Annotated in this window: 49 protein-coding genes (1 of these 49 cut by a window edge); 35 read left to right on the forward strand and 14 right to left on the reverse strand. The window is 73.5% G+C overall.

Annotated features, from left to right (window positions below; all coding sequences use genetic code 11):
• Positions 1 to 308: 308 nt before the first annotated feature.
• Positions 309 to 1,817: an arabinosylfuranosidase ArfA gene (gene arfA, locus ABD823_RS21825; RefSeq protein ID WP_344862492.1), complete on the reverse strand. Its 1,509-nt coding sequence runs from the start codon at positions 1,815 to 1,817 to the stop codon at positions 309 to 311.
• Positions 1,818 to 2,095: 278 nt separating this feature from the next.
• Here arfA and ABD823_RS21830 point away from each other — a divergent pair, with 278 nt between their 5' ends.
• Entirely contained in the window at positions 2,096 to 3,136 is a 1,041-nt protein-coding gene (locus tag ABD823_RS21830) for a LacI family DNA-binding transcriptional regulator (protein WP_344862494.1), read from the forward strand.
• Positions 3,137 to 3,229: 93 nt separating this feature from the next.
• Here the strand turns inward: ABD823_RS21830 and ABD823_RS21835 are convergent, their stop codons facing one another.
• A complete protein-coding gene (locus ABD823_RS21835) occupies positions 3,230 to 4,588 on the reverse strand; it encodes an alpha-amylase family protein (RefSeq protein WP_344862495.1) in 1,359 nt (452 codons plus the stop codon).
• Positions 4,589 to 4,858: 270 nt separating this feature from the next.
• On the opposite strand from ABD823_RS21835, the gene ABD823_RS21840 reads away from it, so the two are divergent.
• Positions 4,859 to 5,758, forward strand: a complete 900-nt coding sequence (locus tag ABD823_RS21840) for a TIGR03564 family F420-dependent LLM class oxidoreductase (protein WP_344862496.1) — start codon at positions 4,859 to 4,861, stop codon at positions 5,756 to 5,758.
• A 104-nt stretch (positions 5,759 to 5,862) separates the two neighbouring features.
• On the opposite strand, the gene ABD823_RS21845 is transcribed toward ABD823_RS21840, so the two are convergent.
• Positions 5,863 to 6,477, reverse strand: coding sequence for a phosphatase PAP2 family protein (locus tag ABD823_RS21845; protein WP_344862498.1), 615 nt, complete (start codon positions 6,475 to 6,477; stop codon positions 5,863 to 5,865).
• A 54-nt stretch (positions 6,478 to 6,531) separates the two neighbouring features.
• Positions 6,532 to 7,509, reverse strand: a complete 978-nt coding sequence (gene dapD, locus ABD823_RS21850) for a 2,3,4,5-tetrahydropyridine-2,6-dicarboxylate N-succinyltransferase (RefSeq protein ID WP_344862500.1) — start codon at positions 7,507 to 7,509, stop codon at positions 6,532 to 6,534.
• 139 nt (positions 7,510 to 7,648) lie between these two features.
• Between dapD and thrS the strand changes: the two genes are divergently transcribed.
• Positions 7,649 to 9,616, forward strand: a complete 1,968-nt coding sequence (gene thrS / locus ABD823_RS21855; protein ID WP_344862501.1) for a threonine--tRNA ligase — start codon at positions 7,649 to 7,651, stop codon at positions 9,614 to 9,616.
• A gap of 227 nt (positions 9,617 to 9,843) precedes the next feature.
• Here the strand turns inward: thrS and ABD823_RS21860 are convergent, their stop codons facing one another.
• Positions 9,844 to 10,371: an Asp23/Gls24 family envelope stress response protein gene (locus ABD823_RS21860; protein WP_344862502.1), complete on the reverse strand. Its 528-nt coding sequence runs from the start codon at positions 10,369 to 10,371 to the stop codon at positions 9,844 to 9,846.
• Positions 10,372 to 10,497: 126 nt separating this feature from the next.
• Between ABD823_RS21860 and ABD823_RS21865 the strand changes: the two genes are divergently transcribed.
• Positions 10,498 to 11,049: an HIT family protein gene (locus ABD823_RS21865; protein ID WP_344862503.1), complete on the forward strand. Its 552-nt coding sequence runs from the start codon at positions 10,498 to 10,500 to the stop codon at positions 11,047 to 11,049.
• Here the strand turns inward: ABD823_RS21865 and ABD823_RS21870 are convergent.
• From ABD823_RS21870 to ABD823_RS21880, 3 genes are all read right to left on the reverse strand, one after another.
• The gene (locus ABD823_RS21870; RefSeq protein ID WP_344862504.1) at positions 10,992 to 13,238 is read right to left on the reverse strand and encodes an alkaline phosphatase family protein; all 2,247 of its coding nucleotides are present in this window, start codon (positions 13,236 to 13,238) and stop codon (positions 10,992 to 10,994) included. The genes ABD823_RS21865 and ABD823_RS21870 overlap by 58 nt on opposite strands.
• A gap of 130 nt (positions 13,239 to 13,368) precedes the next feature.
• The gene (locus ABD823_RS21875; RefSeq protein WP_344862505.1) at positions 13,369 to 14,970 is read right to left on the reverse strand and encodes a glycoside hydrolase family 10-like protein; all 1,602 of its coding nucleotides are present in this window, start codon (positions 14,968 to 14,970) and stop codon (positions 13,369 to 13,371) included.
• 136 nt (positions 14,971 to 15,106) lie between these two features.
• Complete coding sequence (locus tag ABD823_RS21880; RefSeq protein WP_344862506.1) at positions 15,107 to 17,233, reverse strand: elongation factor G-like protein EF-G2; 2,127 nt, start codon at positions 17,231 to 17,233, stop codon at positions 15,107 to 15,109.
• Positions 17,234 to 17,444: 211 nt separating this feature from the next.
• On the opposite strand from ABD823_RS21880, the gene pgsA reads away from it, so the two are divergent.
• The 18 genes from pgsA (at position 17,445) to ABD823_RS21970 (ending at position 36,977) form a co-directional block, all read left to right on the forward strand.
• A complete protein-coding gene (gene pgsA / locus ABD823_RS21885) occupies positions 17,445 to 18,062 on the forward strand; it encodes a phosphatidylinositol phosphate synthase (protein ID WP_344862508.1) in 618 nt (205 codons plus the stop codon).
• 13 nt (positions 18,063 to 18,075) lie between these two features.
• Positions 18,076 to 19,059, forward strand: a complete 984-nt coding sequence (locus ABD823_RS21890; RefSeq protein WP_344862510.1) for a phosphatidylinositol mannoside acyltransferase — start codon at positions 18,076 to 18,078, stop codon at positions 19,057 to 19,059.
• A 46-nt stretch (positions 19,060 to 19,105) separates the two neighbouring features.
• Positions 19,106 to 20,233, forward strand: coding sequence for a glycosyltransferase family 4 protein (locus tag ABD823_RS21895; RefSeq protein ID WP_344862512.1), 1,128 nt, complete (start codon positions 19,106 to 19,108; stop codon positions 20,231 to 20,233).
• Positions 20,230 to 20,769, forward strand: coding sequence for a hypothetical protein (locus ABD823_RS21900; protein WP_344862515.1), 540 nt, complete (start codon positions 20,230 to 20,232; stop codon positions 20,767 to 20,769). Before ABD823_RS21895 ends, ABD823_RS21900 begins: the two co-directional genes overlap by 4 nt.
• 141 nt (positions 20,770 to 20,910) lie before the next feature.
• Positions 20,911 to 21,930: a DUF3048 domain-containing protein gene (locus ABD823_RS21905; protein WP_344862517.1), complete on the forward strand. Its 1,020-nt coding sequence runs from the start codon at positions 20,911 to 20,913 to the stop codon at positions 21,928 to 21,930.
• Positions 21,931 to 22,104: 174 nt separating this feature from the next.
• The gene (pdxS, locus tag ABD823_RS21910; protein ID WP_344862519.1) at positions 22,105 to 23,019 is read left to right on the forward strand and encodes a pyridoxal 5'-phosphate synthase lyase subunit PdxS; all 915 of its coding nucleotides are present in this window, start codon (positions 22,105 to 22,107) and stop codon (positions 23,017 to 23,019) included.
• 190 nt (positions 23,020 to 23,209) lie between these two features.
• Positions 23,210 to 24,892, forward strand: coding sequence for an alkaline phosphatase D family protein (locus tag ABD823_RS21915; protein ID WP_344862521.1), 1,683 nt, complete (start codon positions 23,210 to 23,212; stop codon positions 24,890 to 24,892).
• Between the two features lie 112 nt (positions 24,893 to 25,004).
• A complete protein-coding gene (gene pdxT, locus ABD823_RS21920; RefSeq protein ID WP_344862523.1) occupies positions 25,005 to 25,592 on the forward strand; it encodes a pyridoxal 5'-phosphate synthase glutaminase subunit PdxT in 588 nt (195 codons plus the stop codon).
• A 3-nt stretch (positions 25,593 to 25,595) separates the two neighbouring features.
• Positions 25,596 to 26,348, forward strand: coding sequence for a YebC/PmpR family DNA-binding transcriptional regulator (locus ABD823_RS21925; RefSeq protein ID WP_344862525.1), 753 nt, complete (start codon positions 25,596 to 25,598; stop codon positions 26,346 to 26,348).
• 209 nt (positions 26,349 to 26,557) lie between these two features.
• Complete coding sequence (locus ABD823_RS21930; protein WP_344862527.1) at positions 26,558 to 27,838, forward strand: cation:proton antiporter; 1,281 nt, start codon at positions 26,558 to 26,560, stop codon at positions 27,836 to 27,838.
• 112 nt (positions 27,839 to 27,950) lie between these two features.
• Positions 27,951 to 28,538, forward strand: coding sequence for a crossover junction endodeoxyribonuclease RuvC (gene ruvC, locus ABD823_RS21935; RefSeq protein WP_344862605.1), 588 nt, complete (start codon positions 27,951 to 27,953; stop codon positions 28,536 to 28,538).
• Complete coding sequence (gene ruvA, locus ABD823_RS21940; RefSeq protein WP_344862529.1) at positions 28,535 to 29,155, forward strand: Holliday junction branch migration protein RuvA; 621 nt, start codon at positions 28,535 to 28,537, stop codon at positions 29,153 to 29,155. The genes ruvC and ruvA overlap by 4 nt, the downstream gene beginning before the upstream one ends.
• Before the next feature lie 79 nt (positions 29,156 to 29,234).
• Complete coding sequence (ruvB, locus tag ABD823_RS21945) at positions 29,235 to 30,254, forward strand: Holliday junction branch migration DNA helicase RuvB (RefSeq protein WP_344862531.1); 1,020 nt, start codon at positions 29,235 to 29,237, stop codon at positions 30,252 to 30,254.
• A 402-nt stretch (positions 30,255 to 30,656) separates the two neighbouring features.
• Complete coding sequence (yajC, locus tag ABD823_RS21950; protein ID WP_344862532.1) at positions 30,657 to 31,016, forward strand: preprotein translocase subunit YajC; 360 nt, start codon at positions 30,657 to 30,659, stop codon at positions 31,014 to 31,016.
• Between the two features lie 85 nt (positions 31,017 to 31,101).
• Positions 31,102 to 32,880, forward strand: coding sequence for a protein translocase subunit SecD (gene secD, locus ABD823_RS21955; protein ID WP_344862534.1), 1,779 nt, complete (start codon positions 31,102 to 31,104; stop codon positions 32,878 to 32,880).
• Positions 32,880 to 33,908, forward strand: a complete 1,029-nt coding sequence (secF, locus tag ABD823_RS21960) for a protein translocase subunit SecF (RefSeq protein ID WP_344862536.1) — start codon at positions 32,880 to 32,882, stop codon at positions 33,906 to 33,908. Before secD ends, secF begins: the two co-directional genes overlap by 1 nt.
• Positions 33,909 to 34,018: 110 nt before the next feature.
• A complete protein-coding gene (locus ABD823_RS21965) occupies positions 34,019 to 34,543 on the forward strand; it encodes an adenine phosphoribosyltransferase (protein WP_344862537.1) in 525 nt (174 codons plus the stop codon).
• 238 nt (positions 34,544 to 34,781) lie between these two features.
• The gene (locus ABD823_RS21970; RefSeq protein WP_344862538.1) at positions 34,782 to 36,977 is read left to right on the forward strand and encodes a RelA/SpoT family protein; all 2,196 of its coding nucleotides are present in this window, start codon (positions 34,782 to 34,784) and stop codon (positions 36,975 to 36,977) included.
• A gap of 54 nt (positions 36,978 to 37,031) precedes the next feature.
• On the opposite strand, the gene ABD823_RS21975 is transcribed toward ABD823_RS21970, so the two are convergent.
• Both ABD823_RS21975 and ABD823_RS21980 read right to left on the reverse strand, forming a co-directional pair.
• The gene (locus ABD823_RS21975) at positions 37,032 to 38,261 is read right to left on the reverse strand and encodes a DUF349 domain-containing protein (protein ID WP_344862540.1); all 1,230 of its coding nucleotides are present in this window, start codon (positions 38,259 to 38,261) and stop codon (positions 37,032 to 37,034) included.
• Between the two features lie 68 nt (positions 38,262 to 38,329).
• On the reverse strand, positions 38,330 to 39,175 hold the full coding sequence (locus tag ABD823_RS21980; protein ID WP_344862542.1) for a peptidylprolyl isomerase: 846 nt from the start codon (positions 39,173 to 39,175) through the stop codon (positions 38,330 to 38,332).
• Between the two features lie 146 nt (positions 39,176 to 39,321).
• Between ABD823_RS21980 and ABD823_RS21985 the strand changes: the two genes are divergently transcribed.
• Genes ABD823_RS21985 through aspS form a run of 3 tightly spaced genes read left to right on the forward strand, consistent with a single transcriptional unit; the run spans position 39,322 to position 43,048 of the window.
• Positions 39,322 to 40,017, forward strand: coding sequence for an MBL fold metallo-hydrolase (locus ABD823_RS21985; protein ID WP_344862607.1), 696 nt, complete (start codon positions 39,322 to 39,324; stop codon positions 40,015 to 40,017).
• Between the two features lie 5 nt (positions 40,018 to 40,022).
• A complete protein-coding gene (gene hisS / locus ABD823_RS21990; protein ID WP_344862543.1) occupies positions 40,023 to 41,285 on the forward strand; it encodes a histidine--tRNA ligase in 1,263 nt (420 codons plus the stop codon).
• The gene (gene aspS / locus ABD823_RS21995; protein WP_344862545.1) at positions 41,282 to 43,048 is read left to right on the forward strand and encodes an aspartate--tRNA ligase; all 1,767 of its coding nucleotides are present in this window, start codon (positions 41,282 to 41,284) and stop codon (positions 43,046 to 43,048) included. The genes hisS and aspS overlap by 4 nt, the downstream gene beginning before the upstream one ends.
• 180 nt (positions 43,049 to 43,228) lie before the next feature.
• On the opposite strand, the gene ABD823_RS22000 is transcribed toward aspS, so the two are convergent.
• The gene (locus tag ABD823_RS22000) at positions 43,229 to 44,131 is read right to left on the reverse strand and encodes a peptidylprolyl isomerase (protein ID WP_344862547.1); all 903 of its coding nucleotides are present in this window, start codon (positions 44,129 to 44,131) and stop codon (positions 43,229 to 43,231) included.
• 303 nt (positions 44,132 to 44,434) lie between these two features.
• On the opposite strand from ABD823_RS22000, the gene ABD823_RS22005 reads away from it, so the two are divergent.
• A complete protein-coding gene (locus ABD823_RS22005) occupies positions 44,435 to 44,905 on the forward strand; it encodes a DUF2231 domain-containing protein (RefSeq protein ID WP_344862549.1) in 471 nt (156 codons plus the stop codon).
• Between the two features lie 63 nt (positions 44,906 to 44,968).
• Positions 44,969 to 46,288 carry a replication-associated recombination protein A gene (locus tag ABD823_RS22010; RefSeq protein ID WP_344862551.1) on the forward strand — a complete coding sequence of 440 codons (1,320 nt, stop codon included), beginning with the start codon at positions 44,969 to 44,971 and terminating at the stop codon, positions 46,286 to 46,288.
• A gap of 111 nt (positions 46,289 to 46,399) precedes the next feature.
• Here ABD823_RS22010 and ABD823_RS22015 read toward each other — a convergent pair whose 3' ends face one another.
• On the reverse strand, positions 46,400 to 47,056 hold the full coding sequence (locus ABD823_RS22015; protein WP_344862553.1) for a TetR/AcrR family transcriptional regulator: 657 nt from the start codon (positions 47,054 to 47,056) through the stop codon (positions 46,400 to 46,402).
• A gap of 78 nt (positions 47,057 to 47,134) precedes the next feature.
• Between ABD823_RS22015 and ABD823_RS22020 the strand changes: the two genes are divergently transcribed.
• The 8 genes from ABD823_RS22020 to ABD823_RS22055 all read left to right on the forward strand — a co-directional run bounded on the left by ABD823_RS22020 (position 47,135) and on the right by ABD823_RS22055 (position 55,803).
• Positions 47,135 to 48,040, forward strand: a complete 906-nt coding sequence (locus tag ABD823_RS22020; protein WP_344862555.1) for a hypothetical protein — start codon at positions 47,135 to 47,137, stop codon at positions 48,038 to 48,040.
• Positions 48,037 to 49,455, forward strand: a complete 1,419-nt coding sequence (locus ABD823_RS22025; RefSeq protein WP_344862556.1) for an isoprenylcysteine carboxylmethyltransferase family protein — start codon at positions 48,037 to 48,039, stop codon at positions 49,453 to 49,455. Before ABD823_RS22020 ends, ABD823_RS22025 begins: the two co-directional genes overlap by 4 nt.
• A gap of 98 nt (positions 49,456 to 49,553) precedes the next feature.
• On the forward strand, positions 49,554 to 49,976 hold the full coding sequence (locus ABD823_RS22030) for a DUF948 domain-containing protein (RefSeq protein WP_344862558.1): 423 nt from the start codon (positions 49,554 to 49,556) through the stop codon (positions 49,974 to 49,976).
• On the forward strand, positions 49,973 to 50,227 hold the full coding sequence (locus ABD823_RS22035) for a hypothetical protein (protein WP_344862560.1): 255 nt from the start codon (positions 49,973 to 49,975) through the stop codon (positions 50,225 to 50,227). Before ABD823_RS22030 ends, ABD823_RS22035 begins: the two co-directional genes overlap by 4 nt.
• A 1-nt stretch (position 50,228) precedes the next feature.
• Positions 50,229 to 52,901 carry an alanine--tRNA ligase gene (gene alaS, locus ABD823_RS22040; protein WP_344862562.1) on the forward strand — a complete coding sequence of 891 codons (2,673 nt, stop codon included), beginning with the start codon at positions 50,229 to 50,231 and terminating at the stop codon, positions 52,899 to 52,901.
• Positions 52,902 to 52,954: 53 nt separating this feature from the next.
• Positions 52,955 to 53,455: a Holliday junction resolvase RuvX gene (gene ruvX, locus ABD823_RS22045; RefSeq protein WP_344862564.1), complete on the forward strand. Its 501-nt coding sequence runs from the start codon at positions 52,955 to 52,957 to the stop codon at positions 53,453 to 53,455.
• Between the two features lie 357 nt (positions 53,456 to 53,812).
• Positions 53,813 to 54,976, forward strand: a complete 1,164-nt coding sequence (mltG, locus tag ABD823_RS22050) for an endolytic transglycosylase MltG (protein WP_344862566.1) — start codon at positions 53,813 to 53,815, stop codon at positions 54,974 to 54,976.
• Complete coding sequence (locus ABD823_RS22055) at positions 54,976 to 55,803, forward strand: shikimate dehydrogenase (RefSeq protein WP_344862568.1); 828 nt, start codon at positions 54,976 to 54,978, stop codon at positions 55,801 to 55,803. The genes mltG and ABD823_RS22055 overlap by 1 nt, the downstream gene beginning before the upstream one ends.
• Here the strand turns inward: ABD823_RS22055 and ABD823_RS22060 are convergent.
• Together ABD823_RS22060 and ABD823_RS22065 are read right to left on the reverse strand one after the other, a co-directional pair.
• Complete coding sequence (locus tag ABD823_RS22060; protein ID WP_344862570.1) at positions 55,778 to 56,731, reverse strand: hypothetical protein; 954 nt, start codon at positions 56,729 to 56,731, stop codon at positions 55,778 to 55,780. The two genes, ABD823_RS22055 and ABD823_RS22060, sit on opposite strands and share 26 nt — an antisense overlap.
• Positions 56,728 to 56,923: the 3' portion of a PadR family transcriptional regulator gene (locus ABD823_RS22065; protein WP_344862572.1), read on the reverse strand. It continues 173 nt past the right edge of the window; 196 of the gene's 369 nt are visible here — the last part of the coding sequence; the start codon falls outside the window, past its right edge; the stop codon is at positions 56,728 to 56,730. Before ABD823_RS22065 ends, ABD823_RS22060 begins: the two co-directional genes overlap by 4 nt.

The raw sequence follows: 56,923 nt of genomic DNA on the forward strand, positions 1-56,923 counted from the left end.
TCTTCCTGATCGCGGTGCTCGGCCCGGGCCCGTGGGCGCTCGACGCGCTCCTGCGGCGGGGGCGCCGCGGGGACGGGCGGGGCGGCGTGCCGCGGCCCCGCTCCGCGCCCGAGCCCTCGCGGGCCCCGGCCCCGGCCGGTGCCGAGAGCGCCTGACGCCCCCGGCCCGGCCCCGGCATCGGACCGGCTCCGGCCCGGCCCCCGGTGTCGTCTCCGGCCCGGTCCCGCCCCCCGGTCCGGCTCCGGCCCCGCGCCGGACCGCCCGCCCTTCCCGGCGCCTGCACCGGGAGGGGCGGGCGGCGGCCCGGCTCAGCCGTCCGTCAGGCGGATCATGTTCCAGGAGACGGGCGGGAGGACCGCGCGCAGCGTGCCGCCGTCGGCCGCGACCCCGGGCAGCGGGCGGGGGGCCACCCGGTCCGGGTCGTCGGCGCTGTTGCGGGCGTAGACGTCGGGGCCGGACAGGGTGACGGCGCCGTCCGGGCGCACGGGGCCGAGGGCGCGGGTGTCCACCGCCAGCTCCAGCGGCTCGCCGGTCGAGCGGTTGACCGCGAACAGGACCGTCGCCCCGCTCTCCGGATCGCGGGTGGCCACCGCGTCGAGCAGCGGGACCTCGCCGTACTTGGCCGTCTCGTGGACGGGGGAGACCGGCTCCACGCGCAGGACCTCGCCCCGGGCGTGCGCGGCGGTGAGCGCGAACGGGTGGAAGGTGGTCTGCCGCCAGGCCCGGCCCCCGGGCTCGGTCATGATGGGGGCGATCACGTTCACCAGCTGGGCGAGCGAGGCGGCGGTCACCCGGTCGCTGTGCCGGAGCAGGCAGATCAGCAGGCCGCCCAGCGTGACGGCGTCGGCCAGGTGGTAGTGGTCCTCCAGCAGGGGCGGTGCGACCGGCCAGTCCTCGGGCGGCTCGGCGTTCAGGAACCGGGACAGGTACCAGACGTTCCACTCGTCGAACGAGATGTCGATCCGCTTCTTCGCGCCCAGCCGGGCCCGGACGCTGTCGGCGGTGGCGACCACGGAGTCGATGAAGTGGTCCATGTCGGCGGCCGAGGCCAGGAAGCTCGCCAGGTCGCCGTCGTGCTCCTCGTAGTAGGCGTGGCAGGAGACGTAGTCGACCACGTCGTAGGCCTCCTCCAGCACGGTGGCCTCCCACGTGCCGAAGGTCGGCATGGACGATCCGGAGCTGCCGCAGGCGACCAGTTCCAGGCCGGGGTCCAGCATGCGCATCGCGCGGCCGGTCGCGGCGGCCAGCCTGCCGTACTCGCGGGCCGTCTTGTGGCCGATCTGCCAGGGGCCGTCCATCTCGTTGCCCAGGCACCACATGCGGATGGCGTGCGGCTCCTCGGTCCCGTTGGCGCGGCGCAGGTCCGACCAGTGGGTGCCGGAGGCGATGTTGCAGTACTCCAGCAGGTCGAGGGCCTCCTGGACGCCGCGGGTGCCGAGGTTGACGGCCATCATCGGCTCCACGCCCGCCTTGCGCGTCCAGCGCATGAACTCGTCCAGGCCGACGTGGTTGGGCTCGGTGCTGTGCCAGGCCAGGTCGAGCCGGCGGGGGCGCGCCTCCACCGGCCCGATGCCGTCCTCCCACCGGTAGCCGGAGACGAAGTTGCCGCCGGGATAGCGGACCGTGGTGACGCCCAGCTCCCGGGTGAGCTCCAGGACGTCCCGGCGGAAGCCGTCCTCGTCGGCGGTGGGATGGCCCGGCTCGTGGATGCCGGTGTAGACGCACCTGCCGAGGTGTTCGACGAACGTGCCGAAGGTGCGGCGGTGCACCGGCGCGATGCGGAAGGCCGGGTCGAGCGTGAGGTGTGCCTGCTGCACGGAGGCTGCTCCTGTCGGTGCGGGGGCGCGGGCTCCGGGGCGGGACCGGCGGGTGCGGCGGTCCGGTCCCGGGTTCCGCGCGGGACCGGAGCCGATTGTTAGCGTTATCACAAAGGAAGGTCAAGCTCCGGCCGCGCTCCCGCCGGCGCCGTGCGCCCACCGCGGAGGGCGTGCCGGAAGGAGGGACCGGCCCCGGGAAAGGTAGAGTTCGGGACTGCGGTTGTTACCGCAAACACAGCAGCGGCCCCGACGGGGACCCCGACGAGGAACCAGGTGGCATGACTCCGCAGCCCCCAGACGAGACGACGCTCCCCGGCCGCCCCAGGACCGCCGTCATGGAGGACGTCGCGGAGCGGGCGGGCGTGTCGGCGATGACCGTCTCCCGGGTGCTCAACACCCCGGAGAAGGTGCGGCCGGACACCCGGGCCCGCGTCCTGGAGGCGGTGCGGGAGCTGGGCTACCGCCCCAACCAGGCCGCGCGCTCGCTGGTCACCGGGCGCTCGGGCACGCTCGGCGTGGTCAGCTTCGACACCACCCTGTACGGCCCCGCCTCGACGCTCTACGGCATCGAGCGGGCCGCGCGGGGCGAGGAGTACCTCATCACCATCGTGAGCCTGACCGCGCTGAACCGCCGCTCCATCGGCGACGCGGTGGACCGGCTGCGCGCCCAGTCCGTCGAGGGGGTCGTCATCGTGGCCCCGCACGAGTCGGCCGTGGACGGGCTGCGCAGCCTGCCCGCCGACCTGCCCGTGGTCGTGGTCGGCGCCCGCGAGGGGCTGCCGGTGCCGGTCGCCGCGGTCGACCAGGAGGCGGGGGCCGTGCGGGCCGTGCGCCACCTGCTCAGTCTCGGCCACCGCACGGTCTGGCACCTGTCCGGCCCGCCGGACTGGATCGACGCCGCCGGCCGGATCGCCGGCTGGCGCTCGGCCCTGGAGGCGGAGGGCCGCCCGGTGCCCGACCCGCTGCCCGGTGACTGGAGCGCCCGCTCCGGGTACGAGCACGGCCTGCGGCTGGCCCGGGACCCGGAGGTGACGGCGGTCTTCGCGGCCAACGACCACATGGCCATGGGGGTGCTGCGGGCGATGCGGGAGGCCGGCCGCCGGGTGCCGGAGGACGTGAGCGTGGTCGGCTTCGACGACGTGCCGGAGGCCGGCTACCTCTGGCCTCTGCTGACCACGGTCAGGCAGAACTTCGGCGAGGTGGGCCGCCTGGCCTTCGAGCTGCTGCTGGAGCGCATCGACGGGGGCGCGGAGAACCGCTACCGGCTGGTGGAGCCGGAGCTCGTCGTCCGGGAGAGCACGGGCCCCCGCGCGGGGTGAGCGGGCGCGGCCGGGCCTCCGGCGGTCCGGCGGGGTCCGGCCGCATCCGCCGCCGGGGCGCCCGGGCGCCCCGGCGGCGGCGGGGATCCCGGGTCAGCGCGGGCCGAGGACCGTCCAGCCGTGGGCGGGCACGGTGTGGGTGGACGGGGTGCGGCCGGGTGCGGCGGGCGGCCCGGCCGGGGCGTCCCCCTCGGCGGACGACTCCAGCACGGCCAGGCCGCCGGCCTCCACCGGCAGGCGCCGGGGACGGTCGTCGACGTTCAGCAGGGTCAGCACCCTGCGGCCGGGGTCGGCGGGATCGCAGGACTCCAGGACGGCGGCGCGGTTGTCCAGGTACGGCAGGGCGGTCCGGGCCCGCACCAGCCACGGGTGGCGCCGCCTGAGCCCGATCAGCCGCCGGTGCAGCCGGTGGACGGGCCGGCCCAGCGGGGAGAGCTCGCCGGGGGAGCCGGGGAAGGCCGGGCGGACCGCGTCGTCACCGCCCTCCCGTTCCTCCTTGACGCCGGTGAAGGCCTGCTCGTCGCCGTAGTAGACGCTGGGCACGCCGCCGACGGTGAACAGCACGGCCAGGGCGTGGCCGAGGTGGCGGCGGTCGGCCAGACGGCTGGCCAGCCGTGTCACGTCGTGGTTGCCCACGAAGGTCAGGGGCGTGAAGGTCTCCAGCAGCGCGCCGTGCCGGTCCAGGGTCCAGGCCAGCTCGTGGAGGTTGCCGTCGTTGAGCGAGCTCCAGATCGCCTTCCACAGCTCGTACTGGGTGACCGAGTCCAGCCCGCTCTCGCGGACGTAGGCGGCGTAGTCGCCGTGGATCACCTCTCCGACGAACCACGCGCCGGGGTGGCGCGGCCGTACCCGCTCCAGGGCCTCGCGCCAGAACCGGGCCGGCACCGCGTAGGCGGCGTCGAGCCGCCAGCCGGAGGCGCCCCGGGAGAGCCAGTGGTCCATGACGCGCACGACGTGGTCGAGCACGGCGGGCTCGTCGTGGTCGAGGGCGACGAGACGGTGGTGGCCCTCGAAGGTTGCGTACCCCCCGCCGTCCCCGGCCTCTCCGCCCGCCCCGGCGTCCCGGCGGAACCACGCGGCCGCGCGCGGGTCGGCGCCGGCCCGCCGGAAGACCGGGAAGGCCCGGCCGACGTGGTTGAACACCCCGTCCAGCAGGAGGTGCAGGCCCCGGTCCCGGGCGGCGGCGGCGAACCGGTCGAAGTCGGCGTCGTCACCGAGCCGCGGATCGATCCGGAAGTGGTCGACGGTGTCGTAGCCGTGCGTCTCCGAGGCGAAGACCGGGCCCAGCTGCAGGCCGGAGCAGCCCAGCTCCACGGCGTAGTCCAGCCAGGCCTCCAGGTGCCGCAGCCGGTGCCGGACGGGCGCCTGCGGCGGGAGCGCGGCGGCCTCGGCGCCGGTGAAACCCAGCGGGTACACCTGCCACCAGATCGCGTGATCGGCCCACGGCGCCACGGCCGTCCTCCTTCCGGGCGTTCGCCCCGCTCCCCGGGGTTCCCTGAGGTCCCTGGGCGCACCCGCGCCCCGCACGGCACCCCTGCCCCCGCCGCGCGGCCCCATGCCGGGTCCGCCACGGGTCCCGCGGCCGCTCCTCCGCCGGGTTCCCCCGCGGTCCGGGCGCGGGCGCCCCGCGCCCGGGGACCGGCGAGACGATCGACAGGTACGGAACAAAGCTCGGTCCGGGTCGTACACTGGCCCGAGCCACCAGAATGGAGTTCTGCAGCGATGCGAATCGGTCTGTTCATCAACGAGCCCAAGGGTCCGGACGTGCTCGGAAAGCTCCGCGAGCGGATCGCCAGGGGGGCCGACGACGGCTTCACCTCGGCCTGGGTCTCGCACATCTTCGGCCTCGACGCGCTGACCGCGTTGGCCGTGGCGGGCGCCGGGGTGCCCGGGATCGAACTCGGCACCGCCGTCGTGCCGACCTACCCGCGCCACCCCGCCGCGCTGGCCCAGCAGGCCCTCACCGCCAACGCCGCGCTGGACGGCCGCCTGAACCTGGGCATCGGGCTCTCGCACCAGGTGGTGATCGAGGGCATGTTCGGCTACAGCTACGAGCGGCCCGCCCGGCACATGCGCGAGTACCTGTCGGTCCTGATGCCGCTGGCGCGCGGGGAGAAGGTGGACTTCCAGGGTGAGACCCTCACCGCGCGGATCGGCCTGAGCACGCCCGGCGCGGGGCGGATGCCGGTCCTGATCGCCGCGCTGGCCCCGCGCATGCTCAAGCTCGCGGGCGAGGTCGCCGACGGCACCGTGCTCTGGATGACGGGCCCCAGGACCGTCGCCGAGCACATCGCCCCCGCCGTCACCGAGGCGGCGCGGGCCGCCGGCCGGCCCGCGCCGCGGATCGTCTGCGCGCTGCCGGTCTGCGTCACCGACGACGCCGAGGCGGCGCGGGCCCGGGCCGCGGAGGTGTTCGCCGTCTACGGGCAGCTGCCGTCCTACCGGGCGGTGCTCGACCGGGAGGGCGCGGCGGGCCCGGCCGACGTGGCGATCGTCGGGGACGAGGAGAGCGTCGCCGCGCAGATCGGGACGCTGGCCGAGGCCGGGGTCACCGACTTCGCCGCCGCCGAGTTCGCCTCCGACGGCGGCCGGACCCGGGAGTTCCTCAAGACCCTGCTCTGAGGCGAGACCCCGCTCTGAGGCGGGCGGCCCCGCGCCCCGCGCTCCCGCGGCGCGCGGGGCCGGGGCCGCGTGCCGTACCGGGAGGGCGGGCCCGCCGGGCGGGCTCAGACGCCGAACGCGGCCAGGGTCGCCCAGGCCGAGCCGGCACCGGTGAGCGCCCCGGCCGCGACCTGGGCGGGGGTGTGGTGGCGCAGCCGTACCCGCGCCCAGCAGATCACGGCCACGACCGGCGCGCCCGCCGCCAGCACGGGTACGGCGGGCAGCACGTGGGCGAGCACCACCACGGTGCCTGCGGACACGGCCGCGTGGAAGGAGATCTTCCAGCGCAGGGTGATCGGGACGGTCAGGGCGAGGGCGGCCAGCATCGCGGCCACCGTGGCGACCAGCAGCCGGGGGCCGTCCAGGGAGGCCAGCAGCACCAGGGCGACGACCACGGCGACCATCGCCACCAGCAGCGGCCGGGTCCGGCTCGCCCGGTCGACCAGGTGGTGGGAGTCCAGCCGCCCGGAGCGCACCCCGGCCAGGATCACCCCGGCGGGGACACCGCCGCACAGCACCGAGGCCATCAGCCCCCAGCCCGCGCCCGGCCAGCCGCCCGTCACCATCCCGACCAGCGGCGGCAGGCCGATGACCAGCGCCTGCGGGGAGAACAGGTCGGTCACCCACCGAGCCACGGTGGTGCCGGCCCCGGAGTCCGGGGCCGCCCTGTGCCCGGTCATCGATCACCCCCAGCGTCGCGGTCCCGGCCGCCCGGCGGCCGGGACCGCGACGGCTCAGTCGTTGGCGTGCAGGATCGCGTTGAGCTCCACGCCGGTGCCCTGGCGGGGGACGGCCTCGACGGCGCCGGTGGTGGAGTTGCGGCGGAACAGCAGCCCGGAGGCGCCGGAGAGCTCGGCGGCCTTGACGACCTTGCCGTCGGGGAGCGTCACCTTGGTCCCGGCGGTGACGTACAGGCCCGCCTCCACGACCACGTCGTCGCCCAGGGAGATGCCGATGCCGCTGTTGGCGCCGAGCAGGCAGCGCTCGCCGACGGAGATCACCTGCTTGCCGCCGCCCGACAGGGTGCCCATGATCGAGGCGCCGCCGCCGACGTCGGAGCCGTCACCGACGACGACCCCGGCGGAGATCCGCCCCTCCACCATGGAGGCGCCGAGCGTGCCGGCGTTGAAGTTGACGAAGCCCTCGTGCATCACCGTCGTGCCGGCGGCCAGGTGCGCGCCGAGCCGGACGCGGTCGGCCTCGGCGATCCGCACGCCGGTCGGCACCACGTAGTCCACCATCCGGGGGAACTTGTCGACGCCGTAGACGGTCACCTGGCCGCGGGCGCGCAGGCGGAGCCGCACCTCCTCGAACCCCTCGACCGGGCAGGGGCCGTGGTTGGTCCACACGACGTTGGCGAGCAGGCCGAAGACGCCGTCCAGGTTCTGGCCGTGCGGCTTGACCAGGCGGGCGGAGAGCAGGTGCAGGCGGAGGTAGACGTCGTAGGTGTCGGCGGGCGGCTCCGAGAGCTTGGCGATGCCGGTCTCCACGGCGACCACCTCGACGCCCCGGTCGGCGTCCGGGCCGAGCAGCGCCGCGGCGGCGGGGCCGAGGGCCTGCTCGGCCTCCTGCGGGGTCAGCCGGCGGGTGCCCGGCGCGGAGGGCTCACCCAGCCGCGGGGAGGGGAACCAGGTGTCCAGCACCGTCCCGTCGGGGGTGATGGTCGCGATGCCGACGCCGTGGGCGCCGGAAGTCTGAGCTGCTGCGTTCACAGCGACCAAGACTAGATGATGTCCCCGGCCCGGCCCGTGGACGGGCTCGCCGGATGACCGGGCACCGGCCGGTCGGCCGCTCCGGCGCGCCGTGCTCACCGGTAGCATCGGTTTTCTACCACTCATCGAAGGAGCAACCGTGTCTGCCGCGCCAGAACTTCGCATCACCCTCGCCGGAGCCGAGCGTGTGGTGGCTGGGGGCACGACGTACGGCGACGTCCTCGGGGCCGACGGCCGCTCGGTGGTCGCCGCCCGGGCGAACGGCGAGCTGAAGGACCTCGCGGCCGCCGTGGCCGACGGCGACGTGATCGAGCCCGTCGAGGCCGGCAGCGCCGACGGCCGGGCGATCATCCGCCACTCCACCGCGCACGTCATGGCCCAGGCCGTCCAGGAGATCTTCCCCGAGGCGAAGCTCGGCATCGGCCCGCCGGTCGAGAACGGCTTCTACTACGACTTCGACGTCGCCGCCCCGTTCACCCCCGAGGACCTCAAGCGCATCGAGAAGCGCATGCGCGAGATCGTCAAGCAGGGCCAGCTCTTCTCCCGCCGCGCCGTCTCCGACGACGACGCGCGCGCCGAGCTGGCCGCCGAGCCGTACAAGCTGGAGCTGATCGGGCTCAAGGCCGGCGCGGCCGACGAGGAGAGCGTCGAGGTCGGCGCCGGCCAGCTGACCATCTACGACAACCTCGACCCCAAGACCGGCGAGCTGTGCTGGAAGGACCTGTGCCGCGGCCCGCACGTGCCGAGCACCCGCTCCATCCCGGCGTTCAAGCTGATGCGCTCCGGCGGTGCCTACTGGCGGGGCAGCGAGAAGAACCCGCAGCTGCAGCGGATCTACGGCACCGCCTGGGAGTCGCGCGAGAGGCAGGACGAATACCTCCACCTGCTGGAGGAGGCCGAGAAGCGCGACCACCGCAAGCTCGGCGCCGAGCTCGACCTGTTCAGCTTCCCCGACGAGCTGGGCTCCGGCCTGCCGGTCTTCCACCCCAAGGGCGGCGTGATCCGCAAGATCATGGAGGACTACTCCCGGCGCCGGCACGAGGAGGCGGGCTACTCCTTCGTCAACACCCCGCACATCACGAAGGAGAACCTGTACCAGGTCTCCGGCCACCTGGACTGGTACGCCGACGGCATGTTCCCGCCCATGGAGCTGGAGGGCGCGAGATACTACCTCAAGCCCATGAACTGCCCGATGCACAACCTGGTCTTCCGGGCGCGCGGGCGGTCCTACCGGGAGCTGCCGCTGCGGTTGTTCGAGTTCGGCACCGTCTACCGCTACGAGAAGTCGGGCGTCGTGCACGGCCTGACCCGGGTGCGCGGCCTGACCCAGGACGACGCGCACATCTACTGCACCCGCGAGCAGATGCGCGACGAGCTGGTCTCGCTGCTCCGCTTCGTGCTCGACCTGCTGCGCGACTACGGCCTGCGCGACTTCTACCTGGAGCTGTCCACCAAGGACCCGGAGAAGTTCGTCGGCAGCGACGAGGACTGGGAGGAGGCGACCCGGACGCTGCGCGAGGTCGCCGAGTCCGAGAACCTCGAGCTCGTCCTCGACCCGGGCGGCGCGGCCTTCTACGGGCCGAAGATCTCCGTGCAGGCGCGCGACGCGATCGGCCGCTCCTGGCAGATGTCGACGATCCAGCTCGACTTCAACCTGCCGCAGCGCTTCGAGCTGGAGTACCAGGCGGCCGACGGCTCCCGGCAGCGGCCCGTCATGATCCACCGGGCGCTGTTCGGCTCGATCGAGCGCTTCTTCGGCGTCCTGGTCGAGCACTACGCGGGCGCCTTCCCGCCCTGGCTCGCCCCGGTCCAGGCCGTCGGCATCCCGATCGCCGACGCCCACGTGCCCTACCTGCAGGACCTGGCCAAGAAGGCCCGGGAGCGGGGCGTGCGGATCGAGGTGGACGCCTCCGACGACCGGATGCAGAAGAAGATCCGCAACGCGCAGAAGGCCAAGGTGCCGTTCATGCTGCTGGCGGGCGACGAGGACATCGCCAACGGCGCGGTCTCCTTCCGCTTCCGCAACGGCGAGCAGAAGAACGGCGTCCCGGTGGACCAGGCGATCGACGAGATCGTCGACGCGATCGAGCGCCGCGTCCAGGTCTGAAGCCGCGGCCGGCTCCGGTCGCCGCCCGGCCCGCTCCGTGACCTCCGGACCCGGCCGCGGTGCCGTGATCGGGCCGCGGTCCTGATCGGTCCGGGGTCACGGGGCCGCGATCGGGCCGCGGTCCCCGGACCGCGGTGCCGCGACCGGGCCGGACACGCGGGCGGGCGGCGGGCCGCACACCGTGCGTTACGGCCCGCCGCCCGCGCCCGTGCCGTTCTCCGCGCCGGTCAGGCGCCGGCGGCCGGCTCGGAGCCGGCCTCGCCCGGCAGGCGCACGTCGTCGACGGTGACGTTGACCTCGACGACCCGCATGCCCAGCATCCGGCTGACCGTGCGGGCCACGTTGGTCTTCACCTCGTTGGCCACGTCCATCACCACGTGGCCGTACTCCGCCACGATCGCCACGTCCACGGCGACGGTGCGGTCCTGGACGTGGGCGACCACGCCGCGGGGCAGCCCGGCGCGCTCCCGGACCGCCTCGGCCAGTTGCCCGGGATCGGTGCCCAGACCGGCGACCCCCGCCACCTCCAGGGTGGCGAGCGCGGCGACCTTCTCGACCACCTCGTCGGCCACCTTGATCCGGCCCTTCACCACGGCCGACGACACCGGCTCGGGGGCCGCCGCCACGGACGCGCCGAGCGAGAACGGGCGGACGGCGGGGGCCGCCGCGGCGGGGGGCTCGGGAGAGGAACCGGTCTCCCGGGCCGCCTCCTCGATGGTCTCGTCGACGGTTTCCTCGACGGAGACGTCGGTCATCTGCTGCTCCTCGGCTGTGTTCTGTCACGCTCGCTGGGACTGTGCCGAAATTATGCACCGTATGCCCGTATCGATGACCGGGAGGCGCCGGTCCGGCCGGGTTCACCGGGCAATATGCTGGCCGCCATGAGCAACGAGCCAGAGCTGCAGCGGGGGGCAGGAACGCCGGACGCGTTCGAGAGGCTCTGGACCCCTCACCGGATGGCGTACATCAAGGGCGAGAACAAGCCCACCGGCTCGGGGCCGGAGGACGGCTGCCCGTTCTGCGAGATCCCGAAGCTGGGCGACGAGGACGGCCTGATCGTGGCGCGCGGCGAGGCCGTCTACGCCGTCCTGAACCTCTACCCCTACAACTCCGGGCACCTGCTGGTCTGCCCCTACCGGCACATCTCGGACTACACCGACCTGACCGCCGCCGAGACCGCGGAGTTCTCCGACTTCACCCGGCGCGCCCTGGCCGCCCTGCGCAAGGCCAGCGGCGCGCAGGGCTTCAACGTGGGCATGAACCTCGGCGGCGTGGCCGGCGCCGGCATCGCCGCCCACCTGCACCAGCACGTGGTGCCCCGCTGGGGCGGCGACACCAACTTCATGCCCGTGGTCGGCCAGACCAAGGTGCTGCCTCAGCTGCTCCGCGACACCAGGTCGCTGCTGGCCGGCTGCTGGCCCTCCGAGGGGTAGGGCGGCACGCCGTCGCGCAGCACCGCGACGCCCGCCGAGATCACCAGCGGCAGCGCCAGGGCCAGCGCCATGGACAGCACCGCCGCGCCGGAGTCGTTGACGAGCATGCCGACCACCCCGCTGACCAGCGTGCCGATCAGCCCGGCCCGCAGCGCGGGGGAGTAGGCGAACGCGGCCGGCAGCACCCCGGCGCTGGCCGTCTCGGGGTGCAGCATCGCGTAGACGAGGAACGCCAGCGCCACGATCACGATCGGCATCAGGTTCGGGCTGAGGAAGGTGCCGACCATCGCGCCGAACTTGCGCCAGATCACGTCCATCGCCTCGCCGCTGACGATCTGGCCGACGAACCGGCCGAGATGGGTCTGCGCGGCCGGCGGGCGCAGGTTGTCGAGGTAGGCGATCGCCATCACGGTGACGCCTCCCGCCACGCACAGCGCGCCGAGCCGGACGACCGAGACCCGCCGCCCCCCGAGCAGCAGCGCGGCCACCGCGATGCCCGGCACGAACGCGATCACGCCGCCGAAGTCGCTGCCCACGCCGGGCCAGCCGCCCAGGACCATCGCCGAGCAGCCGAGCAGCACGACGGTCGCCACCGCGGCCCGCCTGCGGCCCCGCCTCAGCAGCCGGTGGGCGAGCATCGCCGACAGCAGCAGCACCGAGGTGGCCAGCAGCGCGAACGGGATGTTGCCCAGGCCGTAGTAGCGCGCGCCCACCACGGCCGTGTAGCCCATCACGCTGTCGAGCTGCAGGGGCGTGCCGGCCAGCAGGTCGCCGGCGAGCACCGCCGCGGTGACCCCCGACACGACCGCCGCCGGTCCGAGCGGGCTGCCGTTGCGCAGGGCCGCGCGCCGGGGCCGGGCCCGGGAACCGCGCCGCCTCCCTCCGGAGCGCAGGAGCGGCCGGACGCGCGCCCACAGGAACGGCACCGCCAGCGCCGCCGCGGTCAGCAGCAGCGCGCCCCCGGCGATCCCCAGGGCGAGTTCGAGCGCCGGGGTCCGCGCGTGGCGCCAGCCGGTGAGGTTGACCAGGTAGGTGGAGACCGGGACCGAGGCGAGCACGAGCGCCGCCACGCGCACCCGGCCCAGGCCGCGCCGGCGGCGCAGCAGCAGGAAGGCGGTGGCGTAGAAGACGACCTGGAGCACGGCGACGGCGCTGAAGAAGACCCCGCCGACCTCTCTGATCGTCCGGCCGGCCGTGTCGGCCGCCTCCAGCTCGGCCTGCGCGGCCGCCGTCCCGCCGGTACGGCCCGCACTCTCCCGCCACGGCGTGCCGACCACCGTGGGCGGGACCGGGACGCCGGCGACGGAGAGCACGGTGGCGGTGATGTCCGGCAGGATCGTGACGTCCTCGCGCCGGGTGGAGGCCGCGCCGAGGAACCGGCCCTGGGCCTGCGCCCCGGCGCGCATCATGGCCACCCGCAGGTGCGGCTGCGCTCCGTGGTCGGACAGGCCCGCCAGCAGCACGGTGGCGTCGGGAGGGAGCACGCTGAGCACCGCCCCGGCCTTGACGTCGGCCCGGCGCAGCGCGGTCGCCCGCTCCTGCGGGGTGAGGGCGTCCTCGACCGCGGGCAGCCGGTCGCCGCCGAGGTACGGCCGGATCAGGTCGTCCACGTCGACCGCGATCACCCGGCACGCGGTGAGGGCGTCCGCGCGGATCTGCGCGGGGGAGGGCGCGTAGTGGTCCACCGTCCCGGTCCGGTCGGCGAGGGCCAGCGCGGCGCCCGGGCCGATCGCGAGCGTGCACTCGCCCGCGGCGCGCACGGCCTCGCCGAGCGTCCCGGCGTTGCGCTGCCCGGCGACGTCGAGCAGGTAGCGGTAGCCGGGGACGACCGCCCCGGTGCCGGACGGCTCGGGCACCGGCGGCAGGCCGCAGGAGTAGCCCACCGCGGACCTGATCCCGGCCGAGACCGTCAGCCACGCGTCGTAGGGGCAGGTCACCCGGGCCACCGCGCGGACCGAGAGCGAGCCGACCGCGCTCTGCGCGGCCAGCTGCCACAGGTTGGGCGTGCCCTGCGGGCTCAGATCGCTCCAGCGCAGGCCGGGTACCCCGATCAGCACCGCCCGGCCCTCCACCGGGGCCGAGGTGCGCCCCGGCCCGTCCGCCCGGCCCTCCACCGGGGCGGAGGCCCGCGCCGCGCCGGGCCACAGCACGCCCAGCACCAGCGCGAGCACCAGCAGTGTGCGCCTCATCGGTGACCTCCCCGGACCTCGCCGTCGAACGTTCGGTATCGGATGCTGGCACCGTAGGGGAAGATCACGCGCCGGGTCCATCGGAACCGGCGCGGAAGGGGGGCGGGGACCCGCGGGCGAGGCGGGGCCGCTACGGGAGGAGGGCCGGCGTGGCCGCGCTCTCGTTGTGCAGCCGGTCCAGGGCGGAGACGAGGTAGGTCCCGCCGCCGCTGACGGGCAGCTTCTGGCGCGCGCCGGAGGAGGCGGGCACGACCGCGACCAGGTTGCGGGCGTCGGCCACCGCGCACGCGTCGGCGGCGCCGGAGGCGACCCGGTAGACCGCGTAGGCGCGGGCGCCGGGGGAGGACTTCCACGACAGCGCGGCGCCCTGGAGCCGGACGTCGGCGGGGCGGGCCGGGGCGCCGCCGCCGAGGTCCGGCATCAGCGGCATCAGGGCCGGGCGGGAGTAGTGGGTCTTCTCGACCCGGTCCATCGCGCCGAGCGGGTTGCTGCGGATCTGCTTGGCGCTGAAGTAGACGTCGCCCTGGACCTGCGGGTGCCTGCGGTTGCGGGTCAGGTGGGAGGAGAGCTCGCCGGGCCGTTTCCAGGCCGGGGTGTCGGCGGCGCCCACCCGGTACAGGGCCTGGCCGATGTACAGGTGCACGCCGGTGCCCTCGACCTGCTCGGCCCACCACGGCATCAGCACGTCGTAGTCGGCGACCCGGAAGCCGCGGGGCCAGTAGAGCTGCGGCATGACGTAGTCGACGGTGCCCTTGCGGATCCAGTGGCGGGCGTCGGCGTAGATGGCGTCGTAGGCGGACATGCCGCTGGTGGCGGAACCGGCCGGGTCGTTGGAGGCGTTGCGCCAGATGCCGAACGGGCTGATGCCGAACTTCACGTGCTTCTTGGTCGCGTGCACGACCCGGTCCACCTGGGCGACCAGCTTGTTGACGTTGGAGCGCCGCCAGTCGGCGAGCGTGGCGCCGCCGCCGTACCGGGCGTAGGCGGCGCCGTCCTTGAAGGCCGTGCCCCGGCCGGGATACGGGTAGAAGTAGTCGTCGAAGTGCACGCCGTCGACGTCGTAGCGGCTCACCACGTCCTTGATGACGGCGGTCACGTGGTCGCGGACGGCGGGCAGGCCGGGGTTGTAGTAGAGGCGGCCCTCGTGCTTGACGACCCAGTCGGGGTGGACCCGGGCCGGGTGGGAGGCCGGCAGGGAGCGCACGTCGTCGTCGTAGGCCGCGCGGTAGGGGTTGAACCAGGCGTGGAACTCCATGCCGCGCTTGTGCGCCTCGGCGATCAGGAAGGGCAGCGGGTCCCACCCGGGGTCCTTGCCCACCGTGCCGGTCAGGAACTTCGACCACGGCTCCAGGGAGGACCGGTAGAACGCGTCGGAGGCCGGGCGGACCTGGACGAAGACGGCGTTGATCCGGCGCTCGGCCGCGGCGTCGAGGAGCTTGACGTAGTCGGCCTTCTGCCGCGCGGCCGACTGGCCGGTGCGGGCCGGCCAGTCGATGTTGTTCACCGTGGCGATCCAGACGCCGCGCAGCTGCCGCTTGGGGTGGCGCGCGTCGGTGCGGCACTGCGCGGCGGCGGCCGTCGTCTCGACCGCGGCGGCCGTGCCCGCGGCGGGCGCGTCCTGCGCGTTCCCCGGTCCGGAGGCCCCGGCGTCCCGAGGTCCGAAGGTGTAGGCGGCACCGAGAGTGAGCACGGAGAGGGCGGCGGCTGCAAGCAGTGGTCGTCCGGTTCGCATGGACCACAGTGTGTCACCGGTCCCGCCGTGCTCCGGCCGGAAAAAAGAAATCGGTTCGTGATGCTTGTGTTACGGAAGTGAATCTCCGGGAGGTGTGGGGAGGCCGGGACGCGCCTCCCCGCGCCTCCGGAGCGGGTCAGGCGGTGACCTTGTCGACGAGGTGGGAGGGGAGCGGCTCGTACCGCAGGAAGGACCGGCGGAAGGTCCCCGTCCCGTGTGACATCGATCTCAGGTCGATGGCGTAGCGGGTCACCTCCAGCTGCGGCACCTCGGCCCGCACCAGGGTGCGCCCGGTGCCGACGGGTTCGGTGCCCAGCACCCTGCCGCGGCGCGAGGACAGGTCGGACATCACCGCGCCGACGTGGTCGTCGGAGACCAGCACGCAGACCTCGTCGACCGGCTCCAGCAGCAGGACCGGCACCTTGGCGGCCGCCTCCTTCAGCGCGAGCGCGCCGGCGATCTGGAAGGCCATGTCGGAGGAGTCGACCGAGTGGGCCTTGCCGTCGTAGAGCGTGACGCGGATGTCCACCATCGGGTATCCGGCGAGCACGCCGCGCTCCATCTGGGTGCGCACGCCCTTCTCCACCGACGGGATGAACTGGCGCGGCACCACGCCGCCGACGATCTTGTCCACGAACTCGAAGCCGCCGCCCGAGGGCAGGGGCTCGACCTCCAGGTGGCAGACGGCGTACTGGCCGTGCCCGCCGGTCTGCTTGACGTTGCGGCCGACCGCCTGGCACTTCCCGCCGAGCGTCTCACGGAGCGGCACCCGGAGCTCGACCTTCTCGACCTCCACGCCGTGCCGCTTGCTCAGCCGGTCGAGCAGGACGTCGGCGTGGGCCTCGCCCATGCACCACAGGACGAGCTGCTTGGTCTCGGGGTTGTTCTCCAGCCGCAGCGTCGGGTCCTCGGCGACGAGGCGGCCCAGCGCCTGCCCGAGCTTGTCCTCGTCGGCCTTGGAGCGGGCCTGGATCGCGACCGGCAGCAGCGGGTCCGGCATGCTCCAGGCGGTCATCAGCAGCGGGCGGTCCTTGTCGGAGAGGGTGTCGCCGGTCTCGGCCCGCGCCAGCTTGGCCACCGCGACGATGTCGCCGGCCACGGCCTTGGGGACGGGGCGCTGGTGCTTGCCCAGGGGGCAGGAGAGCGCGCCGACGCGCTCGTCGACGTCGTGGTCCTCGTGCCCGTGGTCGGCCAGGCCGTGCCCGGAGACGTGCACGGTCGCGTCGGGGCGGAGCGTCCCGGAGAAGATCCGCACCAGACTGATCCGGCCCACGTAGGGGTCGCTGGTGGTCTTGACGACCTCGGCCACGAGCGGGCCGTCGGGGTCGCAGGCGATGTCGGTCACCGGCTTGCCGTCGATCGTGGTGATCTCCGGCATCGGGTGCTCCGGCGGGGCGGGGAAACCCTGCGTGACCAGCTGCAGGACCTCCGCCATGCCCACGCCGCCCCCGGTGGTCAGCACGGGGTGGAAGCCGCCGCGGGCCACGGCCTTCTCCAGGTCGGACAGCAGGACGTCGAGGCCGATCTCCTCTCCGGCGAGGTAGCGGTCCATGAGGGTCTCGTCCTCGCTCTCCTGGATGATCCCCTCGATCAGGTCGCCGCGGTACTGGTCGATCTGCTCCTGGTACTCGCCGGGCGCGTTCTCGGTCCGGCTGCCCGTGGCGTAGTCGTAGAACCGCTGCGTCAGCAGCCCGATCAGGCCGCGCACCCCGCCGTCGGCGACCACCGGCAGGAACAGCGGGGCGACGCCGTCGCCGAAGGCGTCCTGGCAGGCGGTGAGCGCCTCGTCGAAGTCGGCCCGCTGGTGGTCGATCTTGCTGATCACGACCGCGCGGGGCATGCCGACCGCGGCGCACTCCTCCCACAGCATCCTGGTCAGGCCGTCCACGCCGTCGGTGGCCGGCACGACGAACAGCGCCGCGTCGGCCGCGCGCAGGCCCGCGCGCAGGTCGCCGACGAAGTCGGCGTAGCCGGGCGTGTCCAGCAGGTTGACCTTGATGCCGTTGTGGACCAGCGGGGCGACGGTGAGGTTCACCGAGCGCTGCTGGCGCACCTCGACCTCGTCGAAGTCGCTGACGGTGGTGCCGTCCTCGACCCGGCCGGGGCGCTGGATCGTCCCCGTCGCGGCCAGGAGCGACTCCACCAGGGTCGTCTTGCCCGCACCGGAGTGGCCGACCAGCACGACGTTGCGCACCATGTCCGGCCGGTCGGCCGCCGGCGCCCTGCCCGCGGCTCCCGCTGCACCGCTCGATTTCTCCGCCATGTCGCCTCCCATGTCGTCCCGTGTCGTCGGCGGAGGGGGCGGTCGCCCGCGGCCGCACCCCGAAGGTCCGCGCTTCCGCGTCCGGCCACCGCAAGGACGCGGTGTGTTCACCAAATACCCATGTGGCGGATATCACAAGAGGGATCGCCCGATCCGGTTGCGGGGCCGCGGATACGCGCCCCGCGGCCCGGTGGCCTACGATCGGAGCGCGATGCTGAAACTTCTGCGCCCCGCCGTCACCCGAGCCCTGACGCCCCTGGCCAGGGCGCTCGTCAGCCGGGGCGTGGGCCCTGACGCGATCACCGCGCTCGGCACGCTCGGCACCGTGGCCGCGGCCCTGTTCTTCTACCCCCGGGGCCAGCTCTTCGCCGGGACGCTGGTGATCACCTTCTTCGTGCTGGCCGACCTCCTCGACGGCGTCATGGCCAGGATGACCGGCCCGGGGAGCACCTGGGGGGCCTTCCTCGACTCCACCCTCGACCGGGTGGGCGACGCCGCGATCTTCTCGGGGCTGGCGGTCTGGCTGGCCCTGGAGGGCGAGCGGGTGCAGGCCGGGGTGGCGCTGTTCTGCCTCGTGGCCGGGGCGCTGGTGTCCTACGTGAAAGCCAGGGCGGAGGGCCTCGGCATGACCTGCGACGTCGGCCTGGCCGAGCGGCCCGAGCGGCTGGTGGTGGGCCTGGTCTCGGCCGGCCTGTCCGGCCTGGGCGTGCCGTACGTCCTGCCCGCCGGGCTGTGGCTGCTCGCCGCGGCCAGCGCGGTCACGATCGGTCAGCGCCTGCTCCACGTCCGCCGCCAGGCGGTCGCCCTCCCGCCCCGGACCCTCCGCTGATGGGAAGAGAGCGATGACCGACACGCCGTCCACCCCGCCGACGCAGCCGCCGCCCGCCCCGCCGGCGGCCCCCGCGCCGACCCGGGCGTCCGCGCCGTCCCTGCAGGACCGCCTCGTCGCGGCCGGTTTCGGCGCGGGCTGGGCGCTCGTGCCGCACCTGCCCGAGCGCCTGGTCGCCCGGGCCTTCGACGCCGCGGCCGACCGGCTGTGGAGGCGCCGGGGGCCCTCGGTGCGCCGGCTGGAGGCCAACCTCGCCCGGGTCAGGGGCACCTCGGCCGACGACCCCGCCGTCCGGGAGCTGAGCCGGGCGGGCATGCGCTCGTACTTCCGCTACTTCCACGAGGTCTTCCGCCTGCCGTCCGTCCCCAAGGCGGAGATCCTCGCCCGGACGCACGTCACCGGCGCCGAGCGCATCTTCGAGAACCTGGAGCGGGGCCGCGGCGTGGTGCTCGCCCTGCCCCACATGGGCAACTGGGACCAGGCGGGGGCCTGGCTCATCGGCTCGGGCCACCCGTTCACCACCGTGGCCGAGCGCCTGCGGCCCGAGTCGCTGTTCCGCCGCTACACGGCCTTCCGCGAGGGCCTCGGCATGGAGGTGCTCCCGCTGACCGGCGGCGACGGCCAGAACTTCGGCACGCTGGCCCAGCGGCTGCGCGCCGGCCGGGCGGTCGCCCTGCCCGCCGAGCGCGACCTGACCGCCAAGGGGATCGAGGTCTCCTTCTTCGGCGCGGCCACCCGCATGCCGGCCGGCCCGGGCCTGCTGGCCGTGCACACCGGCGCCGCGCTGCTGCCGGTCATCACCTACTTCCACGGGCGCGACTGGGGGCTGGAGATCCACGAGGAGATCGAGGTGCCGGCCGAGGGCACCCGCCAGGAGAAGGCGGCCGCGGTCACGCAGAGCCTGGCCGCCGTCTTCGAGAAGGGCATCGCCGAGCACCCCGAGGACTGGCACATGCTGCAGCGCCTCTGGCTGGAGGACCTGGAGCCGCGGCCATGACGGCCGCCGCGGCCGGCCGCGGCGCGGGCCGGGCGGTGGGGGAGCGATGAGGGTCGGCATCGTCTGCCCGTACGCCTGGGACGTGCCGGGCGGCGTCCAGGTGCACATCCGCGACCTCGCCGAGGCGCTCATGGAGGACGGCCACCACGTCTCGGTGATCGCCCCCGCCTCCGACGACGCGGAGCTGCCGGACTACGTGACGTCGGTGGGCCGCGCGGTCCCGGTGCCCTTCAACGGGTCGGTGGCCCGGATGTCGTTCGGGTTCCTGTCGGCGAACCGGGTGCGCCGCTGGGTGCGCGACGGGCGCTTCGACGTCCTGCACGTGCACGAGCCGTTCATCCCCTCGGTGGGCCTGCTGGCCTGCTGGGTGGCCAGGGGGCCGATCGTGGCGACCTTCCACGCCTCCTACGGGCGCTCCCGGGCCTTCTCGGTGGCCACCCCCGTGATCATGAGCGCGCTGGAGAAGATCACCGCCCGGATCGCCGTGTCGGACGCGGCGCGCAAGACCCTGGTGGAGTTCATCGGCGGCGACGCCGTGCTCATCCCCAACGGGGTGGCGGTCCGCCGCTACACCGAGGGCGAGCCGCTGCCGCGCCCGGCGGGCGGCGAGGTGATCGGCTTCCTGGGCCGGATGGACGAGCCGCGCAAGGGCCTGCCCGTGCTGCTGGAGGCGTTCACGCTGCTGGCGCCCCGGCGGCCGAGGCTGCGCCTGCTGATCGCCGGGCCCGGCGACGCCGGCGAGGTGCTGGAGCGCGTCCCGTCCGGGCTCCACGACCGGATCGACCTGCTGGGCATGGTCAGCGAGGCCGACAAGGTCCGCGCCTACCACTCGGTCGACGTCTTCTGCGCGCCCAACCTGGGCGGGGAGAGCTTCGGCATCGTGCTCACCGAGGCGATGTCCGCCGGCGCCGCGATCCTGGCCAGCGACATCCCGGCCTTCCGCAAGGTCCTCGACGAGGGCCAGGCCGGGGCGCTGTTCGAGACGGGCAGCGCCGAGTCGCTCGCGCGGGAGGCCGCCGCGCTGCTGGACGACCCCGCGCGCCGGGCCAAGCTCTCCGACGAGGCGCGCACCGCCGTGTGGAAGTACGACTGGTCCACGGTCGCCCGCGACGTCGTGCGCGTCTACGAGACGGTGGCGCGCACGGGCGGGGTCGAGGAGGACGACACGCCGTGACGGTCACCACGATCCTGGTGGTGGGCGTCCTCCTGCTGCTCACCGCCGTCTACGTCTCCTGGCGCGCGGGCCGGCTGGACCGGCTGCACATCCGGCTGGAGGTGGCCCGCGAGGCCCTGGACGCCGCCCTGGTACGGCGGGCCGCCGTCTGCCTGGAGCTGGCCGGGTCCCGGATCCTCGACCCGGCCACGAGCCTGGTGCTGGCCGCCGCGGCCCACGAGGCCCGCGCGGCCGGGCCGGAGGAGCGCGAGCACGCCGAGAGCGACCTGTCGCGCGTGCTGCGGGCGGTGCTGGACCAGGAGCGCTTCCGGGAGAAGCTGGCCGAGACCCCGGCCGGTGAGGAGCTGCTGGCGGAGCTCGACGCCGCGGTCGCCAAGGTCGTCTACGCCCGCCGCTTCTACAACAACGCGGTCGGCGTGACGCGCGTGGCCCAGCGCCGCTGGCTGGCCCGCACGCTCCGGCTGGCCGGGCACACCGCCTACCCGGGCTTCTTCGAGATCGACGACGCGCCGCCGCGCGCGCTGGCGGCCGAGTGACCCGGCTCCCGGGGTCCCGCCGGCGCCGGGCCCCCGGGACCGCGTCCTCCCAGGTTGCCTACATGAAATCGCTATACAAGCGGAACACCCGACAAGTCGGTCACAGGTAAGCTCTTGGCGATTTCAGGCCGATTCGAGGAGATGACCGTGCGGCTACCCCGGATGATCGCCGTCACACTGGCCGGAGCGGCGGTTCTGGCGCCCGCCGCGGCGTGCTCGTCCGACGAGCCCGCTCCGGGCAGGCAGCCGCAGGCGGCGGCGGACTCCCCGGAGCCGACGCCGACCCCGGAGCCGGCCCACCCCTTCACCGGCCTGCCCGGCGGGCGCCGCGGCCCGGTGCTCGCGGTGAAGATCGAGAACACCGCGGCGGGCAAGCCGCAGCTCGGCCTCAAGAGCGCCGACATCGTCTACGTCACCCAGGTCGAGGCCGGGCTGACCCGGCTGATCGCGGTCTTCTCCTCGAAGCTCCCGGCCAAGATCGGCCCGGTCCGCAGCGCGCGCATCACCGACCTGCACCTCGTCCCGCAGTTCGGCAAGCCGGCCTTCGCCTACTCCGGCGCGCAGACCAAGATGCTGCCGTTCATCGCCGAGGCCCCGCTGTTCGACGTCTCCGACAGCCGCGCCCCCGGGGCCTACTACCGCCAGCCCGGCCGCTACGCCCCCTACAACCTGTTCGCGAACACCAAGCGGCTGCTGGCCGCGGCGCCCGAGGCGAGCAGGGCCGAGGACATCGGCTTCACCTTCGGCGACGCCCCGGCCGAGGGCGGCACGCCCCGCAAGACCTACAGCGTGCGGTACCCCGCGGCCCGCTTCACCTTCGGCTGGTCGGAGAAGGCCGGCAAGTGGCTGATCTGGCAGGACGGCGAGAAGGACATGGCGGCCGAGGGCGGCCAGCTCGCCGCCCCCACGGTCGTCGTGCAGTACACCAAGACCGTGCGCTCGCAGTTCCACGACAAGAACCAGAGCTACACGCCGCTGGTGCACACCACCGGCAAGGGCCGGGCGGTCGTGCTGCGCGACGGCAAGGCCTACAAGGCGCGCTGGAGCCGCGCCTCGGAGGAGGAGGGCACCGTCTTCACCACCGAGACCGGCGAGCCGATGAACTTCGCCCCCGGCCAGGTCTGGGTCGTGCTCGCCTCGGCCAAGCCGGTCACCCCCTGACCGGTCCCGGCCCGCCCGCGCGCCCCGGCGGCCCGTACACGGTGTCCAAGCCGGGCCGGGCGGTGCGCCAAGGAGGTGTGGGGGAATACGCGCGCCAGCGCCTACGATGAACAGGTGGTGGCCGCCGCGCGGGCGGCCCGTTCCGCAGTAACCAGCCGTCGTGAGGTAGAGACCGTGTCCAGCAGCACGCCCGAAGTCACCGATAACGCCATCACCGGAACCGCCCGGGTGAAGCGCGGCATGGCCGAGATGCTCAAGGGCGGCGTCATCATGGACGTCGTCACCCCGGAGCAGGCCAAGATCGCCGAAGACGCCGGCGCGGTCGCCGTCATGGCGCTGGAGCGGGTCCCGGCGGACATCCGCGCGCAGGGCGGCGTCTCCCGGATGAGCGACCCCGACATGATCGACGGCATCATCAACGCCGTCTCGATCCCCGTGATGGCCAAGGCCCGCATCGGCCACTTCGTCGAGGCCCAGGTCCTGCAGTCGCTCGGCGTCGACTACATCGACGAGTCCGAGGTGCTCACCCCGGCCGACTACGCCAACCACATCGACAAGTGGCGCTTCACCGTGCCCTTCGTCTGCGGCGCCACCAACCTGGGCGAGGCGCTGCGCCGCATCACCGAGGGCGCGGCGATGATCCGCTCCAAGGGCGAGGCCGGCACCGGCGACGTCTCCAACGCGGTCACCCACATGCGCACGATCCGCGCCGAGATCAAGCGCCTGACCTCCCTGCCCGAGGACGAGCTCTACGTCGCAGCCAAGGAGCTGCAGGCGCCGTACGAGCTGGTGGCCGAGGTCGCCAGGACCGGCAAGCTGCCCGTCGTGCTGTTCACCGCGGGCGGCATCGCCACCCCGGCCGACGCCGCGATGATGATGCAGCTCGGCGCCGAGGGCGTGTTCGTCGGCTCCGGCATCTTCAAGTCCGGCAACCCCGCCCAGCGCGCCGCCGCCATCGTCAAGGCCACCACCTTCTACGACGACCCGGACGTCATCGCCAAGGTCTCCCGCGGCCTGGGCGAGGCCATGGTCGGCATCAACGTCGACGAGATCCCGGTCCCGCACCGCCTGGCCGAGCGCGGCTGGTAGTCCCGCGCCGCGGCGTCCCCGGCCCGGTCCGGCCGGGCGCGGCGGCGGTCATCCCCGGCGAAAGAATCCGCCAAGGGCGGCATCCGTGAAGGGTGCCGCCCTTTGCGTGACCTGAGGAGTTCACCCTCTTGTCATGATCGTCGGCGAGGCTACCGGCGTTGGCGTCTGATCGCTCCGGGAGGATCCCCCCATGTCCCAGCTCAGCCGGCGCTCCTTCCTCGTCACCGGTCTCGCGGCGGGCGCCGCGGCCGGCCTGCCGTCCGCCGCGCACGCCGGCCCCGGTCCCGCTCCCGGCGGCGAGCCCTCCCCGGCCTCCCGGGAGTTGCGCTCCGACCCCTTCACCCTCGGCGTGGCCTGCGGCGACCCGGACTCCGACGGCTTCGTGATCTGGACCAGGCTGGCACCGCGGCCGCTGGCCGAGGACGGCGCGGGCGGCATGCCCGCCCGGCCCGTCACCGTCCACTGGCAGATCTACGCCGACGAGGCCGGCCGCAGGCTCGTCCGGCACGGCGTCGCCACCGCGCGCCCCGAGTGGGGCCACAGCGTCCACGTCGAGGTCGACCGGCTGGCCTCCGACCGGGACTACTGGTACCGCTTCAAGGCCGGGCCGTACGTCTCGCCGACGGGCCGGGCCCGGACCGCCCCGCACCCCCTGTCGTACGGCTCCGGCCTGGTGATGGCCTTCGCCTCCTGCGCGCAGTACGAGCACGGCTACTTCACCGCCTACCGGCGCCTGGCCGAGGACCGCCCCGACCTGGTCCTGCACCTGGGCGACTACCAGTACGAGTACAAGCGCGACTCCTACACCGCCCCCGGCGGGAACGTCCGCCACCACGAGGGGCCGGAGACCGAGACCCTGGCGGACTACCGCCAGCGGCACGCCCAGTACAAGACCGACCCCGACCTGCAGGCGGCGCACGCCGCGGCGCCCTGGCTGGTCGTCTGGGACGACCACGAGCTGGACAACAACTGGGCCGACGAGGTGCCGGAGAAGCCGGAGATCCCGCAGCCGGGATTCCTCGCCCGCCGCGCGGCGGCGTTCCGGGCCTACTACGAGAACATGCCGCTGCGCCGCGGCTCGGTCCCGCGCGGCATCGACATGCAGCTCTACCGGCGGATCCGCTGGGGGAGGCTGGCCACCTTCCACATGCTCGACACCCGGCAGTACCGCAGCGACCAGGGCTGCGGCGACGGCTACCGGGCCTGCCCGGAGGCGGCCGACCCGGCCCGCTCGATCACCGGGGCGGAGCAGGAGCGCTGGCTGCTGGAGGGCTTCCGCCACTCGCGGGCGCGCTGGGACGTCCTGGGCCAGCAGGTCTTCTTCGCCCAGCGCGACAACGACGCCGGCCCCGTGAAGGTCACCAGCCAGGACGCCTGGGACGGCTACGTCGCCTCCCGGCAGCGGATCACCCAGGGGTGGGTGGACGCCGGGGTGCGCAACCCGGTCGTGCTCACCGGGGACGTGCACGCCCACTGGGCGAGCGACCTCAAACTCGACTACGACGACCCGACGAGCCGCACGGTCGGCTCCGAGCTGGTGACCTCCTCGATCACCTCGGGCGGCGACGGCCGCGACTCCGACCCGGCCGCCCACCCGTTCCTGACGATCAACCCGCACCTGAGGTTCCACAACAACCAGCGCGGCTACGTGGTGACCCGGATCGAGCGCGAGCGGCTCACCGCGGACTTCAAGGTGCTGCCCCAGGTCTCCCAGGCGGGCGCGGAGGCGTACACCCGGGCGACGTTCGTGATCGAGGACCGGGTCCCCGGCGTCCAGCAGACCTACCTGCGCCCGCTCGACCCCTCGACGGCCAGGACGCCCGCGATCGACCAGATCCGGGAGACCGTGGAACTGGAGACCGCGCGCCCCTGACGGCGCCGCACCGGAGAGGGCGGCCGGGAGGGGGCGGGAGGCGATCACCGTCCGGCCCACCGCGCGGCAGCGGTTACGCTCTTAGAGCGAATCCGACGAGCCGGACGAAAGGATGAGTGTGCCCACGATAGGTGTGCTCGCCCTCCAGGGAGACGTGCGCGAGCACATGCGCGCGCTGGAGGACGCCGGGGCGAAGGCGGTGGCCGTACGGCGCCCCGGTGAGCTGGAGACCGTCGACGCCCTGGTCGTCCCCGGCGGGGAGTCCACCACCATGTGGAAGCTCGCGGTCACGTTCGACCTGCTCGAACCGCTCCGGGCGCGCGTCGCGGCGGGCATGCCCGCCTACGGTTCCTGCGCCGGTATGATCATGCTGGCCGACCGGATCGAGGACGGCGCCGAGGGCCAGCAGACCATCGGCGGCATCGACATGACGGTCCGCCGCAACGCCTTCGGCCGCCAGGTCGACTCCTTCGAGGCCGACATCGACTTCGCCGGCCGGGGTGCGCTGCGCGCGGTGTTCATCCGCGCCCCCTGGGTGGAATCGGTCGGTCCCGAGGTGGAAGTGCTGGCCCGGGCCGAACCTGGGGATAGGATCGTCGCGGTCCGCCAGGGGCCGCTGCTCGCCACGTCCTTCCATCCGGAGCTGATCGGGGACGCCGGCGTGCATTCGTACTTCGTGGAAATGGTGAGGGAGTTCTAGGCGATGTCCGGCCACTCCAAATGGGCGACGACGAAGCACAAGAAGGCCGCGCTTGACTCCAAGCGGGGCAAGCTGTTCGCCAAGCTCATCAAGAACATCGAGGTCGCGGCCCGGACCGGTGGCCCCGACCCGGACGGCAACCCGACGCTGTACGACGCCATCACCAAGGCCAGGAAGAACTCGGTCCCGCTGGACAACATCGAGCGCGCCCGCAAGCGCGGCGGCGGCCTGGAGGCGGGCGGCGCCGACTGGCAGACCATCATGTACGAGGGCTACGCCCCCGGCGGCGTCGCGGTGCTGATCGAGTGCCTGACCGACAACCGCAACCGGGCGGCCTCCGAGGTCCGCGTCGCGCTGACCCGCAACGGCGGCTCGCTGGCCGACCCCGGCTCGGTGTCCTACATGTTCAACCGCAAGGGCGTCGTGATCGTCCCCAAGGGCGGGCTGTCGGAGGACGACGTGCTGATGGCCGTCCTCGACGCGGGCGCCGAGGAGGTCAACGACCTGGGTGAGAGCTACGAGGTCGTCTGCGAGGCCGGTGACCTCGTCCCGGTCCGCAAGGCCCTGCAGGACGCCGGGATCGACTACGACTCGGCCGAGTCGAGCTTCCTGCCGACGATGAACGTCCCCCTGGACGAGGAGGGCGCGCGCAAGGTCTTCCGGCTGATCGACGCGCTCGAGGACAGCGACGACGTGCAGAACGTGTGGGCCAACTTCGACGTCTCCGACGAGGTCATGGAGAAGATCGAGGCCTGACCGGCCGGAAGGCGCCCGCCCGGCGGACGGCCCGGCTCCTCCGGGAGCGCGGAGGTCCCGGTCCGCGGCGCGGGCGCCGCGCTCCTCCGGGGGAGCGCTCCCGGCCCGCGGGGCACGCCCCCCGCGAGCGGGGGGGCGCCCGGGTCCGCCGCCCGCAGTGATCGTTTCGTGAGGTTTGTCCCGTCATGTGCGGGTAGCAGCGCCTCACCATGGGGAACCCTGATCTCGTCTTCGCGGTGGCCGGCGTCGGCGCCCTGCTCGCGGCCGTGCTCCCGCAGCTGCTCGACCGGCGGCCCTTCTCGCTGCCGCTGGCCTGCCTGATCGGCGGGTTCCTCCTCTACCTGGTGCCGCTGGGGCTCTCCCGGCCCGACCCGGTCGCCCACCGGGCGCTGGTCGAGCACGCCACCGAGATCTGCGTCATCGTCTCGCTGATGGGCGCAGGACTGGCGGTCAACCGGCCCTTCGGCTGGGCGCGCTGGGGCTCGACCTGGCGGCTGCTGGCGTGGACGATGCCGCTGAGCGTGGCGGCGGTCGCCCTCGCCGCGCACGGCCTGCTGGGCTGGCCGTGGGCCGCGGCGCTGCTGCTCGGCGCGGTGCTCTCGCCCACCGATCCGGTGCTCGCCTCCGACGTGCAGGTCGGCCAGCCGGTCGACTCCGAGAAGGACGACGACGAGGTGCGCTTCACGCTCACCTCCGAGGCCGGGCTCAACGACGGCCTGGCCTTCCCGCTCGTCTACGCCGCGATCGCCTTCGCCCTCGCCGGAGGCGGCGCCGGCTGGCTCACCGAGTGGGCGCTGACGGACCTGCTCTACAGGAGCGCCGTCGGGGTGCTGGGCGGCCTGGCGACCGGCACGCTGCTGGGGCGGCTCTTCTTCCGGGCCAGGACGGCGGACCTGAGGCTGGCCGAGCACCGCGACGGCTTCGTCGCGCTGGCCGCGACGCTCCTGGCGTACGGCGCCACCGAACTGGTGGGCGGGTACGGCTTCATCGCGGTGTTCGTGACCGCCTGCACGATCAGGGCCGCCGAGCGCACCCACGGCTACAACGGCGTGCTGCACGGCTTCATCGAGCAGATCGAGCGGCTGCTGACCGCCTGGCTGATCCTGCTGCTCGGCGGGTTCGTCGCGACCGGCGGCCTGGCCGCGCTCACCTGGGAGGGGGCCGCGGTCGGACTGCTGCTGCTCCTGGTGGTCCGGCCGCTGGCCGGAGGGCTCGCCGGGCTCGGCGGACGGGCGGGGCGGCGCGAGCGCGGCGTGATCGCCTTCTTCGGCATCCGGGGCATCGGCTCGCTGTACTACCTCGCCTACGGGCTCGGGCACGCCGACTTCGGGGTGCCCGCCGAGGAGATCTGGGCCGTGGTGGCCTTCACCGTACTGGCCTCGCTGGTCCTGCACGGGATCACGGCGACGCCGGTGATGGAGCGGCTGGACCGGCTGCGGGCCGCGGCCGCGGCGGAGGACGGCGGGGAGCCCGCCGCCCAGCGCCTGTGAGATCCGGCGCCGGGGCGGCCGGGTGTCCGTGCGGGCGGGGCCGCCAGGCGGTAGAGTCGGGCACCGAACAGGTGTTCGGCGGGTGGGAGGCGTGCCGGTGCGGGTGCCCGAGCTGCGGGTGATGGGGGTCGATCCGGGGCTGACCCGGTGCGGGCTCGGCGCGGTGGAGGGACGCCCCGGCGCGCCGCTGCGCCTGGTCAAGGTCGGCGTCGTGCGCACGGCGGCCGACGACGAGATCGGAGCGAGGCTGGTGGCCGTGGAGGCCGGGATCGAGCGGTGGCTCGACGAGGTCAGGCCGGACGCCGTGGCCGTCGAGCGGGTCTTCGCCCAGCACAACCTCAGGACCGTGATGGGCACGGCCCAGGCCTCCGCCGTCGCCATCCTGTGCGCCTCGCGGCGGGGCATCCCGGTGGCGCTGCACACGCCGTCGGAGGTGAAGGCCGCGATCACCGGCAGCGGCACGGCCGGCAAGCAGCAGGTCGGCACCATGGTGACCAGGCTGCTGCGGCTCGACGCGATGCCGAAGCCCGCCGACGCCGCCGACGCCCTCGCGCTCGCCATCTGCCACGTGTGGCGGGGCGGGGCGCACAACCGCCTGGCCGAGGCGCTGGCCAGGACGAGGACGGAGCCGGGCACGACCGCGGCGGCCTACTTCCGCGGCCGGGGCCGCGGCGGACATGCGAGAGGAACGGTGAAGTGATCGCCTCGGTGCGGGGACGGGTGACCGCCATCGCGCACGACAGGGCGGTGGTCGAGGTCGGCGGCGTGGGCGTGCTGGTGCACTGCACCCCCGGCACGCTCGCGACGCTGCGGACGGGGGAGGAGACCCGCCTGGCCACCTCCCTGGTGGTCCGGGAGGACTCGCTCACCCTGTTCGGGTTCGCCGACGACGACGAGCGCGGTGTCTTCGAGATGCTGCAGGCCGCCAACGGGGTCGGGCCCAAGGTCGCGCTGGCCATGCTGGCCGTGCACACGCCCGACGCGCTCCGGATGGCCGTGGCCTCCGCCGACGTCAAGGCGCTGACCCGGGTCCCGGGCGTCGGCCCCAAGGGCGCCCAGCGGATCATCGTCGACCTCAAGGACAGGCTGGGCACCCCGGAGGAGGCCGTCAGCGCCGCGCTCGACGGCCGGGCGGCCGCGCCCGCCTGGCGGGACCAGGTCCACTCGGGGCTGGTCGGCCTGGGCTACTCGGCCAAGGACGCCGACGAGGCGGTCGCCGCGGTGGGCCCGCAGGCCGACGCCGAGGTGGCGGCGGGCCGGACCCCGCAGGTCGCGGCCCTGCTGAAGGCGGCGCTGCGCGTGCTGAGCGTGCGGTGAGCGCAGTGGTGCGCGTGGACGAGCGGAGCGGGCGGGCCGCGGGCGCGGCGGCGCGGACGCGGCCGGCGGAGGGGGCGGCATGAATCCCGAGCGCGACCTGGTGTCGCCGGAGGCCGAGGGTGACGAGCGGCTGATCGAGGCCGCGCTCCGGCCCAAGCGGCTGGCGGAGTTCATCGGACAGGCCCGGGTGCGCGAGCAGCTCTCACTGGTGCTGCACAGCGCCCTGCGCCGCGGCCGGCCGCCGGACCACGTGCTGATGAGCGGGTCGCCGGGACTCGGCAAGACGACCCTGTCGATGATCATCGCGACCGAGCTGGGCGTGCCGCTCCGCATCACCTCGGGGCCGGCGCTGGAGCGGGCGGGCGACCTCGCGGCGATCCTGTCGACCCTCTCGGAGGGCGAGGTCCTGTTCGTCGACGAGATCCACCGGATGGCCCGGCCCGCCGAGGAGATGCTCTACCTCGCGATGGAGGACTTCCGGGTCGACGTCGTGGTGGGCAAGGGGCCGGGGGCGACCGCGATCCCGCTGGAGATCGCGCCGTTCACCCTGGTCGGCGCCACCACCCGGGCGGGCCTGCTGCCCGCGCCGCTGCGCGACAGGTTCGGCTTCGTCGCGCACATGGACTTCTACGAGGTCGGGGAGCTGGAGCAGGTGCTGCACCGCTCGGCGCGGCTGCTCGGCCTGGAACTGCCCGCCGACGCGGCGCGGGAGATCGCCGGGCGCTCGCGCGGCACGCCCCGCATCGCCAACCGGCTGCTCCGCCGGGTGCGCGACTTCGCCGAGGTCCGGGCGGACGGGGTGATCTCCCGGCAGGTCGCCGCGGCCGCGCTGGACCTCTACGAGGTCGACGCCGAAGGGCTGGACCGGCTGGACCGGGCGGTGCTGGAGGTGCTGCTGCGCAGGTTCGGCGGAGGACCGGTCGGCCTGTCCACCCTGGCCGTCGCGGTGGGGGAGGAGCCCGAGACGGTCGAGGTGGTCGCCGAGCCGTTCCTGGTCCGGCAGGGGCTGCTGGCCCGGACCCCGCGCGGCCGGGTCGCCACCGCCGCGGCGTGGCTGCACATGGGGATGACGCCGCCGCCGGACGCGTTCGGCGCCTGAGGGCCCTGCTCTGCGGAGGCGTCCGGCGCCCGCGGAGCCCCGGCGGCCGTGCCCGGCGCCCGAGGGTCCTGCCTGCGGGCGCCCGGAGGCGCCCCGCCTGCGGATTGCCGCCACGCGGGCGGGGCGTTCCCGGAAGACCGGCCGCTCCTGCGGCGTTGTCCTCAGTGACGAGGCCGCGGGCGTCCCGGCGGGCGGGCCGTACGGGGCCGATCACGGATCGGTGACGAGAGTCTCGAAACGGGAACTTCCCCGTACGCCCGATCGTGACCTCGTTGCCGCGCTTCTAACAGCTCGCCTAAACTCCGTGGCCTGGCTGGCTGTGTAGGCTGACGTGCTGAGCGGCGTGGCCGTATACGACGTCCGGCGCCAGGCCGGTCATTCTCAAGTTGGAGGAACGGCCCCATGGGCGACTACTCAAGCCTCATCATGATCGCTCTGATGGTCGTGGTGTTCTACTTCCTGCTCATCCGCCCGCAGCGTAAGCGGCAGCAGGAGCAGATCCAGATGCAGAACTCCCTGACGCCGGGGACCCGGGTCATGACCACGACGGGGCTGTTCGGCACCGTGGTGGGCATCGACGCCGAGGACGTGATCCTGGAGGTCGCCCCCGGTGTCGAGACCCGCTGGGTCAAGGCCGCCATCGGGCGCGTGATGCCCGCGGCGGACGAGACCGAGGACGTCGCGGGCATCGACGACGACGTGACCGAGGTCCCCGAGCAGCAGGGTGACAACCAGGACCCGGCTCCCAACAAGAAGCCCTGAGCGCAGCTCGCCCCCAATCCCCCTTAACCGAAAGAACTGACGACCAGTGGCCCGACCGACCAGTGGCCAGAGCAGACCGGGGCGCATGCTCCTGGCGCTTCTGGCGCTCATCCTCGCCATGGGCGGGGTGATGCTGCTCAACAAGGCGCTCACCCCCGAATATGGCCTCGACCTCGCGGGCGGCACGACAGTGACGCTGTCGCCCATCACCCCCGACGGCGGCGCTCCCACCGAGGAGAGCCTCGACCTGGCTGTGAACATCATCCGGGACCGGGTGAACGGCAGCGGCATCTCCGACGCCGAAGTCGCCAAGGCCGGTGACAACATCGTCATCTCCGTCCCCGGAGTCGGCCAGGAGGAGGTCGTCAAGCTGGTCGGCACGACCGCGGAGCTGCGCTTCCGCCAGGTGCTGGCGATCGCCGCGGGCTCGCCCCAGACCCCGGGCGAGATGGCCACCCAGGCCCCGACCCCGGGCGACACGGCCGCCCAGACGCCGCAGCCGTCCCCCTCGCCCGCGGCCACCGGTCAGAAGGGCACGCGCGTGCCCGCGCCCTCCTCGAGCGCGCAGGCGAGCCCGAGCGGCTCGCCCGCGGGCCGCGCGCTGTCCTCGGCCCTGACCAACCCGAGCCCGTCGCAGTCGGCGGCCCCCCGGCAGCGGAAGACGCCCGCGGCGGACTCCGACGGAGGCGCCGAACCGTCGGCGCGACCGAGCGGGAGCGCCGCGCCGTCCGCGACGCCGACGGCCGCGGCCGACGACCCGCTGGCAGGCGTCGACACCACCGGCATCGACCCGGCGGTGCTGGAGCGGTTCAAGACGCTCGACTGCTCCAAGCAGGACAAGGGCCAGGGCGCCCAGGACGACCCGAACCAGCAGTTCGTCGCCTGCAGCCAGGACGGCAGCGCCAAGTACGTCCTGGAGAAGGCGGCCGTGACCGGCACCGCGATCGACAGCGCGGAGGCCGGCGTGGAGCCGAGCACCGGTGAGTGGCTCGTGCAGCTCTCCTTCAAGGGCCAGGGGCCGGACCAGTGGTCCAAGGTCACCACCACCGCCTTCAACTCCGCCGAGCCCCGCAACCAGGTCGCCATGGTCCTGGACGGCGTGGTCATCTCCGCCCCGGTCATCCAGGAGCCGATCACCGGCGGCCGGGCGCAGATCTCCGGCAGCTTCACCCAGGTGACCGCCACCGAGCTGGCCAACCAGCTCAAGTACGGCGCGCTCCCGCTGAAGTTCGAGAAGAGCTCGATCGACGAGGTCTCCTCCACCCTGGGCGCCGACCAGCTCCGCGGCGGCCTCATCGCCGGCGCGATCGGTCTCGGCCTGGTGGTCGTCTACTCGCTGCTCTACTACCGGGGTCTGGGTGTCGTCTCGGTGCTGAGCCTCGCGGTCGCCTCGATCCTCACCTACCAGTCGGTGGTGCTGCTCGGCCACTTCGCGGGCTTCCGCCTCTCGCTGCCGCACATCATCGGCCTGATCGTCTCGATCGGCATCACCGCGGACTCCTTCATCGTCTACTTCGAGCGCATCCGCGACGAGATGAAGGAGGGCCGCCGCACGCTCCGCTCGGCCATCGAGGTCGCCTGGGTCCGCGCCCGCCGCACGATCCTGATCGCCGACGCGGTCATGTTCATCGCCGCCGTGGTCCTCTACTTCCTGGCGGTCGGCGGCGTGGCCGGGTTCGCGTTCGCGATGGGCCTGACCACCCTCATCGACATCGCCGTGGTGTTCATGTTCACCAAGCCGTTCGTCGCCCTGCTGGCCAGGCTGAAGTTCTTCGCCAAGGGCCACAAGCTCTCCGGCCTGGACGCCGAGCGCATGAGCAACGAGCCGCACGCCGGCTCCACGACCGCTTTGCAGGAGGCGTGATGGCCGGCCTCGTGACTCGCCTGTACCGGGGCGAGACCAACGTCGACTTCGTCGGGAAGCAGAAGCTCTGGTACGGGCTGTCCGCCTTCCTGCTGCTGATCTCCATCGCTGGCCTGGTCGTCAACGGCGGCCTGAAGCTCGGCGTGGAGTTCAAGGGCGGATCGGTGTTCTCCTTCAAGGCGCCGTCGGCCACCATCGAGGAGGTCCGCGGCTCGGTCCAGGAGGCCGGCGCGCACCAGGTCATCGTGCAGACGACCAACAACGGCTGGCGGGTCACCACCGAGAGCCTCCCTGCCGAGCAGGTCACCGCGGTCCAGAAGGCCGTCGCCGACGACTTCGGCATCAAGCAGAACGACGTCACCGTCCAGGTGATCGGCGCCTCGTGGGGCGGCCAGGTCGCGAGCAAGGGCGTCATCGGCCTGATCGTCTTCATGCTGGCGATCATCCTGTACCTGACGATGGCCTTCGAGTGGAAGATGGCGCTGGCCGCCATCGTGGCCCTCGTCCACGACCTGGTGATCACCGCGGGCGTCTACGCCTGGTCGCAGTTCGAGGTCACCCCGGCGACCCTGCTGGGCTTCCTGACGATCCTCGGCTACTCGCTCTACGACGCGGTCGTCGTGTTCGACATGATCAAGGAGGTCACCGCCAAGCTCGGCACGACCTCCAAGGTGACCTACTCGCAGGCCGCCAACGACGCGCTGAACCACACGCTGATCCGGTCGCTGAACACCACCCTGGTGGCGATCCTGCCGGTCGCGGCGATCCTGTTCATCGGCACCACGCTGTTCGGCGCCGGCACGCTGAAGGACCTGTCGCTGGCGCTGTTCGTCGGCATGATCGTCGGCACGTACTCCTCGCTGTGCGTGGCGACGCCGATGCTGGTGACGCTGAAGGAGCGCGAGCCGCGTTACCAGGCGATCGCCCGCAGGCTCGCCTCCACCGGCGGCGCGGCCAAGGCCGGCCGCCAGCCGGTGGCGGCCGGGGCGGCGAGCGGCTCCGGCGGCGACAAGCGCAGGAAGAAGTAGAGTCACGGGCGGTCCTCCGCGCGGAGGGCCGCCGGGCACGCGCCTCCGCCCCCGCGCCCGGGGCGGAGGCGTTCTTCTGGACGGGGCGCCTTCTCCTGCGGGGTGGGACGATGAGTGACAGTGACCTGAGCCGGCTGATCCTGGACCGGATCCGCGACGTGCCCGACTACCCGCAGCCGGGGGTGGTGTTCAAGGACATCACCCCGCTGCTGTCCGACCCCGAGGCGTTCGCCGCGGTGACGGACGCGTTCGCGGGACTCCACGAGGTGGACAAGGTCGTCGGCATCGAGGCGCGCGGGTTCATCCTGGCCGCCCCGGCGGCCTACAAGGCGCGCGCCGGGTTCGTCCCGGTGCGGAAGAAGGGCAAACTCCCCTCGGAGACGCTCGACGAGGCCTATGATCTCGAATACGGCTCGGCCGTCATCGAGGTCCACCGGGACGCGTTCGCCCCGGGTGACCGCGTCCTGATCGTCGACGACGTGCTCGCCACGGGCGGTACGGCGCGCGCGACGGTGGAGCTGGTCCGCAGGGCGGGCGCCGAGGTCGTCGCCGTGGCCGTGCTGATGGAACTGTCCTTCCTCAAGGGGCGGGAGCGGCTCACCGGGGTCGAACTCCACCCCCTCGTGGTCGTCTGAGCCGCCCCGCCCGGGGAAGTACCTGTGCGGGTCTGGATACACTGATGGGATCTGGACTCGAGGGTGAGGAGTCTGAGTGCCCCGTGATGTGGTCGTGCCCGACGTGACCGCCGGCGAAGGCGGTTCCGAGACGGCCGTCCCGGCAGGCGATGCCGGCGCGGCCGTGTCCGGAGCCGCGGAGGAGAGACCGGCGGTGCGGCGCAGGCTGGCCCGCCTGGGGGGACAATGGGGTGGCGCCATGAACCCGGTGCTTGAGCCGCTGTTCCGCACGGTCCGCGCGACCCATCCGAAGGCGGACCTGCGGCTGATCGAGCGTGCCTACGACGTGGCGGCTTACCACCACCGCGACCAGAAGCGCAAGAGCGGCGACCCCTACATCACCCATCCGCTGGCGGTCGCGACGATCCTGGCCGAGCTGGGCACCGACGACGAGACGCTCTGCGCCGCGCTGCTGCACGACACCGTCGAGGACACCGCCTACAGCCTGGACGAGCTGCGCGCCGACTTCGGCGAGAACATCGCCCTGCTGGTCGACGGCGTCACCAAGCTCGACAAGGTCAAGTTCGGTGACGCGGCCCAGGCCGAGACCGTGCGCAAGATGGTCGTGGCGATGTCCCGCGACATCCGGGTGCTGGTCATCAAGCTCGCCGACCGGCTGCACAACATGCGCACGATGCGCTACCTGCCGGAGCACAAGCGGCAGCAGAAGTCCCGCGAGACGCTGGAGATCTTCGCCCCGCTCGCCCACCGGCTGGGCATGAACACCATCAAGTGGGAGCTGGAGGACCTCGCGTTCGCCATGCTCTACCCCAAGCGCTACGACGAGATCGCCCGGATGGTCTCGGAGCGGGCCCCGCGCCGCGACCTGTTCCTGCAGGAGGTCATCGAGAAGGTCTCCGCCGACCTGCGCGAGGCGAAGATCCGCGCGGTGGTCAAGGGCCGGCCCAAGCACTACTACTCGGTCTACCAGAAGATGATCGCGCGCGACGTCGCGTTCGACGACATCTACGACCTGGTGGGCATCCGGGTGCTCGTGGACACGGTGCGCGACTGCTACGCCGCCCTCGGAACGATCCACGCGCGGTGGAACCCGGTGCCCGGCCGGTTCAAGGACTACATCGCGATGCCCAAGTTCAACATGTACCAGTCGCTGCACACCACGGTGATCGGTCCCGAGGGCAAGCCGGTGGAGCTGCAGATCCGCACCCACGCCATGCACCACCGGGCCGAGTACGGCGTCGCCGCGCACTGGAAGTACAAGGAGGAGATGAACACCTCCGGGCCTTCCGGGTCGAAGCTCAAGGCCGCCGGCGACATGGCCTGGCTCCGCCAGCTGCTGGACTGGCAGAAGGAGACCGCCGACCCCGGTGAGTTCCTGGAGTCGCTCCGCTTCGACCTGTCGGTCTCGGAGGTCTACGTCTTCACCCCCCGGGGGCAGGTGATCGCCCTCCCGGAGGGCGCGACCCCGGTCGACTTCGCCTACGCCGTGCACACCGAGGTGGGCCACCGCTGCATCGGGGCCAGGGTCAACGGGCGCCTGGTGCCGCTGGAGTCCCGGCTGGGCAACGGCGACACGGTCGAGATCTTCACCTCGAAGTCGCCGGACGCCGGCCCCTCCCGCGACTGGCTGAAGTTCGTCAAGTCCGGCCGCGCCCGCAACAAGATCCGCCAGTGGTTCTCCAAGGAGCGCCGCGAGACCGCGATCGAGGCGGGCAAGGAGGCCATCGGCCGTGCCATGCGCAAGCAGGGCCTGCCGCTGCAGCGCCTGCTGTCCGGGGAGTCGCTCCTGGCGCTCGCCAGGGACATGCGCTACCCGGACGTCTCCTCGCTGTACGCGGCCGTCGGAGAGGGCCACGTGGCCGCCCAGACGGTCGTGCAGAAGCTGGTGCAGTCCGTCGGGGGAGTGGAGGCCGCCGAGGAGGACATCGCCGAGGCGGCGGTCCCGACGAAGCTGCGCGGCCGTCCCCGCGGCGGCGGGGGCGCCGGTGTGGTGGTCGCGGGCGACTCCGACGTCTGGGTGCGCCTGTCGCGCTGCTGCACCCCGGTCCCCGGGGACGAGATCGTCGGGTTCGTCACCCGCGGCCACGGCGTCTCGGTGCACCGCAGCAACTGCCCCAACGTCGCGCAGCTCAAGTCCGAGCCGGACCGGCTGGTGGAGGTGTCCTGGTCGCCGAGTGAGGACTCGGTCTTCCTGGTCGCCATCCAGGTCGAGGCGCTCGACCGCCCCCGGCTGCTCTCGGACGTCACCCGGACCCTGTCCGACCAGCACGTGAACATCCTGTCGGCGTCGGTGACGACCTCCCGCGACCGGGTCGCGATCAGCAAGTTCACCTTCGAGATGGGCGACCCCAAGCACCTGGGGCACGTCCTGAAGGCCGTCCGCAACATCCAGGGCGTCTACGACGTCTACCGGGTCAGCGGCGCCGGATCCTGAGCCGGCGCGGGGCGCGCCTCCGGCAGGAGGCGCGCCCCGGTCGTGATCGGACGGTCAGGAGAACTCGGCGAGCGTGCGCTCGGCCTCCTCCAGCCAGGAGCGCCGGGCGGCCAGGGCCTCCTCCGCGTCCTTGACGTCCTTGTCCTTGCCGGCGGCCCGGGCCTTGTCCAGGCGGGCCTCCAGCTGCCCGATGGACCTGCGCAGCTGGTCCACCGTGTTCTGCGCGCGGGCCCGGGCCTCGGGGTTGGAGCGCTTCCACTCCGCCTCCTCGGCCTTGCGGATCGCGTCGTCGATCCGGCGCAGCCCGCCCTCCAGCCGGTCGCGCTGCTCCCGCGGGACGGGCCCGGCCTCCTCCCAGCGCTCCAGGACACCGCGGAACGCGGCCCGGGCGGCCCGGGCGTCGGAGACGGGGAGGATCTTCTCGGCCTCGGCCAGGAGCTGCTCCTTGACCTCCGCGTTGGCCGCGAACGAGGCGTCCCGCTCGGCGAAGACCGCCGAGCGGGCCTGGAAGAACTGGTCCTGGGCGGCCTTGAACCGGCCCCAGAGCTCGTCCTCGACCTCCCGGGAGGCCCGGCCCGCGCTCTTCCACTGCCGCATCAGCTCGCGGTAGGCCGAGGCGGTGGGCCCCCAGTCCGTGGAGGAGGCCAGGGACTCCGCCTCGGTGACGATGCGCTCCTTGACGGAGCGCACGCCCTCCCGCTGCTCGTCCAGCCCCGCGAAGTAGGCCTTGCGGCGCTTGGCGAAGGCCGTGCGGGCGGCCGACAGGCGCTTCCACAGCGCCGCCTCGGTGACCCGGTCGATCCGCTCGGCGGCCTTCCACTCCTCCACCAGCTGGCGCAGGCGCTCACCGCCCGTCTTCCAGTGGGTGGTGGACTCCGCGACGTTCTCGGCCTCGGCGACGATGCGCTCCTTGACGGCCCGGGCCTCGGCGCGCGCCGCGTCCCTGGCGGCCTTGACCTCCTCGCGGCGCTGGGCCACCAGCTCGCTGAGCGCGTCCAGCCGCTTCAGCAGCGCGTCCAGGTCGCCGACCGCGTGCGCGTCGGCGACGGACTCGCGGAGCTTGGCGATGGACGCCTCCGCCTGGGCGGGGGCCAGGTCGGTGCCGCGGACGCGCTGCTCCAGCAGCGCGACCTGACCGGCCAGTTCCTCGAACTTGCGCCGGAAGTAGGCCAGGGCCTCCTCCGGTTCGCCGGCCTTCCAGGACCCGACGGCCCGCTCTCCCTCAGCCGTACGCACGTAGACGGTGCCGTCGTCGTCTACCCGGCCCCACGGGTCGGTGCTCACCGTGTCCTCCCGCACTTTCGTCAGCCCTCCCGGGGCGGTCGGCCCCGGATGTGTTCGGTTGTATTACGTCAGCCCTTGGCGGATATTGTCACGTCTTTGATCTCCACCGTCTTCTTGGGGGCGCCGGTCCCGTCGCCTCCGTCGCCGATGACGCCGGCCTTGTTCACCTCGTCGACGATCTCCAGACCCTTGGTAACCGTACCGAACGGTGTGTAGTTCGCGGGCAGGGTGGCGTCGCCGTACACGATGAAGAACTGGCTGCCGTTGGTGTTCGGGCCGCTGTTGGCCATGGCCACCACGCCGCGGGTGTACTTCGCGCCTTCGAGGTTCTCGTCCACGAAGCGGTAGCCGGGCCCGCCCTGGCCGTCGGTCGTGCCCTTGCCGTCGGCCTTGGCCAGCGGGTCGCCGCACTGCAGGATCGGGAACCGGTCGGAGCCCAGGCGGTGGCACTTGGAGCCGTCGAAGTAGTCCTTGCCGGCCAGGTGGGCGAAGGAGTTGACCGTGCAGGGGGTCTTGGCGGCGTCGAGCTTGACGACGATGTCGCCCAGGTTGGTCTTCAGGGTCATCGTCTTGGGTGAGGTGTCGACCTGGGCCGGGGGCATGCCGACGTCCTTGACCTCGCCCTCGGGGGCCGCCACGTAGCCGCAGGTGCCGGCGGCCGCGTCGTAGGCCGTGGGCTGGGCGGCGGTCTGGCTCGCGGACGGCCCGGGGGTCGCCGCCGTGGTGGTGGTCGAGCTGTCGTCCCCGCCGAGCAGCACCGTCGCGGCGACGACGGCGCCCACGACCACCACCGTGGCCACGCTGCTCCCGACGATCGTCATCCGCTTGGCCCTGGCCTCGCGCTCCGCGCGCCGCCGCATCTGCCGCTCGTAGTGCTCGCGCGCCAACTGCTTCTGGCGGTCCTTGCCGCTCACAGCTTCGCCCTCCCGAGTGCCGGAGTATCGATATCGAGGTGGGCGAATCGTATCGGCCGGAGGGTCATGGTTCGCAGCCCGCAGACCCTCAACGGTACCCTTCGGTTACATTCCCATCCGCATTCTTGACGAGACAGCTGAGGCAGATGCTGATCGCCGGCTTCCCCGCAGGGTCCTTCCAGGCCAACTGCTACGTCGTCGCCCCCGCCGCGGGCGAGGAGTGCGTGATCGTCGATCCGGGGCAGAACGCCGTCGGCGACCTGGACGACGTGCTGCGCGAGCATCGGCTCAAGCCGGTCGCGGTGCTGGTCACGCACGGCCACATCGACCACATGTGGTCGGTGGCCCCCGTCTGCGGCGCCCGGGACGTGCCGGCGTGGATCCACCCGGAGGACCGGGAGCTGCTCTCCGACCCGGGCAAGGGGCTGTCGCTGACGACGCGGCAGCAGCTGTTCGGCGGGCTGACCTTCACCGAGCCGGACGACGTGCGCGAGCTCGCCGACGGCGAGGTGCTCCGCCTCGCGGGCATGGAGCTGGTGGTCGACCACACGCCGGGCCATACCAGGGGGTCGGTGACGTTCAGGCTGCCCCGCACGGACGAGATCCCGGACGTGATGTTCTCGGGCGACCTGCTGTTCGCCGGCTCCATCGGCCGCACCGACCTGCCGGGCGGCGACTACCCGACGATCCTGCGCAGCCTGGCGGCCAAGTGCCTGCCGCTGCCGGACGACACGGTGGTCCTGCCCGGCCACGGACCACAGACCACGATCGGCACCGAGCGCGCCACCAACCCGTACCTCGCGGAGGCCGCCCCGCTCGCCGGTCCCACCAGGGGAATCTAGACACCATGACCTTCCAGGCGCCCAAGGGCACCTTCGACTGGCTCCCGCCGCGCTCCGAGCGCGTCCTCGCCGTGCGCGAGGCGCTCGTCGCCCCGGTCCGCCGCGCGGGCTACGGCTACGTCGAGACGCCGACCTTCGAGGACACCGCGCTGTTCATCCGCGGGGTCGGCGAGTCGACCGACGTCGTCTCCAAGGAGATGTACACCTTCACCGACAAGGGCGGGCGCTCCATCACGCTGCGCCCGGAGGGCACGGCCCCGGTCATGCGGGCCGTGCTCCAGCACGGCCTGCACAACGGGCAGCTCCCGGTCAAGCTCTGGTACTCCGGGAGCCAGTTCCGCTACGAGCGCGCGCAGAAGGGCCGCTACCGGCACTTCTCGCAGGTCGGTGCCGAGGCCGTCGGCGCCGAGGACCCGGCGCTGGACGCCGAGCTGATCCTGCTGGCCCACGACGGCTACGCCGCGCTGGGCCTGACCGGTGTCCGGCTGCTGCTCAACACGCTGGGCTGCAAGGAGTGCCGTCCGGCCTACCGCGCCGCGCTCCAGGACTTCCTGCGCGCCCTCGACCTCGACGAGCCCACCCGGGAGCGGATCGAGATCAACCCGCTGCGCGTGCTGGACGACAAGCGGCCCGAGGTGCAGGCGCAGCTCGCCGGCGCGCCGCTGGTCGTCGACCACCTGTGCGAGGACTGCAAGGCCTACCACGAGGAGGTCCGCGCCCTGCTGACCGCCTCCGGCATCGCCTACACCGACGACCCCCGGCTGGTCCGCGGGCTCGACTACTACACGCGCACCACCTTCGAGTTCGTCCACGACGGCCTGGGATCGCAGTCCGCGGTCGGCGGCGGAGGGCGCTACGACGGGCTGAGCGAGATGATCGGCGGACCGGCGCTGCCGAGCGTCGGCTGGGCGCTCGGCGTGGACCGCACGATCCTCGCCATGGAGGCCGAGGGGCTGCTGGAGCGGGACGAGGCGCGCGGGCGCGTCCAGGTGTACGGTGTCCCGCTGGGCGACGCGGCGCGCCGCCGGATGTTCCAGCTCGTCACCGAGCTGCGCCGGGCGGGCCTCGACGCCGACATGTCGTTCGGCGGCAAGGGCGTCAAGGGGGCCATGAAGGGCGCCGGCCGGTCCGGGGCGCGCTACGCGCTGATCCTGGGCGAGCGCGACCTCACGGCGCAGGCCGTGCAGCTGAAGGACCTGACCACCGCAGAGCAGACCGAGGTGCCGTTGGCCGAGGTCGCCGAAATCCTGAAGGGGAAGTTTTCGTGATTCGCACGCACACCGCGGGATCGCTCCGCAAGGAGCACGCGGGCGAGCAGGTGACGCTGGCCGGATGGGTGGCGCGCCGCCGCGACCACGGCGGCGTGGTCTTCATCGACCTGCGCGACGCCTCCGGCACGGCACAGGTGGTCTTCCGCGAGGAGGACGACGCGCACGGCCTGCGTGCCGAGTACTGCGTGAAGGTCGTCGGCGAGGTGCGGGTGCGGCCCGCGGGCAACGAGAACCCCGACCTGCCGACCGGTGAGATCGAGGTCGTCGCGGCCGAGGTGGAGGTGCTGAGCGAGTCGGCTCCGCTGCCGTTCCCCATCGAGGGCACGACGGGCGTCTCGGAGGAGGCCCGGCTCAAGTACCGCTACCTCGACATCCGCCGCCAGCAGGTCGCCCACGCCATGCGGATCCGTTCGCAGGCCACCTACCTCGCCCACGAGGTGATGAAGGAGCACGGGTTCGTCTACGTCGAGACCCCGACGCTGACCCGCTCCACGCCCGAGGGCGCCCGCGACTTCCTGGTCCCGGTCCGCCTCCAGCCCGGCAGCTGGTACGCCCTGCCGCAGTCGCCGCAGCTGTTCAAGCAGCTGCTGCAGGTCGCCGGCCTGGAGCGCTACTACCAGCTCGCCAAGTGCTACCGCGACGAGGACCTGCGCGCCGACCGGCAGCCGGAGTTCACCCAGATCGACGTCGAGATGTCCTTCGTCGACCAGGAGGACGTGATCGCGGTCGGCGAGGCGCTGATCGGGCGGATCTGGAAGGAGATCCTCGGCTACGAGATCCCCATGCCGCTGCCCCGGATGACCTACGCCGAGGCGATGGCCCGCTACGGCTCCGACAAGCCGGACCTGCGCTTCGGCTGCGAGCTGGTCGAGATGACCGAGTTCTTCGCCGGGACGGGCTTCCGCGTCTTCCAGGCGCCGTACGTCGGCGCCGTGGTGATGCCGGGCGGCGCCTCCCAGACCCGCAAGGAGCTGGACGGCTGGCAGGAGTGGGCCAAGTCGCGCGGTGCCCGGGGCCTGGCCTACGTGCTGATCGGCGAGGACGGCACGCTCGGCGGGCCGGTCGCCAAGAACCTGTCGGAGACCGAGACCGCGGGCCTGGCCGCGAAGGCGGGCGCCAAGCCGGGCGACGCGGTGTTCTTCGCCGCGGGCAAGCCCGCCGAGTCCCGCGACCTGCTCGGCGCGGCCCGCCTGGAGATCGGCCGGCGCTGCGGCCTGATCGACGAGTCGGCCTGGAACTTCCTGTGGGTGGTCGACGCGCCCATGTTCGAGCCGGTCTACGACGACGTCGGCCGCCAGTCCGGCTGGACCGCCGTCCACCACCCGTTCACCGGGCCCAAGCCCGAGTGGGCCGACACCTTCCAGGACCGTCCCGGCGAGGCGCTGGCCTACGCCTACGACATGGTCTGCAACGGCATGGAGATCGGCGGCGGCTCGATCCGTATCCACCGCGCCGAGATGCAGCAGCGCGTCTTCGAGGTGCTCGGCATCTCCAAGGAGGAGGCGGAGAGCAAGTTCGGCTTCCTGCTGGAGGCGTTCAAGTACGGCCCGCCGCCGCACGGCGGCATCGCCTACGGCTGGGACCGGATCTGCATGCTGCTCGCGGGCGGCGACTCGATCCGCGACGTCATCGCCTTCCCGAAGACCGCCTCCGGCTTCGACCCGCTGACCGGGGCGCCCACCCCGATCACGGCCGAGCAGCGCAAGGAGGCCGGTGTGGACGCCAAGCCCAAGGAGGCGGCCGAGCAGGCCGGGGCCTGACCCGTCCGCCCGTCCCGCCGGGATCCCGGCGGGACGGGCCCGCACGCGCGACCGGGGCCCCGGTGGGCCTCCCGCCCGCCGGGGCGCCGCCGTGTCCGGCGCGGAGCGGGCCGGAACGGGCCGCGGAAAGCCGGACGCCCCGGCGGTGGAGTCCACCGCCGGGGCGTCGCGCACGCCGTGTCAGGAGACCTTGACGTCCTTGATGAGCACCGGGATCTTGGGGGCGTGCGAGCCGCCGTCGCCGGTGACGTCGTCGGGGTTGGTGATCCAGCCACCCGCGACGATCTTGTCGACGATCTCCATGCCCTTGGAGACCGTGCCGAACGGGGTGTAGGCCGGGATCGCGTCGAGCTGGGCGGTCTCGTTGCTGTAGGAGATCCAGAACTGGCTGCCGTTCTGGTTGGAGGCGTCCGGGGCCTGCGCCAGGGCGACGGTGCCCCTGCCGTACGACAGGCCGCCCAGGTTCTCGTCGTTGAACACGTAGCCCGAGCTGCCCTGGCCGTCGGTGGAGTTCTTGCCGTCGGCCTTGGCCAGCGGGTCGCCGCACTGCAGCAGGCCCAGGCCGGAGTTCTCCGGGGTGGCCAGGCGGTGGCACCGGGTGTCGTCGTAGAAGTTCTTCTTGGCCAGGAAGGCCAGCGAGTTGACGGTGCACGGGGCCGCCTGCGTCGCCAGGTCGATGACGATGTCGCCGTGGTTGGTGACGATCGTCATCGTCTTCAGCTTCAGGTTCGGCTTCTTGGCCGGGTAGCCCACGAACTTGGCGGGGCTGCCGCTGGTGTCCTTGCGGTACTCGCAGGTGACCGCACCCGCCTTGGCCGGTGTGCTCGCGCTCGGCGCGGGGGTGGCCGCCGGGTCCTCCGTCGGGCTCTGCGACGGCGTCGGCGTGCTGACCGCCGCCACGTCCTGCGTGTCGTCCGAACCGACCAGCGTCGAGGCGGCGACCACGCCTCCGACCACGACCACCACCGCGGCGCCGGCTCCGATGAAGGTGTTCCGCTTCGCCTTGCTCGCCTGCTCAGCACGTCGGGCCTGTCGCTCCCTGTGCTCCCGCGCCAGCTGGCTCTGGCGGTCTTCGCCGCTCACCGCTATGTCCTCCAGGTCACCGTCTTCATGACTATCAACCGACGCGCGAAAGCGTACCGGCCCCGGAGTGTGCTGGATGTAAGTGGCGGAAACCGGCGTCCGGGACGGGAGGGAGGAAGCGGACGGGTTTTTACGTGCTCCAGATCCCGCCCGTGATGGGATTCCCCCGGTGGACAACACCGCGGAGACGCCGTGGGGACGCCGTGCGAGCAGCCGGGAAGCAGTGCGGAGCCGCCACGGAGGCACCACGGAGACACCGCGGAGACACCGCGACGAGACGGACCCGCACGACCGGAGCCCCCCATGTTCAACGAGATCCTGGGCCTGCCGGCCCATCCCCTGATCGTCCACGCGAGCGTGGTCCTGACGCCGCTGCTGGCGGCGGCGGCCGCGGTCTACGCGCTGGCCCCGCGCACGCGCGCCGTACTGGGCTGGGCGCTGCTGGGTCTGGCGGTGGCCGCCCCGGTCGCGGCCTTGGCGGCCCGGCAGAGCGGCATGGCGCTGAAGTCCGACCGGTTCTCCTCGGCGAGCGGGCGGTTGGGCGAGCGCATCGCCGAGCACGAGAGCTTCGGTACCCCGCTGGCGCTGGTCGTGCTCGTCCTCGGCCTGGCCTCACTGGGGCTGCTGCACGTCGCCCGGCCCGGCGGCGCCGACCGGTACGGCCGCCCGGTCTCCATGGCCGTGGGCGGCCTGGCCGTGGTGGCGGCCGTGGCGGCCGCCTACTACGTGGTGCGCGCCGGGCACAGCGGCGCCGTGGCCGTCTGGGGAAGCTGATCTCCCGGGTGCCGCGGCCGTCCGGGGAAGCCGATCTCCCGCGGACGGCGGTACTGTCGGGGCGTGGACAGCCTGTTCGATTCGGCGGCGGAGGAGGCGCACCGCGGCCAGGAGCCCCTCGCGGTCCGGATGCGCCCGCGGAGCCTGGAGGAGGTGATCGGCCAGCGGCACCTGCTCGGCCCGGGGACGCCGCTGCGCCGCCTGGTCGAGGCCGAGGCCCCGATGTCCCTGTTCCTGTGGGGGCCGCCCGGCACCGGCAAGACCACCCTCGCCTACGTCGTGGCGGGGGTGACCCGGCGCCGGTTCGTCGAGGTGTCCGCGGTCTCGGCCGGGGTCAAGGAGGTCCGCGCGGCCATCGAGCAGGCCCGGCGCGAGCTGGGCATGTCCGGCCGGCAGACCGTGCTGTTCGTCGACGAGGTGCACCGGTTCAACAAGGCCCAGCAGGACGCCCTGCTCCCGGCGGTGGAGAACCGCTGGGTCACCTTCATCGGCGCGACCACGGAGAACCCGTTCTTCTCCGTCATCTCGCCGCTGCTGTCGCGCTCCCTGCTGCTGACCCTGGAGCCCCTGTCCGACGACGACGTCCACGCGGTGCTGGAGCGGGCGGTCGCCGATCCCCGAGGCCTGGACGGGAAGGTCCGCCTGGCGCCCGAGGCGGCCGGCCACCTCGTCCGGCTGGCCGGAGGCGACGCCCGCCGGGCGCTGACCTACCTGGAGGCCGCCGCGCTGATCGCCGACGGTGAGATCACCGTCGAGGTGGTGGAGCGCGCGGTGGACAAGGCGGCGGTCCGCTACGACCGCCAGGGCGACCAGCACTACGACGTGGTCAGCGCCTTCATCAAGAGCATGCGCGGCTCCGACGCCGACGCCGCCCTGCACTACCTGGCCCGCATGATCGAGGCGGGGGAGGACCCCCGCTTCATCGCCCGGCGCATTGTGATCTTCGCCTCGGAGGACGTCGGGATGGCCGACCCCACCTGCCTGCAGACCGCGGTGGCCGCGGCCCAGGCGGTGGAGTTCATCGGCCTGCCCGAGGGGCGGCTCAACCTCGCCCAGGCGGTGATCCACTGCGCGCTGGCCCCCAAGTCCAACGCGGTGATCACCGCCGTCGACGCGGCCGCGGCCGACGTGCGGCGCGGCGACATCGGCCAGGTCCCCGGCCACCTGCGCGACGCGCACTACCCGGGGGCCGCCGGGCTCGGCCACGGCAAGGGCTACAAGTACCCCCACGACTTCGACCACGGCCTGGTCCGCCAGGACCACCTGCCCGAGCCGCTGCGCGGGCGCCGCTACTACCGGCCCACCCGGCACGGGGCCGAGGCCGGCTTCGCCGACCGCTGGGCCAGGATCCGCGCCTTCCTCCGCGGCGGCCAGGCGGACTAGGGAGACAGGGACCGGGAGGAGCCGGGCCCGCGGCTCCGGCCCGGGGCCTTTCCCGGCTGCGGTTCAGCGGCCCTCGCGGTCCCGGCTTGCGGCCTCGGCTCGGGGCCGGCTTCAGGGCTCCTGCCCGGGCTCGGCCCGGGGGGCCTGAGCGGGCTTCTCCCGGCGGCGCGGGAGCCGCACGGTCAGCAGCCGGGCCCGGGGGGCGACCCGGGCGGCCAGGTCGAACACCGCCTCGGTGCGGGACCGGTCGGCGTCCAGGTGAGTGAACAGGTTGACGCCGAGGTAGAACGTGATGGCGGCGTAGGCCAGCTCGCGGGGCGGCAGGAGCCGGGCCAGGGGCGAGCCGCCGATGACCCGCTCCAGGGTCTGCTCGACGAACTCGATCCACGGCTCGGCCCGCTTGGTGATCTCCGCGCGGAGCTCCGGTTTGGCGATGCCGGCCCCGACGAGCTCGGAGAAGAGCGTGATGTGCCCGCCCTCCAGGTCGGCCCGGTAGATCGCGTTGGCGGCCTCGACGAGCTCCTCCAGCGTGCGCGCCCCGGCCACCGCCTCCCGGTAGGCCGTCATCCGCTGCTCGGACGAGCGGTCCAGCGCGGCCAGCAGCAGCTGGTCGACCCCGCCGAAGTGGTAGAAGACCAGCGCCGAGTTCACTCCCGCCGCCTTGGCGACGGCACGGGCGCTGGTGCCCGCGTACCCGTCGGCCAGCAGGACCTCCGCGGCCGCCTCGACCAGCCGCCGGCGGGTCTCCTCACCTGTCTGCTTCCCCACCCGGACTCCCTTGCGTCTCGCTTGCGCTAATCATACGGTTTAATCAAATGATTAAACCGATTGATGAAGAGGTTTCCCATGGACGACGGCAGCGGCCCCCTCCCCGATCCGCGGCACCAGAGCCGGGCGCGGCGGACCCTCGCGGGCCTGCTGCTCGCCCTGTTCGCCGCCTTCCTGCTCTACCGGACGCTGCACGCCGGGCACCTGGAGCAGACCGCCCTGTTCTACGTCGGCGTCCCCGCCGTCATCGCGATCACGGTCGTGCTGCGGGCCCGGCCGCGCAGCGCCACCGGAACGGTCATGGCCGCGATCACCGTCGGGCTCGCCCTGGCCGGGCCGCTGCTCGGCGAGGGGATCGTCTGCCTGGTCATGGCGGCCCCGCTGTTCTACCTGGTGGGCCTGGTGATCGGGCTCGTCGCCGACTCCGTGCGCGGCAAGGGGGTCAACGCGCTCGCCGCCCCGCTGGTGCTGCTCGCCGTGGCCGGAGGAGGCGCGGAGCTGGCCGCCCCGCCCCGCGACACCGAGGTGAGCGCCACCCGCCGGGCCGCCGGAGCGGACGTGGAACGGGCCCTGGCGGCCGCCCCGGGGTTCGGGCCGGTCGGCTCGGCGTTCCTGAAGCTGGGCTTCCCCCGGCCGGTGCGCTCGCGGGGCGAGGGCCTGGACATCGGGGACACCCGGGAGGTCACCTTCACCCCGCGCCGCTCCCTGGGGATCGGCGCCGCCCCGCAGCCGCGCGCCATGACCCTGCAGGTCACCCGGCGGAGCCCCGGCCGCGTGACCTTCGCCGTGGTGCGCGACACCACCCTGGCGCGCTGGATGGACCTGCGCGAGGCCGAGTTCGCCTGGAGCGGCGACCGGCTCACCGTGACGCTGCGCTACCGCCGCACCTTCGACCCCGGCTGGTACTTCGGGCCCCTCCAGCGGTACGCCGCGGGCGAGGCCGCCGGCTACCTCGCCGAGACGTTCACCCGAGGGGCCCGGTGAACACGGTGGGCGCAGCGGATCCGGCCCTCGTCCGGGGAGTGGCGGTCATGGTGCCGCTGCTGGCCGTCGTGGCCGCGGCCCGGCTCCGCCGCCCCTCGGAGCGGGACGTCGCCGCCGCGATCCTCGCCACGGCGTGGAACCTCCTGGCGCTGACCGGGGTCAACCTCCTCGCCGTCGAGGCGGGCTGGTGGCGCTTCGCGGCCGAGGGCGCCGTCGCCCACGGCCTCCCGGTGGACCTGCTGCTGGGCTGGGCGCTGCTGTGGGGCGCGGTCCCCGCGCTCGCCGCCGCGCGGGCGGCCCGGCCCGCCCCGCCGCCCGCCCAGGCGGCCGTCCTGGTCTGGCTGGACCTGGCGTTCATGCCGCGGGCCGCCCCCGTCGTCGTCCTGGGCGGCGACTGGCTCACCGGCGAGGCCGTCGCCGCGGCGGCCGCCCTGGTGCCCGGCCTGCTCCTGGCCCGCTGGACCGCCGCCGGCGTCCGGCTCCGGGCCCGGGTCGGCATGCAGGTCGCGCTGGCCGCCGGGCTCGGGCTGGTCCTGCCGGTCGCGGCGACCGGCGTGTGGCGGCAGCCGGAGTGGGTGCTCGGCCTGCTCGCCCAGGTGCTCGCCGTGCCGCTGCTGCTCGGGGTGGCCGCGGTCCGCGAGTTCGCGGCCGCCGGCGGGGGCACGCCGCTGCCGTACGACCCGCCGGAGCGCCTGGTGACCACCGGGCCCTACGCCTACGTGCGCAACCCGATGCAGGTCTCCATGACGGCGGGCTACCTCGTGCTCGCCCCGTTCGCCCCGGTCTTCCTCGCCGCCGCCGCGGTCGCCGCCGCCTACGGCGCGGGGCTGGCGGCCTGGCACGAGGGGGAGCGGCTCACCGGGCGCTTCGGCGGGGACTGGGAGGAGTACCGCCGCCGGGTGCGGCCCTGGCTGCCCCGGCCGCGCCCGGCCCCGGCGCCGGGACCGCCCGCGGCGGTGTACGTCTCGGCGGTCTGCGGCCAGTGCTCCCAGGTGGGCGCCTGGATCGAGCGGCGCTCCCCGGTGGGGCTGCGGGTGCTGGCGGCCGAGACCCGCCCCGGGACGCGCAGGATCACCTACGAGGCGGCGGACGGCCGCACCGCGCAGGGGGTCGCCGCGTTCGCGCACGCCCTGGTCCACGTCCACCTGGGCTGGGCACTGGTGGGCTGGGCGCTCCTGCTGCCGGGGGTCGCCCGGTTCGCGCAGCTGTGCGCCGACGCCTTCGGGGCCGGGCCGCGGGCGCCGGGCGCCCCCGGGACGGGACCGCGGGAGCCGTACGCCACTGCGGGGACGGGGACGGGCGGGGCGTTTCGCGTGGACGCGCCGGGGTACGCGGCCCCGGACGCACAGGCAGGACCCGGTCGCGGCGGGAGCACCGAGACATCCGGTGGACCGGCTCCGCATATGCGGAGATAGCCCGCCGCGTGCGGCATGCCGGGGGAACGGGGCGGGACACGGTAGGGTCTTGCCATTCCGGAGCCGGACGAGACCGGGGAAGACAGGGAGAACGGCGCATGCTTACCGCGGGAGAGGTCGCCGGACTGATCGTGGCCGTGGCGTGGGTGGTCCTGGTCTGCTTTCTGGCCATGGTCCTGCTCAAGCTGGCCCGGCTGCTCGGCGAGACCACCAAGATGGTCTCCGAGCTGAGCGAGCGGGCGGTGCCGCTGCTGGAGGACGCGGCCGTCACCGTGACCGAGACGAACCGCCAGCTCGTCGCCGTGGAGGCCGTCGTCCGCGACGTCAAGCAGGTCAGCGGGCACGTGGCCCGGGTCAGCAACGTGACGCAGGTGCTGGTGACCGGCCCTATGATCAAGGTGGCGGCGCTCGGCCACGGCCTCTACCGGGCCATCGGCGCCCGCGCGCAGGCCCGGCCCGGGGCGCGGCGGCTGCGGGCCCGGCAGGTGGAGACCCGCCAGCTGGAGAGGCGGCCGCGGTGATCCGGCGGCTGTTCTACATGTCCCTGGGCGCGTTCTGCGCGCTGTGGGTGAGGCGTAGGCTGGCCGAGCTGCACCCGAACCACCTGGCGCGGCGCGCGGCGCGGGGCGCTTCCGGCCTGCTGGAGCAGGCCAGGGACGTCGCCGTGGAAGCCTGGGACGACGCGGCCGTGCGCGAAAGCGAGTTGCGGTCCCGGTTCGGGCTCGACAGGCTTGAAGACATCGACAACTACGACGTAAAGGATGGCCGCTGACATGGAGTCGGCAGAGATCGCCCGCCGCTTCCTGCGCTTCTTCGAGGAGCGTGGGCACACCGTCGTGCCCTCGGCCAGCCTGATCGCCGAGGACCCGACGCTGCTTCTGGTCCCCGCGGGCATGGTCCCGTTCAAGCCCTACTTCCTGGGCCAGCGCACGCCCCCCTACAAGCGGGCGACCAGCGTGCAGAAGTGCGTGCGCACCCCGGACATCGACGAGGTCGGCAAGACCACCCGGCACGCCACCTTCTTCCAGATGCTGGGCAACTTCTCCTTCGGCGACTACTTCAAGGACGACGCGATCCCGTTCGCCTGGGAGCTGCTGACCCGCTCCGAGGCCGACGGCGGGTTCGGCTTCCCCGAGGACCGGCTCTGGGTCACCGTCTACCACGACGACGACGAGGCCGCCGAGATCTGGCACAGGAAGGTCGGCCTGCCCCTCGACCGCATCCAGCGCCGCGGCCTGGCCGACAACTACTGGCACATGGGTGTCCCCGGCCCGGGCGGGCCGTGCAGCGAGATCTACTACGACCGCGGCCCGGAGTACGGCCGCGAGGGCGGTCCGGTCGCCGACGAGAACCGCTACCTCGAGGTCTGGAACAACGTCTTCATGCAGTTCCAGCTCAGCGCGGTCCGCAGCAAGACGGACTTCGACGTCGCCGGCGAGCTGCCGGCCCGGAGCGTCGACACCGGCATGGGCCTGGAGCGCATGGCCGCGATCCTGCAGGGCGTCGACAACATCTACGAGATCGACACCACCTACAAGATCCTCGACCGCGCCGCCGAGCTGACCAAGACCCGCTACGGCCGCGACGAGCGCGCCGACGTCAGCCTCCGCGTGATCGCCGACCACACCCGCACCGGCACCATGCTGGTCGCCGACGGCGTGCTGCCCGGCAACGAGGGCCGGGGCTACGTGCTCCGCCGCATCCTGCGCCGCACGATCCGCAACCTGCGGCTGCTCGGCTCCGGCGAGGAGCGCTACATGCACGAGCTGACCGCCGTCGCGATCGACGTGATGGGCGAGCTGTACCCCGAGCTGAAGTCCGCCGCCCCCCAGATCCACGGCGTCATCGACGCCGAGGAGGCGTCCTTCCTCGGCACGCTCCGCACCGGCACCGCGATCTTCGACGCGGCGGTGGAGGAGACCAAGCGCAGGTCCGCCACCGTGCTGCCCGGCGAGCAGGCCTTCCAGCTCCACGACACCTACGGCTTCCCGATCGACCTGACCCTGGAGATGGCCGCCGAGCAGGGCCTCAAGGTCGACGAGGAGGGCTTCCGGCGGCTGATGAAGGAGCAGCGCGACCGCGCCAAGGCCGACGCCGCCGCCAAGAAGACCGGCAACGCCGACATCTCGGTGTTCGGGCAGATCCTGGAGAAGGCCGGCAAGGTCGAGTTCCTCGGCTACGACCAGGTCAGCGCCGAGTCCCAGGTCGTCGGCCTGCTCGTCGACGGGGCCTCGGTGCCCGCGGCGGGCGCGGGCACCACGGTCGAGGTCGTGCTGGGCCGCACCCCGTTCTACGCCGAGGGCGGCGGCCAGCTCGCCGACCAGGGCGTCATCCGCGCCCACGGCGCCGAGGTCGAGGTCGTCGACGTGCAGTCGCCGGTGGCCGGCCTCGTCGTGCACCGCGGCAAGGTGCGCGGCGGCGAGATCCGGGTGGGCGACCAGGTCCAGGCGGAGATCGACGTCGAGCGGCGCCGGGCCATCTCCCGCAGCCACACCGCCACCCACATGGTGCACCGCGGCTTCCGCAACGCGCTGGGCGAGAGCGCGGCGCAGGCCGGCTCGGAGAACTCGCCCGGCCGCTTCCGCTTCGACTTCACCGCGGCCGGGGCGGTCCCGCCGAGCGTGCTGCGCGACGTCGAGGACGAGGTCAACGCCGTCCTCATCAACGACCTGCAGGTCAACGCCTTCCACACCTCCCAGGCCGAGGCCCGGGCGATGGGCGCGCTGGCCCTGTTCGGCGAGAAGTACGGCGACGTCGTGCGCATCGTCGAGGTCGGCGACTACTCCCGCGAGCTCTGCGGCGGCACGCATGTCGCCAGCTCCGGCCAGCTCGGCCTGGTCAAGGTGCTCGGCGAGTCCTCGATCGGCGCCGGCGTGCGCCGGGTGGAGGCCCTGGTCGGCCTGGACGCCTTCCGCTTCCTGGCCCGCGAGAGCGTGCTCGTGGCGCAGCTGTCCGAGCAGCTCAAGGCGCGCCGCGAGGAGCTGCCCGAGCGCATCGAGGGCATCGTCACGCGGCTGCGCGGCGCCGAGAAGGAGCTGGAGAGGCTGCGGTCGGCCCAGGTGCTCGCGGTCGCGGGCGAGCTGGCCGCCGGGGCCCGCGACGTGCACGGCGTCTCCGTGGTGACGCACCGCGCCCCCGACGGCACCTCCGCCGACGACCTGCGCAAGCTCGCCCTGGACGTGCGCGGCCGCTTCCCGGCCGACCGCGCCGCGGCCGTCGTCGTGGCCGGCGTGCCCGGCGACCGGCCGGTGGTCGTCGCCGTGGTCAACGAGGCGGGCCGCGAGCGCGGGCTGAAGGCGGGCGCGCTCGTCGGCGTCGCCGCCAAGGCGCTCGGCGGCGGCGGTGGCGGCAAGGACGACATCGCCCAGGGCGGCGGGGCCCGGCCGGAGGCGATCGGCGACGCGCTCGGCGCCGTCGAGCAGGCGATCGCGCAGACGCTCGCCTGACGGCGGGCGGCGCCCGTGGGCCGGGATCCGGCCCACGGGCGGAGGAGACCTCCATGAGACACGGAACACGGCTGGGCGTCGACGTCGGCTCGGTCCGCATCGGCGTGGCCCGCAGCGACCCCTCGGGGCTGCTGGCCACCCCGGTCGAGACGGTACGGCGCGGCCGGGGCGACCTGGACCGGATCGCGGAGATCGCGGCCGAGTACGAAGCGGTCGAGGTCGTGGTCGGCCTGCCCACCTCGCTGTCCGGCCGGGAGGGGCAGGCGGCCGCGCTCGCCCGCGACTTCGCGTCCCGGCTCGCGACCCGGCTCGCCCCCGTCCCGGTGCGGATGTTCGACGAGCGGCTCACCACGGTCACCGCCCAGCAGGGACTGCGGGCCAGCGGGGTGAAGGCGAAGAACCAGCGCGGCGTGGTGGACCAGGCCGCGGCGATCGTGCTGCTCCAGGCCGCCCTGGACGCCGAGCGGGCCACCGGCAGGCCGCCGGGCAGGCCCGTGGAGGCGCGTGCGCAGGACGGCCCCGCGGGGGCGGCGGAGGACGGGCCCGGCCGCTGAGCGGTCCCCGCTGGCCGCTCCCGTCCACCCCGTCGCGGTATGCGACCCACTTAGGTTGCGGCATTTGGTCCATGTTGAGAAGGTTGACCCCGGTTTTGGGCTGCCGCTCCGGAACGTACAATCACGAAATTCAGTGACGAAGAGAGTGACTTGGCGAGACACCGGGAAGATCTGAGCAGATGCCTCAGGACGTGTTGATGTCCGGAGGACCCGCCGTTCCGAGACGACCGGCGGCCCGCACCGGGGAACCAGGAGAAGCCGCCCGACGCGAGAGACGGCCGTCCCGGCGAAGCTCCATGGTTCGGAAGATCCCCTTGACGCCGGACCGTCCGCGCCGGGAGATTGGCCAGCGAATCTATGAGTGACCTTGATATGGACTTCCTGGTCGGTGCCGAAGACGACGACGGTCGCTCGCGGCGCCGGTCGCGCGCGTCCTCGGGGCGCGGCGGGAAACGGGGCCGCCGCCGCAAGCGGCGCCGGAACAAGGGGGGCTTCCTGGCCCCGATGCTCGCCGTCCTCATCCTGGTGGGCGGGATCGGCGCCGGCGGCTACTACGGCTACACCTGGCTGAGCGACGTGATGACCCCCGACGACTACACCGGCCAGGGCACCGGCGAGGTCACCGTGGAGATCGAGGCCGGGCAGACGGCGGGCGACGTCGCGCAGACCCTGGTGGAGCAGGACGTGGTCAAGAGCGCCAAGGCGTTCACCAACGCCATCGCCGCCGCGGGCAAGAGCTCCTCCCTGCAGCCCGGCGTCTACCTGCTGCGCAAGCAGATGTCGGCCGCCGCGGCGGTCGAGCTGCTCGACCCCGGCAAGCAGCTCCTGGACCGGGTCACCCTCAAGGAGGGGCTGCGCCTGTCCGACACGCTCACCACGCTCGCCAAGGCGACCGGCAAGCCGCTGAAGGAGTTCCAGCAGGCCGCCAGGAACGCCAGGGCGCTGGGCCTGCCGTCCTACGCCCGCAGCAGGCTGGAGGGTTACGCCTTCCCGGCGACCTATGACATCACGCCCAATATGTCGGCCGCCGACATCCTGACCGCCATGGTCGACCGGTTCAACGAGACCGCGGAGAAGGAGAAGCTGGTCGCCGGGGCCAAGGAGCTCGGCCGCACGCCGCACGAGATCATCACGATCGCCAGCATCGTCCAGGCCGAGTCCGGCAAGGCCGACGACATGGGCAAGATCGCGCGGGTCATCTACAACCGCCTCGAGGAGGGGCGGAAGCTGGAGATGGACAGCACGGTGTTCTACGGGCTGAACAAGTACGGCATCGCCGCGACCAACGCCGACCTGGAGAGCACCTCGCCCTACAACACCTACCGGCGGACGGGCCTGCCGCCCGGGCCGATCGGCAACCCCGGCGACCACGCCATCCAGGCGGCGCTCAACCCTCCGGAGGGGGACTGGCGCTGGTTCGTGGCCACCGACCCCGAGCGCGGCATCACGGAGTTCGCCAGCACGGAGGCGGAGTTCTTCCGGCTGAAGGCCAAGTTCGAGAAGTCCCGGACGGGAGGGTGATGAAGGCAGCGGTTCTCGGGTCCCCGATCGCCCACTCGCTCTCGCCGTACCTGCACCGCGCCGCCTACGCGGAGATGGGGCTGGACGGCTGGAGTTACGCGGCGATCGAGTGCGGCGAGGCGGGCCTGCCCGCCCTGCTCGACGGGCTCGGGCCCGGGTGGGCGGGGCTCTCGCTGACCATGCCGCTCAAGCGGGCGGTGCTCCCGCTGCTCGACGAGGTCTCCGAGCTCGCCGTCGCGGTGGGCGGCGCCAACACCGTGGTCTTCGCCGGCGGCGCCCGGCACGGCGACAACACCGACGTGTACGGCATCGTCGCGGCGCTGGAGGAGGCCGGCGTGGCCCCGCCGAAGGCCGCGACCGTGCTCGGCGGGGGAGCGACGGCCGCCTCCGCGCTGGCGGCCCTGCGCGAGCTCGGCCTGGCGGAGGCCACGCTGGTGGTCCGCGACCCGGCCCGGGTGGGGGAGACCGCCGAGGCCGCCGAGCGGCTGGGCGCGGCCCTGACCGTGCAGACCTTCGACAAGCTGGAGACGGCCCTGGAGGCGGACCTGGTCGTCTCCACGCTGCCCTCCGGGGCGGCCGACGGCTTCGCCGACCTGGTGGCCGCCCGGGTCCCGGCGGTCTTCGACGTGGTCTACGCCCCCTGGCCGACCCGTCTCGCCCGGGCCGTACGGCGGGCGGGCGGGACCGTGGTCGGGGGGTTCCCGATGCTGCTGCACCAGGCGGTCCGGCAGGTCGAGCTGATGACCGGCCGCACGGACGTGCCGGTGGAGGCGATGCGCGCGGCCGGGGAGGCGGAGATCCTCAGGCGAGCCGGTCGGGGGAGCTGACCGTCCCCGACCCGTACGGCCGGAAGCCGCGCCGGGCGACGGTGAACAGGACCGCGACGAGGAGCACCTCGACGAGGAGGGGGAACCAGCCCCGCGCCTCCAGGTGCCGGGGGAGCTGCTGACCGTACAGCAGCGCCATCAGCGGCAGCTGGAGCAGCAGGGCGCGGCGGCCGACGGGGGTCCGGCTGCCGGCGCCGCAGGCCATGGCGAGCAGCGCCGGGACGAGCAGCTGCTCGACGAAGAAGTCGAGCATGAACGCGAACCAGACGGCGTTGACCACGGCCAGGGCTCCCGTGGCGGCCGCCGTCCAGCGGAGCAGCGTCCTGCGCCCGACGAGGTCCGCGCCCGCGGCCGGGTCCGGAGCGAAGGTCAGCAGCAGGGCGATGATCACCGGAGGCGCCGACTGGAGGGCGAGGTTGGCGGGGCTGAACCACTCCGCGGTGAAGGCGCCCTCGCCCAGCACGGCCGTGATCGCGGCGGTGTGAACCGCCAGGCCGAAGAGAGCCCACAGCCATGCCCAGGCCGCCGCCGCCCGGCGCGGCCCGCGCAGCGCCAGGCCCACGGTCAGCGCGTCCGGGGCCAGCGTCAGCGCGGAGACGGCCAGCCTGTGGGCCGGGTGCATCCCGTCGTTCGCCAGCACGAGGGCCGCGGGCCCGGCGTGGACGACGAGGAAGTAGAGCGGGGCGGTGACCGCGGCGACGTTCACCGCGTCGCGCCAGAGCGGAGCGGACCCGGGCCCGAGAAGACGGCGGGTGCGGATCAGGAGCCCGCCGCGGACCACGTCCAGGACGTCGCGCGGGCCGGGGCGCCGCTGCCCCGGTCGCGCGCCGGCGAGCAGCACCCCGATCATCTCCTCGCCGTGGCGCGCCCGGTGGTCGGCGGGGTACCAGGCCAGGAGCCTGCGGTAGCGCTCCTCCAGGTCGCTCATGCCGCGCCTCCCGCCAGGCCGCGGCGGAAGAGGGTGCCGTGGGCCGGGCGGGCGCGCAGCCGGGCGGAGGCGGCCTCGGCGTGCCGGCGGAGCCGCTCGGCCTCGGCGGCCAGGCGGGAGCCGCCCGCGTCGGTCAGCCGGTAGTAGCGCCGCACGCGGCCGTCCACGACCTCCTCGCGGTCGTCGGCGATC

Origin of the sequence: Planomonospora alba (genome assembly GCF_039534085.1) — a bacterium.
Taxonomy (GTDB): domain Bacteria; phylum Actinomycetota; class Actinomycetes; order Streptosporangiales; family Streptosporangiaceae; genus Planomonospora_B; species Planomonospora_B alba.

Bases quoted from the DNA above. Each gene is read 5' to 3' on its own strand.
- ABD823_RS22020 (WP_344862555.1), top strand. From the start codon at position 47,135: ATGGACGACGGCAGCGGCCCCCTCCCCGATCCGCGGCACCAGAGCCGG.
- ABD823_RS22005 (WP_344862549.1), top strand. From the start codon at position 44,435: ATGTTCAACGAGATCCTGGGCCTGCCGGCCCATCCCCTGATCGTCCAC.
- ABD823_RS21875 (WP_344862505.1), bottom strand. From the start codon at position 14,970: ATGCGAACCGGACGACCACTGCTTGCAGCCGCCGCCCTCTCCGTGCTC.
- ABD823_RS22060 (WP_344862570.1), bottom strand. From the start codon at position 56,731: ATGAGCGACCTGGAGGAGCGCTACCGCAGGCTCCTGGCCTGGTACCCC.
- ABD823_RS21970 (WP_344862538.1), top strand. From the start codon at position 34,782: ATGAACCCGGTGCTTGAGCCGCTGTTCCGCACGGTCCGCGCGACCCAT.
- hisS (WP_344862543.1), top strand. From the start codon at position 40,023: ATGACCTTCCAGGCGCCCAAGGGCACCTTCGACTGGCTCCCGCCGCGC.
- pdxT (WP_344862523.1), top strand. From the start codon at position 25,005: ATGAGTGTGCCCACGATAGGTGTGCTCGCCCTCCAGGGAGACGTGCGC.
- yajC (WP_344862532.1), top strand. From the start codon at position 30,657: ATGGGCGACTACTCAAGCCTCATCATGATCGCTCTGATGGTCGTGGTG.
- ABD823_RS21865 (WP_344862503.1), top strand. From the start codon at position 10,498: ATGAGCAACGAGCCAGAGCTGCAGCGGGGGGCAGGAACGCCGGACGCG.
- ABD823_RS21905 (WP_344862517.1), top strand. From the start codon at position 20,911: ATGACCGTGCGGCTACCCCGGATGATCGCCGTCACACTGGCCGGAGCG.
- ABD823_RS21860 (WP_344862502.1), bottom strand. From the start codon at position 10,371: ATGACCGACGTCTCCGTCGAGGAAACCGTCGACGAGACCATCGAGGAG.
- ABD823_RS21845 (WP_344862498.1), bottom strand. From the start codon at position 6,477: ATGACCGGGCACAGGGCGGCCCCGGACTCCGGGGCCGGCACCACCGTG.
- ABD823_RS21890 (WP_344862510.1), top strand. From the start codon at position 18,076: ATGACCGACACGCCGTCCACCCCGCCGACGCAGCCGCCGCCCGCCCCG.
- pgsA (WP_344862508.1), top strand. From the start codon at position 17,445: ATGCTGAAACTTCTGCGCCCCGCCGTCACCCGAGCCCTGACGCCCCTG.
- ABD823_RS21880 (WP_344862506.1), bottom strand. From the start codon at position 17,233: ATGGCGGAGAAATCGAGCGGTGCAGCGGGAGCCGCGGGCAGGGCGCCG.
- ABD823_RS21965 (WP_344862537.1), top strand. From the start codon at position 34,019: ATGAGTGACAGTGACCTGAGCCGGCTGATCCTGGACCGGATCCGCGAC.
- ruvB (WP_344862531.1), top strand. From the start codon at position 29,235: ATGAATCCCGAGCGCGACCTGGTGTCGCCGGAGGCCGAGGGTGACGAG.
- ruvX (WP_344862564.1), top strand. From the start codon at position 52,955: ATGAGACACGGAACACGGCTGGGCGTCGACGTCGGCTCGGTCCGCATC.
- ABD823_RS21925 (WP_344862525.1), top strand. From the start codon at position 25,596: ATGTCCGGCCACTCCAAATGGGCGACGACGAAGCACAAGAAGGCCGCG.
- ABD823_RS21985 (WP_344862607.1), top strand. From the start codon at position 39,322: ATGCTGATCGCCGGCTTCCCCGCAGGGTCCTTCCAGGCCAACTGCTAC.
- mltG (WP_344862566.1), top strand. From the start codon at position 53,813: ATGAGTGACCTTGATATGGACTTCCTGGTCGGTGCCGAAGACGACGAC.
- ABD823_RS22055 (WP_344862568.1), top strand. From the start codon at position 54,976: ATGAAGGCAGCGGTTCTCGGGTCCCCGATCGCCCACTCGCTCTCGCCG.
- alaS (WP_344862562.1), top strand. From the start codon at position 50,229: ATGGAGTCGGCAGAGATCGCCCGCCGCTTCCTGCGCTTCTTCGAGGAG.
- ABD823_RS21840 (WP_344862496.1), top strand. From the start codon at position 4,859: ATGCGAATCGGTCTGTTCATCAACGAGCCCAAGGGTCCGGACGTGCTC.
- ABD823_RS21830 (WP_344862494.1), top strand. From the start codon at position 2,096: ATGACTCCGCAGCCCCCAGACGAGACGACGCTCCCCGGCCGCCCCAGG.
- secF (WP_344862536.1), top strand. From the start codon at position 32,880: ATGGCCGGCCTCGTGACTCGCCTGTACCGGGGCGAGACCAACGTCGAC.
- ABD823_RS21915 (WP_344862521.1), top strand. From the start codon at position 23,210: ATGTCCCAGCTCAGCCGGCGCTCCTTCCTCGTCACCGGTCTCGCGGCG.
- ABD823_RS21930 (WP_344862527.1), top strand. From the start codon at position 26,558: ATGGGGAACCCTGATCTCGTCTTCGCGGTGGCCGGCGTCGGCGCCCTG.
- ABD823_RS22030 (WP_344862558.1), top strand. From the start codon at position 49,554: ATGCTTACCGCGGGAGAGGTCGCCGGACTGATCGTGGCCGTGGCGTGG.
- ABD823_RS21895 (WP_344862512.1), top strand. From the start codon at position 19,106: ATGAGGGTCGGCATCGTCTGCCCGTACGCCTGGGACGTGCCGGGCGGC.
- ABD823_RS21870 (WP_344862504.1), bottom strand. From the start codon at position 13,238: ATGAGGCGCACACTGCTGGTGCTCGCGCTGGTGCTGGGCGTGCTGTGG.
- secD (WP_344862534.1), top strand. From the start codon at position 31,102: ATGCTCCTGGCGCTTCTGGCGCTCATCCTCGCCATGGGCGGGGTGATG.